The organism is Rubellimicrobium arenae, from assembly GCF_017916275.1.
Taxonomy (GTDB): Bacteria; Pseudomonadota; Alphaproteobacteria; order Rhodobacterales; family Rhodobacteraceae; genus Rubellimicrobium; species Rubellimicrobium arenae.
Window position 1 is genome coordinate 111,138 of record NZ_JAFMST010000009.1, and the last position, 54,991, is coordinate 166,128.

At 71.0% G+C, this 54,991-nt stretch carries 54 protein-coding genes (2 of these 54 only partly in view); 25 read left to right on the plus strand and 29 right to left on the minus strand.

Annotation, left to right across the window (positions count from 1 at the left end):
- The 4 genes from argH to J3P31_RS15630 form a co-directional block, all read left to right on the plus strand.
- A protein-coding gene (gene argH, locus J3P31_RS15615) for an argininosuccinate lyase (RefSeq protein WP_210529414.1) crosses the window boundary here: on the plus strand, positions 1 to 77 show its final stretch. 1,315 nt of this gene lie to the left of the window's left edge; only the last 77 of its 1,392 coding nucleotides appear in the window; its start codon lies beyond the left edge, outside the window; the stop codon is at positions 75 to 77.
- Positions 74 to 253 (plus strand): hypothetical protein, encoded by a 180-nt coding sequence (locus J3P31_RS15620; protein ID WP_210529415.1) that lies wholly within the window; start codon positions 74 to 76, stop codon positions 251 to 253. Before argH ends, J3P31_RS15620 begins: the two co-directional genes overlap by 4 nt.
- 79 nt (positions 254 to 332) lie before the next feature.
- Complete coding sequence (lysA, locus tag J3P31_RS15625) at positions 333 to 1,598, plus strand: diaminopimelate decarboxylase (protein ID WP_210529416.1); 1,266 nt, start codon at positions 333 to 335, stop codon at positions 1,596 to 1,598.
- On the plus strand, positions 1,589 to 4,252 hold the full coding sequence (locus J3P31_RS15630; protein ID WP_210529417.1) for a TIGR02302 family protein: 2,664 nt from the start codon (positions 1,589 to 1,591) through the stop codon (positions 4,250 to 4,252). The genes lysA and J3P31_RS15630 overlap by 10 nt, the downstream gene beginning before the upstream one ends.
- Positions 4,253 to 4,268: 16 nt before the next feature.
- Here J3P31_RS15630 and J3P31_RS15635 read toward each other — a convergent pair whose 3' ends face one another.
- Entirely contained in the window at positions 4,269 to 5,057 is a 789-nt protein-coding gene (locus J3P31_RS15635; protein ID WP_210529418.1) for a zinc-ribbon domain-containing protein, read from the minus strand.
- A 143-nt stretch (positions 5,058 to 5,200) separates the two neighbouring features.
- Here J3P31_RS15635 and J3P31_RS15640 point away from each other — a divergent pair, with 143 nt between their 5' ends.
- The 3 genes from J3P31_RS15640 to J3P31_RS15650 all read left to right on the plus strand — a co-directional run bounded on the left by J3P31_RS15640 (position 5,201) and on the right by J3P31_RS15650 (position 7,571).
- The gene (locus J3P31_RS15640) at positions 5,201 to 5,875 is read left to right on the plus strand and encodes a cell division ATP-binding protein FtsE (protein ID WP_368373091.1); all 675 of its coding nucleotides are present in this window, start codon (positions 5,201 to 5,203) and stop codon (positions 5,873 to 5,875) included.
- Between the two features lie 74 nt (positions 5,876 to 5,949).
- Positions 5,950 to 6,846: a cell division protein FtsX gene (locus J3P31_RS15645; protein ID WP_438270305.1), complete on the plus strand. Its 897-nt coding sequence runs from the start codon at positions 5,950 to 5,952 to the stop codon at positions 6,844 to 6,846.
- On the plus strand, positions 6,843 to 7,571 hold the full coding sequence (locus J3P31_RS15650) for a lysophospholipid acyltransferase family protein (protein ID WP_210529419.1): 729 nt from the start codon (positions 6,843 to 6,845) through the stop codon (positions 7,569 to 7,571). Before J3P31_RS15645 ends, J3P31_RS15650 begins: the two co-directional genes overlap by 4 nt.
- 3 nt (positions 7,572 to 7,574) lie before the next feature.
- Here the strand turns inward: J3P31_RS15650 and J3P31_RS15655 are convergent, their stop codons facing one another.
- Complete coding sequence (locus J3P31_RS15655; protein WP_210529420.1) at positions 7,575 to 8,534, minus strand: acetyl-CoA carboxylase carboxyltransferase subunit alpha; 960 nt, start codon at positions 8,532 to 8,534, stop codon at positions 7,575 to 7,577.
- A 212-nt stretch (positions 8,535 to 8,746) separates the two neighbouring features.
- Here J3P31_RS15655 and J3P31_RS15660 point away from each other — a divergent pair, with 212 nt between their 5' ends.
- On the plus strand, positions 8,747 to 9,505 hold the full coding sequence (locus J3P31_RS15660) for a hypothetical protein (RefSeq protein WP_210529421.1): 759 nt from the start codon (positions 8,747 to 8,749) through the stop codon (positions 9,503 to 9,505).
- A gap of 118 nt (positions 9,506 to 9,623) precedes the next feature.
- On the opposite strand, the gene J3P31_RS15665 is transcribed toward J3P31_RS15660, so the two are convergent.
- Together J3P31_RS15665 and J3P31_RS15670 are read right to left on the minus strand one after the other, a co-directional pair.
- Positions 9,624 to 10,829: a GGDEF domain-containing protein gene (locus J3P31_RS15665; RefSeq protein WP_210529422.1), complete on the minus strand. Its 1,206-nt coding sequence runs from the start codon at positions 10,827 to 10,829 to the stop codon at positions 9,624 to 9,626.
- Positions 10,830 to 10,917: 88 nt separating this feature from the next.
- Positions 10,918 to 11,904, minus strand: coding sequence for an asparaginase (locus J3P31_RS15670; protein ID WP_210529423.1), 987 nt, complete (start codon positions 11,902 to 11,904; stop codon positions 10,918 to 10,920).
- Positions 11,905 to 12,087: 183 nt separating this feature from the next.
- On the opposite strand from J3P31_RS15670, the gene J3P31_RS15675 reads away from it, so the two are divergent.
- From J3P31_RS15675 to J3P31_RS15685, 3 genes are all read left to right on the plus strand, one after another.
- On the plus strand, positions 12,088 to 12,615 hold the full coding sequence (locus J3P31_RS15675; RefSeq protein WP_210529424.1) for an invasion associated locus B family protein: 528 nt from the start codon (positions 12,088 to 12,090) through the stop codon (positions 12,613 to 12,615).
- Positions 12,616 to 12,709: 94 nt separating this feature from the next.
- Positions 12,710 to 13,894, plus strand: a complete 1,185-nt coding sequence (rlmN, locus tag J3P31_RS15680; protein WP_210529425.1) for a dual-specificity RNA methyltransferase RlmN — start codon at positions 12,710 to 12,712, stop codon at positions 13,892 to 13,894.
- Positions 13,895 to 13,953: 59 nt separating this feature from the next.
- Complete coding sequence (locus J3P31_RS15685) at positions 13,954 to 14,709, plus strand: hypothetical protein (protein ID WP_210529426.1); 756 nt, start codon at positions 13,954 to 13,956, stop codon at positions 14,707 to 14,709.
- Positions 14,710 to 14,724: 15 nt separating this feature from the next.
- Here the strand turns inward: J3P31_RS15685 and J3P31_RS15690 are convergent, their stop codons facing one another.
- From J3P31_RS15690 to J3P31_RS15725, 8 genes are all read right to left on the minus strand, one after another.
- Positions 14,725 to 15,222, minus strand: a complete 498-nt coding sequence (locus J3P31_RS15690) for a GFA family protein (RefSeq protein ID WP_246849555.1) — start codon at positions 15,220 to 15,222, stop codon at positions 14,725 to 14,727.
- A gap of 59 nt (positions 15,223 to 15,281) precedes the next feature.
- Positions 15,282 to 16,412: a Gfo/Idh/MocA family protein gene (locus tag J3P31_RS15695; RefSeq protein WP_210529427.1), complete on the minus strand. Its 1,131-nt coding sequence runs from the start codon at positions 16,410 to 16,412 to the stop codon at positions 15,282 to 15,284.
- Between the two features lie 12 nt (positions 16,413 to 16,424).
- A complete protein-coding gene (locus J3P31_RS15700; RefSeq protein WP_210529428.1) occupies positions 16,425 to 17,162 on the minus strand; it encodes a sugar phosphate isomerase/epimerase family protein in 738 nt (245 codons plus the stop codon).
- Positions 17,162 to 19,603: a beta-mannosidase gene (locus J3P31_RS15705; RefSeq protein ID WP_368373092.1), complete on the minus strand. Its 2,442-nt coding sequence runs from the start codon at positions 19,601 to 19,603 to the stop codon at positions 17,162 to 17,164. Before J3P31_RS15705 ends, J3P31_RS15700 begins: the two co-directional genes overlap by 1 nt.
- Complete coding sequence (locus J3P31_RS15710) at positions 19,600 to 20,688, minus strand: ABC transporter ATP-binding protein (RefSeq protein WP_210529429.1); 1,089 nt, start codon at positions 20,686 to 20,688, stop codon at positions 19,600 to 19,602. The genes J3P31_RS15705 and J3P31_RS15710 overlap by 4 nt, the downstream gene beginning before the upstream one ends.
- 5 nt (positions 20,689 to 20,693) lie before the next feature.
- A complete protein-coding gene (locus J3P31_RS15715) occupies positions 20,694 to 21,575 on the minus strand; it encodes a carbohydrate ABC transporter permease (RefSeq protein WP_210529491.1) in 882 nt (293 codons plus the stop codon).
- Between the two features lie 67 nt (positions 21,576 to 21,642).
- Complete coding sequence (locus J3P31_RS15720; protein WP_210529430.1) at positions 21,643 to 22,581, minus strand: carbohydrate ABC transporter permease; 939 nt, start codon at positions 22,579 to 22,581, stop codon at positions 21,643 to 21,645.
- Between the two features lie 59 nt (positions 22,582 to 22,640).
- A complete protein-coding gene (locus J3P31_RS15725; protein ID WP_368373093.1) occupies positions 22,641 to 23,870 on the minus strand; it encodes an ABC transporter substrate-binding protein in 1,230 nt (409 codons plus the stop codon).
- Between the two features lie 123 nt (positions 23,871 to 23,993).
- Between J3P31_RS15725 and J3P31_RS15730 the strand changes: the two genes are divergently transcribed.
- Genes J3P31_RS15730 through J3P31_RS15740 form a run of 3 tightly spaced genes read left to right on the plus strand, consistent with a single transcriptional unit; the run spans position 23,994 to position 27,224 of the window.
- Positions 23,994 to 25,028, plus strand: coding sequence for a LacI family transcriptional regulator (locus J3P31_RS15730; protein ID WP_210529492.1), 1,035 nt, complete (start codon positions 23,994 to 23,996; stop codon positions 25,026 to 25,028).
- The gene (locus J3P31_RS15735) at positions 25,025 to 26,080 is read left to right on the plus strand and encodes a sugar phosphate isomerase/epimerase family protein (RefSeq protein ID WP_210529432.1); all 1,056 of its coding nucleotides are present in this window, start codon (positions 25,025 to 25,027) and stop codon (positions 26,078 to 26,080) included. Before J3P31_RS15730 ends, J3P31_RS15735 begins: the two co-directional genes overlap by 4 nt.
- 16 nt (positions 26,081 to 26,096) lie before the next feature.
- Positions 26,097 to 27,224 (plus strand): Gfo/Idh/MocA family protein, encoded by a 1,128-nt coding sequence (locus J3P31_RS15740; RefSeq protein WP_246849554.1) that lies wholly within the window; start codon positions 26,097 to 26,099, stop codon positions 27,222 to 27,224.
- Positions 27,225 to 27,311: 87 nt separating this feature from the next.
- Here the strand turns inward: J3P31_RS15740 and J3P31_RS15745 are convergent, their stop codons facing one another.
- Positions 27,312 to 28,190: an LOG family protein gene (locus tag J3P31_RS15745; RefSeq protein ID WP_246849568.1), complete on the minus strand. Its 879-nt coding sequence runs from the start codon at positions 28,188 to 28,190 to the stop codon at positions 27,312 to 27,314.
- Between the two features lie 212 nt (positions 28,191 to 28,402).
- Here J3P31_RS15745 and dapD point away from each other — a divergent pair, with 212 nt between their 5' ends.
- Positions 28,403 to 29,230, plus strand: coding sequence for a 2,3,4,5-tetrahydropyridine-2,6-dicarboxylate N-succinyltransferase (gene dapD / locus J3P31_RS15750; protein WP_210529434.1), 828 nt, complete (start codon positions 28,403 to 28,405; stop codon positions 29,228 to 29,230).
- 6 nt (positions 29,231 to 29,236) lie between these two features.
- Here the strand turns inward: dapD and J3P31_RS15755 are convergent, their stop codons facing one another.
- From J3P31_RS15755 to J3P31_RS15775, 5 genes are all read right to left on the minus strand, one after another.
- Positions 29,237 to 29,611, minus strand: coding sequence for a response regulator (locus tag J3P31_RS15755; protein ID WP_210529435.1), 375 nt, complete (start codon positions 29,609 to 29,611; stop codon positions 29,237 to 29,239).
- On the minus strand, positions 29,608 to 31,950 hold the full coding sequence (locus J3P31_RS15760; protein WP_210529436.1) for a PAS domain S-box protein: 2,343 nt from the start codon (positions 31,948 to 31,950) through the stop codon (positions 29,608 to 29,610). The genes J3P31_RS15755 and J3P31_RS15760 overlap by 4 nt, the downstream gene beginning before the upstream one ends.
- A gap of 66 nt (positions 31,951 to 32,016) precedes the next feature.
- Entirely contained in the window at positions 32,017 to 32,622 is a 606-nt protein-coding gene (gene plsY / locus J3P31_RS15765) for a glycerol-3-phosphate 1-O-acyltransferase PlsY (protein WP_210529437.1), read from the minus strand.
- Positions 32,622 to 33,914 (minus strand): dihydroorotase, encoded by a 1,293-nt coding sequence (gene pyrC / locus J3P31_RS15770; RefSeq protein ID WP_210529438.1) that lies wholly within the window; start codon positions 33,912 to 33,914, stop codon positions 32,622 to 32,624. The genes plsY and pyrC overlap by 1 nt, the downstream gene beginning before the upstream one ends.
- A 99-nt stretch (positions 33,915 to 34,013) precedes the next feature.
- A complete protein-coding gene (locus J3P31_RS15775) occupies positions 34,014 to 34,343 on the minus strand; it encodes a TfoX/Sxy family protein (protein ID WP_210529439.1) in 330 nt (109 codons plus the stop codon).
- A gap of 81 nt (positions 34,344 to 34,424) precedes the next feature.
- Here J3P31_RS15775 and J3P31_RS15780 point away from each other — a divergent pair, with 81 nt between their 5' ends.
- A complete protein-coding gene (locus J3P31_RS15780; RefSeq protein ID WP_210529440.1) occupies positions 34,425 to 34,667 on the plus strand; it encodes a DUF3072 domain-containing protein in 243 nt (80 codons plus the stop codon).
- Positions 34,668 to 34,789: 122 nt separating this feature from the next.
- Positions 34,790 to 35,761, plus strand: a complete 972-nt coding sequence (locus J3P31_RS15785; protein WP_210529441.1) for an alpha/beta hydrolase — start codon at positions 34,790 to 34,792, stop codon at positions 35,759 to 35,761.
- Here J3P31_RS15785 and J3P31_RS15790 read toward each other — a convergent pair.
- The 3 genes from J3P31_RS15790 to serB are packed head-to-tail and all read right to left on the minus strand — an operon-like array spanning position 35,758 to position 38,419.
- Positions 35,758 to 36,720 (minus strand): aspartate carbamoyltransferase catalytic subunit, encoded by a 963-nt coding sequence (locus J3P31_RS15790; protein WP_210529442.1) that lies wholly within the window; start codon positions 36,718 to 36,720, stop codon positions 35,758 to 35,760. The two genes, J3P31_RS15785 and J3P31_RS15790, sit on opposite strands and share 4 nt — an antisense overlap.
- A 38-nt stretch (positions 36,721 to 36,758) precedes the next feature.
- The gene (locus J3P31_RS15795) at positions 36,759 to 37,523 is read right to left on the minus strand and encodes a TSUP family transporter (RefSeq protein WP_210529494.1); all 765 of its coding nucleotides are present in this window, start codon (positions 37,521 to 37,523) and stop codon (positions 36,759 to 36,761) included.
- Positions 37,524 to 37,552: 29 nt separating this feature from the next.
- Positions 37,553 to 38,419 carry a phosphoserine phosphatase SerB gene (serB, locus tag J3P31_RS15800; RefSeq protein ID WP_210529443.1) on the minus strand — a complete coding sequence of 289 codons (867 nt, stop codon included), beginning with the start codon at positions 38,417 to 38,419 and terminating at the stop codon, positions 37,553 to 37,555.
- 156 nt (positions 38,420 to 38,575) lie between these two features.
- Here serB and J3P31_RS15805 point away from each other — a divergent pair, with 156 nt between their 5' ends.
- Complete coding sequence (locus J3P31_RS15805) at positions 38,576 to 39,730, plus strand: phosphoserine transaminase (protein WP_210529444.1); 1,155 nt, start codon at positions 38,576 to 38,578, stop codon at positions 39,728 to 39,730.
- Positions 39,731 to 39,809: 79 nt separating this feature from the next.
- A complete protein-coding gene (serA, locus tag J3P31_RS15810; protein ID WP_210529445.1) occupies positions 39,810 to 41,405 on the plus strand; it encodes a phosphoglycerate dehydrogenase in 1,596 nt (531 codons plus the stop codon).
- A gap of 23 nt (positions 41,406 to 41,428) precedes the next feature.
- Here serA and J3P31_RS15815 read toward each other — a convergent pair whose 3' ends face one another.
- The 5 genes from J3P31_RS15815 to J3P31_RS15835 are packed head-to-tail and all read right to left on the minus strand — an operon-like array spanning position 41,429 to position 47,363.
- The gene (locus J3P31_RS15815) at positions 41,429 to 42,103 is read right to left on the minus strand and encodes an HAD family hydrolase (RefSeq protein ID WP_210529446.1); all 675 of its coding nucleotides are present in this window, start codon (positions 42,101 to 42,103) and stop codon (positions 41,429 to 41,431) included.
- A gap of 56 nt (positions 42,104 to 42,159) precedes the next feature.
- Entirely contained in the window at positions 42,160 to 43,188 is a 1,029-nt protein-coding gene (locus J3P31_RS15820) for a lipocalin-like domain-containing protein (RefSeq protein ID WP_210529447.1), read from the minus strand.
- Positions 43,178 to 45,565, minus strand: coding sequence for an FtsX-like permease family protein (locus tag J3P31_RS15825; RefSeq protein WP_210529448.1), 2,388 nt, complete (start codon positions 45,563 to 45,565; stop codon positions 43,178 to 43,180). The genes J3P31_RS15820 and J3P31_RS15825 overlap by 11 nt, the downstream gene beginning before the upstream one ends.
- On the minus strand, positions 45,562 to 46,230 hold the full coding sequence (locus J3P31_RS15830; protein ID WP_210529449.1) for an ABC transporter ATP-binding protein: 669 nt from the start codon (positions 46,228 to 46,230) through the stop codon (positions 45,562 to 45,564). Before J3P31_RS15830 ends, J3P31_RS15825 begins: the two co-directional genes overlap by 4 nt.
- The gene (locus tag J3P31_RS15835) at positions 46,227 to 47,363 is read right to left on the minus strand and encodes an MFS transporter (protein WP_210529450.1); all 1,137 of its coding nucleotides are present in this window, start codon (positions 47,361 to 47,363) and stop codon (positions 46,227 to 46,229) included. The genes J3P31_RS15830 and J3P31_RS15835 overlap by 4 nt, the downstream gene beginning before the upstream one ends.
- 236 nt (positions 47,364 to 47,599) lie before the next feature.
- Between J3P31_RS15835 and J3P31_RS15840 the strand changes: the two genes are divergently transcribed.
- Positions 47,600 to 47,857 (plus strand): hypothetical protein, encoded by a 258-nt coding sequence (locus J3P31_RS15840; protein ID WP_210529451.1) that lies wholly within the window; start codon positions 47,600 to 47,602, stop codon positions 47,855 to 47,857.
- A 19-nt stretch (positions 47,858 to 47,876) separates the two neighbouring features.
- On the opposite strand, the gene J3P31_RS15845 is transcribed toward J3P31_RS15840, so the two are convergent.
- Genes J3P31_RS15845 through kbl form a run of 3 tightly spaced genes read right to left on the minus strand, consistent with a single transcriptional unit; the run spans position 47,877 to position 50,424 of the window.
- Complete coding sequence (locus tag J3P31_RS15845; RefSeq protein WP_210529452.1) at positions 47,877 to 48,215, minus strand: hypothetical protein; 339 nt, start codon at positions 48,213 to 48,215, stop codon at positions 47,877 to 47,879.
- Positions 48,212 to 49,237: an L-threonine 3-dehydrogenase gene (gene tdh, locus J3P31_RS15850; protein ID WP_210529453.1), complete on the minus strand. Its 1,026-nt coding sequence runs from the start codon at positions 49,235 to 49,237 to the stop codon at positions 48,212 to 48,214. Before tdh ends, J3P31_RS15845 begins: the two co-directional genes overlap by 4 nt.
- Positions 49,234 to 50,424 (minus strand): glycine C-acetyltransferase, encoded by a 1,191-nt coding sequence (kbl, locus tag J3P31_RS15855; protein WP_210529454.1) that lies wholly within the window; start codon positions 50,422 to 50,424, stop codon positions 49,234 to 49,236. The genes tdh and kbl overlap by 4 nt, the downstream gene beginning before the upstream one ends.
- Positions 50,425 to 50,634: 210 nt before the next feature.
- On the opposite strand from kbl, the gene rpsO reads away from it, so the two are divergent.
- The 5 genes from rpsO to J3P31_RS15880 form a co-directional block, all read left to right on the plus strand.
- Positions 50,635 to 50,904 carry a 30S ribosomal protein S15 gene (rpsO, locus tag J3P31_RS15860; RefSeq protein WP_210529455.1) on the plus strand — a complete coding sequence of 90 codons (270 nt, stop codon included), beginning with the start codon at positions 50,635 to 50,637 and terminating at the stop codon, positions 50,902 to 50,904.
- 179 nt (positions 50,905 to 51,083) lie between these two features.
- Positions 51,084 to 53,225, plus strand: a complete 2,142-nt coding sequence (gene pnp / locus J3P31_RS15865) for a polyribonucleotide nucleotidyltransferase (protein WP_210529495.1) — start codon at positions 51,084 to 51,086, stop codon at positions 53,223 to 53,225.
- Positions 53,226 to 53,282: 57 nt separating this feature from the next.
- The gene (locus J3P31_RS15870; RefSeq protein WP_210529456.1) at positions 53,283 to 54,077 is read left to right on the plus strand and encodes a hypothetical protein; all 795 of its coding nucleotides are present in this window, start codon (positions 53,283 to 53,285) and stop codon (positions 54,075 to 54,077) included.
- Entirely contained in the window at positions 54,074 to 54,850 is a 777-nt protein-coding gene (locus J3P31_RS15875) for a hypothetical protein (protein ID WP_210529457.1), read from the plus strand. Before J3P31_RS15870 ends, J3P31_RS15875 begins: the two co-directional genes overlap by 4 nt.
- Positions 54,850 to 54,991, plus strand: partial view of a glycosyltransferase family 2 protein gene (locus J3P31_RS15880; protein ID WP_210529458.1) — the beginning only. Its footprint extends 686 nt past the window's final position; only the first 142 of its 828 coding nucleotides appear in the window; it begins with the start codon at positions 54,850 to 54,852; the stop codon falls past the right edge of the window. The genes J3P31_RS15875 and J3P31_RS15880 overlap by 1 nt, the downstream gene beginning before the upstream one ends.

Sequence of the window (54,991 nt, forward strand, 5' to 3'; positions counted from 1 at the left end):
GCCGCATCTCCTATGGTGGCACCTCGCCCGTCCGGGTGAGGGAGCAGATCGCCCGCTGGACGGAGCTTCTGGGATGAAACTCGCGGTCTTCCTGGCCTTGATGACCCTGCTGGCCCTGACCGCCTGCGGAGCCGACGGGCCGCCCGCCCGGCCCAGCGCGGGGGTGGGCGTCGGCATCGGCACGGGCGGCGTGTCGGCCGGGGGCGGCGTCGGGCTTTCGAACGGGACGGTGTCGGTCGGGATCGGCCTCTGACGACCCTGCGACCGGGGCCTCGCGGCGCTTTCGCCGGGGCCTCGTCCGGTCTAAGAGGGCGCCCCAAAGGAGACGCCCCATGGATCATTTCATCAGCCGCGACGGAGAGCTCTGGGCCGAGGACGTGCCGCTGTCCGAGATCGCGGCGGCCGTGGGCACGCCGGTCTATGTCTATTCCTCGGCCACGCTGCTGCGGCACCTCAGGCTCTTCGACGAGGCCCTGGCGGGGATGCCGCACCTCGTGTGCTTTGCGGTGAAGGCGCTGTCCAACGTCGCCGTCCTCAAGCTTCTGGGCGAGGAAGGGGCGGGCATGGACGTGGTCTCCGAGGGCGAGTACCGCCGCGCCCGGGCGGCGGGCGTGCCGGGCGAGCGGATCGTGTTCTCGGGCGTGGGCAAGACGCGGGGCGAGATGCGGACGGCGCTGATCGGCGGCATCCGGCAGTTCAACCTGGAATCCGAGCCCGAGATGCGGGCCCTGAGCGAGGTCGCGACCGCGCTGGGCGTCGTCGCGCCGGTCACGATCCGGGTGAACCCCGACGTGGACGCCCGGACCCATGCCAAGATCGCCACCGGCAAGAGCGAGAACAAGTTCGGCATCCCGCTAGCCAAGGCCCGCGAGGCCTACCGGGAGGCCGCCTCCCTGCCCGGCCTGCGCGTGGTCGGCATCGACGTCCACATCGGCTCGCAGCTCACCGACCTCGCGCCGTTCGAGGCGGCCTACCGCAAGGTCGCGGACCTGACCGCCGTTCTGCGGGCGGACGGGCACGCCATCGAGCGGCTGGACCTGGGCGGCGGGCTGGGCATCCCCTACACCCGGTCGAACGAGGTGCCGCCCCTGCCCTCGGACTACGGCGAGGTGATCCGGCGGACCCTGGGCCACCTGGGCTGCGAGATCGAGATCGAGCCCGGGCGGCTGATCGCCGGGAACGCCGGTGTTCTTCTGTCCCGCGTGGTCTATGTGAAGGAAGGCGAAGGACGCGACTTCCTGATCGTGGATGCGGCGATGAACGACCTCGTGCGGCCAGCCATGTACGACGCGCACCACGACATCGTCCCGGTGCGCGACCCGGCCCCGGGCGTGGACGGGCACCGCTTCGACGTGGTGGGCCCCGTCTGCGAGACCGGCGACACCTTTGCGCGCGGGCGGGACCTGCCCGGCCTGAAGGAGGGCGACCTCGTGGCCTTCCGGTCGGCCGGGGCCTACGGCGCCGTGATGTCGAGCGAATACAACTCGCGGCCCCTCGTGCCCGAGGTGCTGGTCCAGAACGATCAATTCGCGGTTATCCGCCCGCGGCCCAGCTATGAAGAGATGATCGGCAAGGATAGCATTCCCGCATGGCTGTGACGCCCCAGGCAGGCCCACCGAGCACTCGACCTGACCGGGGTTCCGCCCCGGACCTGCCGCCGCATCTCCGGCGGCCCGTGCGGCTGGCCCGCTTCGGGCTCACGGCCGAGCGGCTGGCGCGGGCCTTCTGGCCGCTGTGGACCGTGCTGGCGCTGGTCGCGGCGCTGCTCACCACCGGCTGGCAGGACGAACTCCCTCTCGAGGTGGTCTGGGGCGCATCGGTGGTCCTGGCGCTGGGCGCGGGCGCGGCCCTGGCCTGGGGGCTCTGGAAGTTCCGGGTGCCCTCGCGGGCCGAGGCGGTGGAACGGCTCGATGCGACCATGCCGGGGCGTCCGCTGTCGGCCCTGCGCGACGCGCAGGCGGTGGGCGCCGACGACCCCGCCTCCCGCGCGGTCTGGGAGGCGCATCTGGCCCGGATGGCCCGGCGGGCGCGCGACGCCAGGGCGCCCTCGCCCGATCTCAGGCTGGCCGCGCGCGACCCCTATGGGCTGCGCTACGTCGCGGCGATCCTGCTGGCGGCGGGGCTTCTCTTCGGGTCGGCCTGGCGCGCGACCGAGGTGCCGGGCCTGGGAACCGGCGGCGTCGGGCAGGACCTGGCGCAGGGCCCCGTCTGGGAGGGCTGGATCGCCCCGCCGGCCTACACCGGCAAGCCGCAGCTTTATCTGGCGGACCTGCCGCCCGGCCCGCTCGAGGTGCCCAAGGGGAGCCGCGTGACCATCCGCCTTTACGGCGAGGTCGGGGCCCTGGCCCTCAACGAGACGGTCTCGGGGCGCACGGGCGAGGTGGAAAGCGCCACCGCCGCCGAGCATGCCTTCGAGGTGGTCCAGCCGGGCCGCCTCCAGATCGAGGGCAACGGCGGGGCGGAGTGGGATGTCCGGCTGCTGCCCGATGCCCTCCCCACGGTCGAGCTGTCCGGCCCCGTGGAGGCCGACGCCATGGGCGAGATGGCCCAGCCCTTCCATGCGGCGGACGACTACGGCGTGACCGCAGGCACGGCGACGGTGACCGTGGACCTCGCCTCGGTCGAGCGGCGGCACGGGCTTGCCACCGATCCCGACCCGCGCGAGCCGCTGGTGCTGGACCTGCCGATGCCCTTTGCCGGCGACCGCGCCGACTTCGAGGAACGGCTGGTCGAGAACCTGTCCGAGCATCCCTTCGCCAACCTGCCCGTGACCCTGACCATGACCGTCACCGACGCCGCGGGCCAGCAGGCCAGCACCGAGCCGCAGGCGATGACCCTGCCGGGCCGGCGCTTCTTCCAGCCGGTGGCCCGCGCCGTCATCGAGCAGCGGCGCGACCTGCTGTGGTCCAGGGACAACGCGCGCCGGGTGGTCCAGCTTCTCCGCGCCATCGCCAACCATCCCGAGGCGCTGTTTCCGGACCGCGCCATCTACCTGCGCCTGAGCTACACGATCCGCCGGCTCGATGCGCTGGCCGATGCCGGGACCATGACCGCCGAGGACCAGGACGAGGTCGCCAAGGCGCTCTGGGACCTGGCGGTGCAGCTCGAGGACGGCACGCTCCGCGACGCGCGCGAGCGGCTGGAGCGGGCGCAGGAGCGGCTGGCCGAGGCCATGCGCAACGGCGCCTCGCAGGAGGAGATCGCCGAGCTGATGCAGGAGCTGCGCGAGGCGACGCAGGACTACCTCGACATGCTGGCGCAGAACGCGCAGCCGCAGGAGGGTCAGGGCACGGACGAGCCCCAGACCTCGGAGAACCAGAACCAGGAGGTCACGCAGGACCAGATCCAGGCGCTCATGGACCGCATCCAGGAGCTGATGGAGCAGGGCCGCATGGCCGAGGCCCAGCAGCTCATGGAGCAGCTCAACCAGCTCATGCAGAACCTCCAGGTCACGCAGGGCGAGGGGCAGGGCAACGGACCGCGTTCGCCGGGGCAGCAGTCGATGCAGGATCTCCAGGAGTCGCTGCGCGACCAGCAGGACCTGTCCGACGAGGCGTTCCGCGACCTTCAGGACCAGTTCAACCAGGGCCAGCAAGGCCAGCAGGAGGAACAGGGGCAGCAGGGGCAGCAGGGCCAACAAGGCCAGCAAGGTCGGCAGGGCCAGCAGCCGGGCCAAGGCCAGGGCGGGCAAGGCCAGCCGGGCCAGGAGTCCCAACAGGGCCAGGGCCAGGGCAGCGATGGCCAGAGCCTGGCCGATCGGCAGCAGGCCCTGCGCGACGAGATCGGCCGCCAGCGCGGCAACCTCCCGGGCCTGACCGGCGACGCCGCCGAGGCGGCCCGGCGGGCGCTGGAGCGGGCCGAGGGCGCCATGGACGGGGCCGAGGACGCGCTGCGCGACGGCGACCTGGGCGAGGCGCTCGACCAGCAGGCCGAGGCGATGGACGCGCTGCGCGAGGGGATGCGGAACCTTGGACAGGCACTGGCCGAGAATGGCCGGACCGACCAGGACCCGAACCAGCTGGCCGGCCAGGGCGAGGAGCAGGGCGGCCGCCCGGTGCCGGGCCGCCGCGATCCCCTGGGCCGCCAGCTCGGCGAGGGGGGCGACTATGGAACGGACGACCAGATGACCGACGGCGAGGACGTGTATCGCCGCGCCGAGGAGCTTCTGGCCGAGATCCGCCGCCGCGCCGCCGAGCAGGAGCGCCCGAAGGTCGAGCTCGACTACCTCAAGCGCCTGCTGGAACGGTTCTGACGCGGGCCCGTGCCCCTCAGGGGGCGGGGGATTCCGCCGCGCGGGACGGCATCGCGCGTCCGGCCTGCCGGTCCAGCCAGTCGCGTCCGCGATCCACCGCGGCGACATAGGACCCAAGCGCCTGGGCCATCGCCGGCATCGCCGCGGAAAGGCCGGGCGCCGCCGCATAGACGCCGGCCAGGATCGCCAGCGCCAGGAGGCTCACGGCGAAGCCCGCGGCAAAGCCCGACCGACGCGCCGGGCCTGCGCCGCCACGGGCGTCGGGCCGATCGAGCGTCGACCGCAGGGTGAAGTTGATCTTATCCGGGTCGACCTCGGATTCGCTGCGGCGGAGCGGCCGGGCCGGCACCTCCCGGATGAGGGTCGGACGGGGTGGCCCCGGATCCGCGGGCGACGCCGCCTGCGACACCGGGAGCGAGGGCGGGACCGGAGGGGGCGCCTGAAGGGCCGCGGTCGGATCGGGAACGGGGATTGCCTGGCGCGCGGCCTCCTCGGCCCGGGCCTTGGCTTCGGCGGCCGCCTCGGCGCGGAGGATCTGGGCGACGTCCGAGCTCACGCTGGAATGCGGCAGCCCCCCGGGCTGGGGCAGCGGCGTGGCCTCGAGCTCGGCCAGGTCGTCCGCCTCCTCGTCGTCGTCCTCGACCTGCGGCACGAGATCGAGCGGGTCGGGGTCGGCGGCGGCCGTGTCCGGCCGCTGGAACCAGGTGTGGCCGCAGGCGGAGCAGAGGACGTCGCGGCCCACCGCGGGGATCGCGTCCGCCGGCACCTCGTATTCCGCGCCGCAATTGGGACAGGTGATCCGCATGGTGGGGTTCCTCAGGTGACGCCCACCAGACTAGCGGGACCGCCCGGCCGCGCCAAGGCGCGCGGGAGCGTGCATTGAAACCCCCGGCAAGCTGCGGCAGAAGGGCCCGCGGGGCGTGGACGGGCCCCGGCAGGGGGCGCCCGGTGATCGAGTTTGACGGCGTGGGGTACGGATACGACGGGCGGACGCTGTTCTCGGGCCTGTCGATGTCGCTCGCGCCCGGGGCGTTCCATTTCCTGACAGGGCCTTCGGGGGCCGGCAAGACGACGCTGCTGAAGCTCTGCTACGCCGAGCTGACCGCCACGCAGGGGCGCGTGTCGCTGTGGGGACGGGACGCGTCCGCGATGGACCGGGATGCCGTGGCCCTGGCTCGGCGGCGCATCGGGGTCGTGCACCAGGACTGCCAGTTCCTCGACCACCTTCCCGTGGCCGAGAACATACTGTTGCCGCTCACGGTGGCCGGCCGGCAGGCCGAGGGCGAGGGCAACCTCCGCGAGCTCCTCGCCTGGGTCGGGCTCAGCCGGCAGGCCGTCCAGCGCCCGCCCGAGCTGTCCGGCGGCGAGCGGCAGCGGGCCGCCCTCGCCCGCGCGGTCATCACGTCGCCCGACGTGATCCTGGCCGACGAGCCGACGGGAAACCTCGACTGGGAGATGTCGCAGCGCCTTCTCACCCTGCTGGTGGAGCTGAACCGGATGGGCAAGGCGGTGCTGATCGCGACCCACGACCTGAACCTCATCCGCGCCTCGAAGTCGATGGTCCCGGCGCGGATCCTCCGCCTGCGCGACGGCCGCCTCCAGCAGGCGGGGGCCGACCTGTGAGGCCGCAGATCACCCCGGTCCTGGCGCAGGCCCTGGCCCTCCTCGCCCACGCGCCGGCGCAGGTGACCTGGCAGGTGCGCCGGTTCCTGGCCTTCCTGGCGGGCGACCCGCAGGCGGACCGGGCGGTGCCCCCCACCGGGTTCACCGCCTGGCTCACGCTGTTCACCGCCGGTGCGATGGCCTTCCTGGCGGTCTTTGCCGTGGCCCTGTCGCTGGCCACCGACCGGCTTGCGGACCGCTGGGGGGCCGAGCTGGCCCGGACGGCGACGCTGCGCCTGTCGGCGCCCGAAGGGCAGATGCAGGCCCAGACCCAGGCGGCGCTGCGCATCCTGGAGCAAACCCCGGGCGTCAGCGAGGCCCGCGCCCTGACCCCCGACGAGAACCGCCAGCTGCTCGAGCCCTGGCTTGGCCCGGACCTGCCGCTCGAGACGCTGCCGATCCCGCAGCTCATCGCCCTGACCCTGGACGACAGCGGCGGCTTCGACGCCGCCGGGCTGCGGGCCCGGCTCCAGGCCGAGGTGCCGGGCGCCGTGCTCGACGACCACACCCGCTGGCGCGCGCCGCTGATCCAGGCCGCGGGGCGGCTGCGGACGCTGGGGATCGTGGCCCTGCTGCTGATCGCGGCCTCGACGGCGGCGATGATCACGCTGGCGGCCCAGGCGGCGCTGGCGGCCAACGCGCAGGTGATCCGGGTGCTGCGGCTGGTAGGCGCGCGGGACATCTACATCGCGCGCGCCTTCGTGCGCCGCTTCACGCTGCGGGCGGCCTGGGGCGCGGCGGCCGGAACGGTCGCGGGGGTGATCGCCGTGCTTCTGCTGCCGTCGGCCGACACGGCGGGCGGGTTCCTGACCGGGCTGGGCTTCCAGGGCTTGGGCTGGCTCGTACCGCCCTTCATCCCGCTGCTGGCCGCGGTCACCGCCTTTGCCGCCACGCGATCCGCGGCGCTGCGCACCCTGAGGGCTCAGTCATGATCGGTCCCACCCGCCCCGTGCAGGGCGTCCTGTTCAAGACCCTGATCTACGGGGCGATGCCGTTCTACGGGCTGGCCTACCTGCCCTGGGCCCTGGCCAGCCGGAACGGCGCCGTCGCCGCCTGCCACGCCTGGTGCCGGTTCGTCCGCCACGCGGCCCGCCTCGTCCTGGGCCTGGAGACCGAGGTGCGGGGGACGCCCCCCACGGGCGAGGTGCTCGTCGCGGCCAAGCACCAGAGCTTCCTCGACATCATCCTGATCTACGGCGCGATCCCGCGCGGCAAGTTCATCATGAAGAAGGAACTGGTCTGGATGCCGATCCTGGGCCAGTTCGCGCTCCGCATCGGCTGCGTCCCGGTGGATCGGGGCCGGCGCGGGCAGGCGATCCGCAAGATGCTGGCCGATGTCTCGGCCGGGCGGGCCGATCCGGGGCAGCTCATCATCTATCCGCAGGGCACGCGCGTCGCGCCGGGCGTGGCCGCGCCCTACAAGACGGGCACCGCGGCGCTCTATTCCGAGCTGGGGCAGCCCTGCGTGCCGGTGGCCTGCAATGTCGGGCTGTTCTGGCCGCGCGAGGGGTTCGGCCTTCGTCCGGGCCGCGCCGTCGTCGAGTTCCTGGAGCCGATCCCGCCGGGCCTGCCCTCGTCCGAGTTCATGGCCCGCCTCCAGGCCGCGGTGGAGCCGGCCTCGGACCGCCTGATGGCCGAGGCCGGGTTCCGGGGCTGACCGTCAGGCCGCGAGGCCCTTGGACCCCATGCCGAGGAACTTGCGCCGGCGGCTGTCGCGCAGCTCGCGCCCGGCCTTGCCGACGAGATCGGCCAGCGAGGCCTGGACCGCCTCGCCCACGGCCTGGATGGTGGCGTGCCGGTCCCGATGGGCGCCGCCCAGCGGTTCGCGGATGATGCGGTCGATCACGCCCAGACGGTCGAGGTCCTGCGCGGTGAGCCGCAGCGCCTCGGCCGCCTCGCGCATCTTGTCGCTGTCCTTCCAAAGGATCGACGCGCAGCCTTCGGGCGAGATCACCGAATAGATCGAATGCTCCAGCATCAGGACGCGGTTGGCGGTGGCGAAGGCCACGGCTCCGCCCGATCCCCCCTCGCCGATGACGATGCTGACCACGGGCACCTCGACCTCAAGGCAGGTCTCGGTCGAGCGGGCGATGGCCTCGGCCTGCCCGCGCTCCTCGGCGCCCTTGCCGGGATAGGCGCCGGGGGTGTCGACGATCGTCACGATGGGAAGCTGGAAGCGGTGGGCCAGCTCCATGAGGCGGATCGCCTTGCGGTAGCCCTCGGGCCGGGCCATGCCGAAGTTGTGCTCGATCCGGCTCTTGGTGTCGTGGCCCTTCTCGTGGCCGATCACGACGATGGGCTGCGCGCCGAGCCGGGCCAGGCCGCCCATCACCGCATGGTCGTCCGCGAAGTTGCGGTCGCCGGCCAGGGGCATGTAGTCGGTCAGCAGCCCCTCGATGTAGTCCTTGCAATGCGGGCGGTCGGGATGGCGCGCGACCTGGCATTTCTGCCAGGGGGTCAGGCCGCCGTAGAGCTGGCCCAGCATGTCCTGGGCCTTGCGGTCGAGGGCCTGCGCTTCCTTTTCCACGTCCATGCCGGAATTGGACCGGGCCAGCGCCCGCAACTCCTCGGCCTTGCCCTCGATCTCGGCAAGGGGTTTCTCGAACTCGAGGTAGTTCATTCGGCGCACTCCCGATAGGTCGATGGCACGATATGGCGAAGCGCTGCGCGGGATGCAACCGAGCACGGTCCCGGGCCGCCGGTCGGGGCCGGAGGGAACCTGACGGCCCATGGCGGACAGGCGCCACGGACCGGCCGGGCCAGGTTCCGCCGTTGCGGGGCGGCCCCCGCTGGGGCACTCTTCCCGCCACGAGCCCCCTGCCGGAGAACGCCATGATCCGCCGCCCAGCCGCCCTGCTGGCCTTGTCCATCGCCCTGAACGCGGCAGGCTTGCCCGCGATCGCCCAGACGCCCGAATTCGGGGACGATTCCAGCGCCTGGGCCCGCGACGGCGAATGCGACGACCCACGGTTCGCAGGACCGGGCATGTCCTCGGTCACGGTGCAGGTCGACCGGATGGCCGATGCCACCGATTGCCGCACCGCCTTCGAGGCCGGCCAGGTCCGGCTCGTGGAGGACCAGGGCGGGCCGCCGGCCACGGCCGACGCGGCAGAGCCCGGCGCGAGCCCCCCCGCCCTTCCCGCGGGGCCAGCGCCGGCCCCGACAGGCTCCGCTCCGGGCGGCAAGGGGTCGGCGGCCACGCCTGCCGCGACGGCCGGCGTCAACTTCGGCAACGACTCCTCGGAATGGGCCAATGACGGGGAGTGCGACGATCGCCGCTTCGTGGGCCAGGGGATGGCGGCCTCGATCAGTTGGGCCAGCGTCGGCCGGGACGCCTCGGACTGCCGCACGCTTCATGACGCCGGGGCCCTCCGGCTTTGGGACTGGGCCGAGGCGCGGGCCGCCACGCAATGCGCCGCCCTCGATTTCGGGGATGACGCAGGCGAATACGCCCATGACGGCGAATGCGACGACCTGAGGTTCGAGGGGCCGGGCGCCGCAGGGGCCCTGGGCGAGGCCACCGTCGGCCATGATGCGAGCGACTGCTCGCAGCTTTGCGCCTTCGGTGTGGTCGCCCTCCGCGATTACTGAGCCGTTGCCGCCCCCGGGCGGGACAACCGGAGCCGCGCGGCAGGCCAGGGTGGCGTTTCCGGGCATGGGACCGGCCATCCCGGGGGCGGACGGAGGAGCGCCGCCCCGGGGCCGCCGGTCAGGCCGCTTCGCTGGGCAGGAAATGGTCGAGCCGTTCGACCTGGACGTCGCGTTCGGAGTCGCAAAGGCAGGTCAGGCGCAGGACGCAGTCGGCGCAGGCTGATTCGGTCGCCGCCGGGATGCTGGCCAGCGGACCCGGCCGATCGCTCGCGAAGCGGCAGCGGTCACGGCCTGCGTGCTTGGCCGCATAAAGCGCCGCATCGGCGCGCGCGATCAACCGGTCGAGCGAGGCCGGCCGTCCCCAGGCGCCGCCCACGCTGACGGTGATCGGCGCGGTCCCGCCAGCCGGCAGGGCGAAGGGCCTGGCCCGGACAACCTCGCAAAGACGGCGGGCCACGACGCGGGCGGCGGCGGCGGGCTGCCCGGGCAGGAAGACGGCCAGTTCCTCGCCCCCGAGACGGGCCACGAGGTCGCCCTTCCGCAGGACGCTGGCCATCCGGTCGCCCATGGCGCGCAACACGGCATCCCCGGCGGGATGGCCATGGTCGTCGTTGATGCGCTTGAAGTGGTCGACATCCAGAAGGAGCAGCGCCCCGCCCTGGCTCTGGTCGCAGCGCGCGACGCCCCGTTCAAAGCCGCGCCGGTTGAGCAGCCCGGTCAGGGGATCATGCTCGGCGGCGCGGCGCAGCGCCCGCTCCCTCGCGTGGGAGGCGCGCTCCCGTTCGATCAGGCACCCGATCATCAAGATGCCCAGAATATGGATGGGCAGGAGAATCGGGATCATCGCGGCGACCGTCCGCATGGCAACGGGAAGCGGCAGCAGGAAGGCGCCCAAGGGGTGGGCCGAGGTGGCGAGCGCCAGCCCCAGGAGCGTCGGAGTGCCCCGCCGGGCCGGCGACCGCGTCCGCCGGTCCCAGGCCAGACCGGCCGCGGCGGCGATGAAGGACGACGCGATTCCGGCCATGGCGCCCGAGCCGCCGATCCCGAGCCGTCCCGCCACGGCCATCGCCAGCGCGACGGATGCGCCGGGCAGGCCCAGGAATGCACCGGCCAGCGCCACCGGCAGGTTGCGCAGGTCGACGAAGACCCCTTCGGTCACGGGGATGCGGTCGCCCATGGCCAGGATCGCCGCCGCCCCGAACACCACGCCCAGGGCGACGCGGGCGCCGCGGGCGGGCCCGAACCGCCGCAAGGTGACGCCATAGACCACGGCCAGCAACGCCAGCAGGGCCATGGTGCCCGAGAGATCCTTGAGGGTGTCCATTGCCGAAGTCATCCGCACGCCGCCTGCATTCGTATTTTCCGCGAATTACAACGGACGTGCTTACCGAAGGATTAACTCGCGCGGGGCCTTAGGGCAGACGGGTCACGATCCGCCCCGTCTCGAGGCCGCGCCAGTTGCGCTGGACCCCGGACATGAGCCGCTGGGCGACGGGATGGGCGGCCTCGAGCACGCCAAGCCGAACAAGGATGGCCGCGATGAGAGCCTCGGAGGCGCGGGTGGCGCCGTCGGCCACCTTGAGCGCGACCCCCAGGCCCTGTTCGGGCAGGATCGCCACGAAGACGCCTTCGGCCCCGGTCTTGATGGCGGCCCGCGTCCCGCAGGCGCGCATCAGCTCGGTGCAGGCGCGGCCTTCGCCGGCCACGAGGTCCGGGTGGGCGATCATCGCGGCCGTGAGCCGCCGCTGCGCCTCGGCCCGCGCGCCGCTTCGGGATCCGGCCACGGCGAAGGAGGCCATGGACCGCGCCAGCCCCGCCAGGCTGCCCGCGAAGTTCGGGGCCGAGCAGCCGTCCACGCCCCAGCCCGCGACCGTCTCGCCCGAGGTGTCCTCGACGGCGGCGCGGACGGCCTGCTGCACGGGATGGTCGATCTCGACGTATTCGGGGCCGGCGCCCAGATGGCGGGTCAGGGTCAGGAAGCCCGCGTGCTTGCCCGAGCAGTTGTTGTGGATCTGGCAGGGCCTCTCCCCCGCCCGCACGAGGGCTTCGGCGGTTGGCCGGTCGGACGGCATGTGCGGGCCGCAGCGCAGGTCCGCCTCGCCCAGGCCCAGCTCCGACAGCCAGGCTTCCACGCGCGCGGTATGGATCGCGGCCCCCTGGTGCGAGGCGCAGGCCAGCGCCAGGCGATCCTCGGACAGCCCGGCCGCGTCGGCCGCGCCGGATTCGAGCAGCGGCAGCGCCTGGATCATCTTGGAGGAGGAGCGGGGATAGACGATCGCCTCGGGATCGCCCCAGGCCTCGACCACCTGGCCGGCGCCATCGCAGACCACCGCATGGGCCCGATGCACCGACTCCAGCAGGTCCCCCCGCCATACCTCGACCAGCTCGACTGCCGCCATGTCGCCCTCCGCCCAGCGAATGCCCCGCAAGGACGTGACCCGACAGGGGTTTGCCCCTTGGGTCACGCGGTGCTATGGGGGCTCCTATCGGGTTGGATGAGCCCCCGCCAGCCGCAAACGGCGCCAGGAGCGTGCCGGGCGGCGACGGTGGACGGCGGGCTTGGAACTGGAGGCTGACGAACGATGACCAAGACCCTGTCGCGGATCGGGGCAATCGCCCTCGCTGCCCTGGCTGCCGGCGGCGCCTGGGCCCAGCAGACGACGAACCGCGTGGCGGCCAGCACCGACTGGTCCGTGTTTCAGGAAACCGACCCGACCGAGTGTTTCTCGGTCTCGGCGCCCAAGTCGCAGGAAAACACCCGCGACGGGCAGCGGGTCGACGTGCAACGGGGCGAGACGCTGCTGTTCGTCTTCTATCGCCCGTCCGAAGGCGTGAACGGTCAGGTCACCTTCACGGGCGGCTACCCCTTCGCGGACAACTCGACGGTCACGCTCGACGTCGGCGGCACCCAGTTCCAGCTCTTCACCGAAGGCGAGTGGGCCTGGCCCGCCGGTCCCGATGACGACGCCAAGATCGTCGCCGCGATGAAGGGCGGCTCCGAGGCCGTCCTGACGGGCCAGTCGGGCCGGGGCACGGTCACGCGCGACACGTTCTCGCTCCTGGGCTTCACCTCGGCGGTCGAGGAAGCCCAGAGCCGCTGCGCCTCCTGACGCGCGGCCAGCGGTCGCAAGGAATGCAGGCCGGTTTCCCTTGGAAGCCGGCCTTTTCGTTGCTATGTGCGGGACCTCCCCGATCGAGGCCGCCATGACGCTTTCCGCCCCCATCACGCAGGACGTCCACACCATTCCGCGCAAGCTGCCGGACGGGCCGGCGAACCTTGTCGGCCTGACGCGCGACCAGATGCGCGAGGCGTTCGTCGCCGCCGGCACGCCCGAGAAGCAGGCCAGGATGCGGGTCAACCAGGTCTGGCAGTGGATCTACCATTGGGGCGTGCGGGATTTCGCGGCGATGACCAACCTCGCCAAGGACTACCGCGCGCTGCTGGCGGCCCATTTCAGCGTGCAACTGCCCGAGATCGTGTCCCGGCAGGTGTCCTCGGACGGGACGCGCAAGTATCTCGTCCGCATCGCGGGCGGCCATGAGGTGGAAACGGTCTATATCCCGGAAGAGGATCGGGGGACCCTTTGCGTGTCCTCGCAGGTGGGCTGCACGCTGACCTGCTCCTTCTGCCACACCGGGACGCAGAAGCTGGTGCGGAACCTCACCGCCGGAGAGATCGTGGGGCAGGTCCTGCTCGTCCGCGACGACCTGGGCGAATGGCCGGTGCCCGGCGCGCCCAAGGACGAGACGCGGCTCCTGTCGAACATCGTGCTGATGGGCATGGGCGAGCCGCTCTACAACTTCGAGTCCGTGCGCGACGCCATGAAGATCGCCATGGACCCCGAGGGGCTGTCGCTCTCGCGCCGGCGGATCACCCTGTCCACCTCGGGCGTGGTGCCCGAGATCGCGCGCACGGCGGTCGAGATCGGCTGTCAGCTTGCCGTGTCGTTCCATGCGACGACCGACGAGGTGCGCGACGTTCTGGTGCCCATCAACAAGAAGTGGAACATCGCCACGCTTCTGGACGCGCTGCGCGAGTATCCCGGCCTTTCCAACTCCGAGCGGATCACCTTCGAATACGTGATGCTGGATGGGGTGAACGACACGGACGAGGACGCGCGGCGGCTGGTCCGGCTCATCGAGGGCATCCCGGCCAAGATCAACCTGATCCCCTTCAACGAATGGCCGGGCGCGCCCTACCGGCGCAGCTCGAACAACCGCATCCGGGCCTTTGCGGACATCATCTACAAGGCGGGCTACGCCTCGCCCATCCGGACGCCGCGCGGCGAGGATATCATGGCCGCCTGCGGGCAGCTCAAGTCCGCGACGGAACGGGCCCGCAAGTCCCGCGCCCAGATCGCCGCCGAGACCGGGACCGCCTCCGCCTGAGGGCTGGAAGGACCGCCCGCCCTCCGCTAGAAGCGGCACGGACCAGCGGAGGACGGGGCATGCAGATCACGATCAACAAGGTTGCGTTCGACGTGAAGCCGGTGGACGGCGCGCTCTTCGCCGCCCTCATGGCCGAGCCGGCGATCCGGCGGGCCGCCCTGCGTCCGGTCTGGGCCTGGAACAAGGCCGAGGGCAAGGGCCGCTTCCTTGTGAACCCGCTGCCCGACCAGGCCCTGCCCATGCCCACCGGGGTGAGCGTCTACGTCCCCAAGGCGGGAACGGCCGGCACGGAATTGCAGAAGGCCGAAGGCCCCAGCAGCAAGATGGGCGAGCGTTTCCTGGCCGCCGTCGGGGCCAAGAACTTCGGCCAGGTGATGCAGGCGATCGCGCGCATCACGGGCGTGCCCAAGAAGAAGCTGCCCTTCGCGGAGTTCGCGGGCCTGAACGACAAGGCGAGCTACAGCATCCTCATGCAGACCGACTTTTCGGTGCTGGAGCTGACGAACGCCGCGCGGAACCTGTCGGCCTTCGTGTTCCTCCCCGGGCTGGTGACCTTCCTCCACACCCTGGACGAACCGTCCGAGGACGCGCCGCGGGCCGGCTCGATCCGGCCCGGCTTCGTGATCCCGGCGGGCAACCAGGCCGCGCTGACCATGCGCCGGCTGGCCGTGGCGCGCCGCCTGACCGAGCTTCAGGCCGAACTGGGCGAGACCAGGCCCGCGGATCTGGCCCAGGGCGATCCGCGCCGCGTGACGATCGCGAAGCTCGGCGCCGAGTGGAAGGTGCTCCAGTCCAAGCCCGCCAAGGCGGCCTGAGCCGGCCTGCCGCTCTCAGTCCCGGCGGGGCGGCCATTCGGCCGTGTCATGGTCGGGATGCTGATGGTTAGTGGCATGGATCCGGGGGATCAGCCCCTCCGGATCGTCGGTGTCCGTGGCCTTGCCGGGAAGGCCGGGCAGGCGCGCGGCCCAGGGCACCTGCGTCTCGACCCCGTACTGGACGACCGGGGTCACGAGGTCGGGCCGGTCCAGGGAGCCCGCCATGACGCCGATCCCGGGATCGTGGGGATAGTCGAAGATCAGCGGCGTCCCACAGTCCCGGCAGAAGCCACGCCGCGCAAAATCGGAGCTGTGGAACCACGCGATCTCGCCCCGGGTGACGCGGAAGTCCGACTTCGCGACCGGGCAGATGACCGCGAAGGGGCCGCCGACCGCCTTCTGGCACATGCGGCAATGGCAGGCGTGCACCTTCTCGGGCGGGCCGTCGAAGGCGTAGCGGACGGCGCCGCACTGGCATCCGCCGGTCATCATGGGTCCGACTCCCTGGCTCATGACGGGCTCCGAAGCTGGGTCCGGGCCAGGGGCGGCTTGGCCCCGGCCCGGACGGTGCGTCAGGCGAGAAGGGCGCGGGCCTCCTCGGCCGAAAGGGCGGCGGGACGCTCGCAGGTGGTGGTCATGTCCACGAAGCGACGCTCCTGCCCCGACCGCAGGATGCCGGTCATCACGTCCACGACGTGCACGGCGAGGTCGATGTCGCAGCGGTGCTTGCGCCTCTGCTCGACCGCCTGCGCCATGTCGGCAAGGCCCGCGCCGCGATAGTTGGCGAGGTGCCGGCCGTCGCCGGTGGTGAAGTTGGCCCGCCCGAAGGGATGCTCGCTGACCGGCAAGGCTTCGATGTCGCCCTCGCCGCCGACCTCGACGGTGCCGCCGAAGAAGTTCGGGTCCGGCACGAAGAGCGAGGCCTCCTCGCCATACAGCTCCATGTTGGCGTGGCGGTTCTTCCACACGTCCCAGGAGGCGCCGAGCGTGACCGTGGCCCCGTTCTGGAACTCGAGGATCGCGTGGATGTCGGTGGGCGTGGTGACCTGCAGCACCTCGCCGTTGCGGGGGCCGTTCTGGATGGTCCGGGTCGGAAGGCCGGCCTTGGCCATGGCCGTCACCGACTTCACCGGCCCGATGAGCTGGACGAGGTTGGTGATGTAGTAGGGTCCCATGTCGAGGACCGGCCCGCCGCCCGGCGCGAAGAAGAAGTCCGGGTTCGGGTGCCACTTTTCCATGCCGTGGCCCATGACGTGCGCCGTGCCGCCGAGGATGCGGCCCACGCGGCCTTGGTCGATCGCCGCCCGCGCCTGCTGGTGGGAGCCGCCGAGGAAGGTATCCGGGGCCGATCCCACGCGGAGGTTCCGGGACGCCGCCAGTTCCTGCAGCCGCTCGCCTTCCTCAAGGGAGAGGACGAGGGGCTTTTCGGAGTAGGCGTGCTTGCCCGCCTCGAGGATGCGGCGGGACACGTCGTAGTGGGCGGCCGGGACCGTGAGGTTCACGATCACGTCCACCTCGGGGTCCGCGAGGATCTCGTCCACCGTCTCGGCGCGGACATTGAACTCGGAGGCGCGCAGGCGCGCGTTGTCCATGTTCATGTCCGCGACCGCCCGGATCTCGAGGTTCCGGAAGGACGGCGCGATCTTGAGATAGGCCGAGGAGATGTTGCCGCAGCCGATGATGCCGACGCCAAGCTTTGCCATTCTGTCAGTTCCTTACCAGGCTTGGACGCTTTCGAGCGAACGACGCGCGAAGCGGGCGTGATCCGAGGGGTTGTCGTGCTCGATCACGAAGTGGTCGATGCCCTGGGCTTCCAACTCGTCCATGATGGTGGCCCAGTCCTGGATGCCGTGGCCCACGTCGGCCCAGCCATCCTCCTCGGTCGCCTCGCCCTGGGGGGCGATGTCCTTGACATGGACGGCGGCGACCTTGCCCTGGAACCGGCGCAGCGTCTGCACCGGATCGAGGCCGGCGCGCTTGACCCAGCCCAGGTCGAGCTCGAGGTTCAGGCCCGCCTCGGCCAGGAGGTCCATGGGCGTGGTCCCGCCCAGGTCGGCGAGATCCCAGTCGTGGTTGTGCCAGCCGACGATGTGCCCGGCGTCCCTGATCGGGGCGAGCGCCGAGGCCACGCGCTGCGCGAAGGCGCGCCAGGAGTCGAGGTCGGTGCCCCGCTGCTCGGGCGAGATCCAGGGCACGAAGACCTTCTGGATGCCGAGGGTGCGGGCGACCTCCAGCGTGCGGGTCGGATCGCCCTCGACCATGTCGAGCGCGAAGTGGCCGGACGGCATGGACAGGCCGTTGCGGTCCAAGCCGGCCTTGAGCGCGTCGAGGTCGCCGTAAAGGCCGCCGTAGCCCTCTACGGCCTTGTAGCCCGCCTGCGCCAGCATGGAGAGCGTGTCGTCGATGGGGGGGAAGTTGCGGGAGCAGTAAAGCTGGTAAGCGATGGTCGGCATCATGTCCTCTGGTCGGCGCGGCCGTAGGTCGCCGCATGAAGGTCGCGGAGGGTGAAGCGCGGGCTCGCGCCCGGCTCCCCGGGGGTGAAGGTCAGGCGCGTGACGGCGCCCGGGCCGAGGTGGACGGCGTTGCGGTCCCAGCGGCCCGGCACGTCCGCCTCGGCGGTGACGAAGAAGGCCATGGCCTGCGCGGTGACGGACAGCGTCCAGCGGTCACCGTCGCGCGCGACCTCGTGCGACAGGCGCGCGTCGGGCAGGTCGTAGGCCTTCCAGGGCTGGGGCGCGAAGATGTCGCCCGCATGCGTGCCGTCCGAGCCCTCCCAGCCGAAGGTCAGCACTTCCTGCGGGGCGAGGGTGCCGGCCGGGATCAGGAGGAGGCGCTCCGCGCTCTCGCCCAGGGTCCCCTGCCCTTGCCCGATCTCGCGCGCGGTGCCGTCCATCGCCGTCGCATAGGCGGTCACGCGCAGGTCCACGGGGTCGAGCCGGTCGTTGACGCCGATCAGCGCGATCCCTTCCGGGGTGGGGACGGCCGAGACGGTGACGGGCGCGAAGAAGGCCCGGGCCATGTGGTGCAGCACCTTCCAGCCGCCGCCGTAGTCGAGCGAGGACCAGGAGGCCACGGGCCAGGTGTCGTTGAGCTGCCAGTAGAGCGCGCCCTGGCAGTGGGGCTTCTTGGCCCGCCAGTCGGTCACCGCCGTCTTGATGGCGAGGCCCTGCTGCACCTGGGAGAGCCAGACGAAGTCCTCGAACCGTTCGGGCCAGCGGAAGTAGCGGAAGAGCGTCGAGGCGATGCGGGGATTGCCCCCCGGCCCGCCATCTGGGGAGTTGTTCCGCTGGTGGGATTCGAGGACTGGCGAGGCGATGTTCCAGTCCTCCGGGCCCGCGAAGGTGCGGATCACCTCCATCGAGGGATAGGACTGGAAGCCGAACTCGGAGCAGAAGCGCGGGGCCACGTCGCGGTAGTGCTCGAAAGGCTTGCCTTCGTGCCAGACGGACCAGAAGTGCATGTCGCCCGAGCCGTCCTCGTGCCAGGCGTCACGGAAGTTCAGCGGCCCTGGCGAGGGCGAGGAGGGCCACCAGTTGGCATGGGGATCGGTCTCGCGCAGCGCCGTCTCGATGGTGCGGTTCAGGCGGTCGTAGCTCACGAGGTAACGGTCGCGGTCGTTGCGCGATTCCGGGAACCAGGTAAGCGCGCCGATCAGTTCGTTGTCGCCGCACCAGAGCGCGAGGCAGGCGTGGTGGTGCATCCGGGCGACGTTCTCGCGCACCTCGGCGTCCACCTCGGCCAGGAAGTCGGGGGTGGAGGGGTAGAGGTTGCAGGAGAACATGAAGTCCTGCCAGACCATCAGGCCCAGCTCGTCGCAGGCGTCGTAGAAGCTGTCGGGCTCGTAGCGCCCGCCGCCCCAGACGCGGATCATGTTCATGTTGGCCGCGACGGCGGACTGCAGGAGGTCGCGGGTGGCAGCCTCGGTGATCCGGCCCGCGAGGGCGTCGGCCGGAATCCAGTTCGCGCCCTTGGCAAAGACCATGCGGCCGTTGACGCGGACCCCGAAGGAGCGTCCGGCCGCGTCGGGTTCGCTCACCAGTTCCATCCGGCGCAGGCCGATGCGGCGGCGCTGGACGTCCTCGCCCACCTGCACCTCGAGGTCGTGCAGGGTCTGCGGGCCGAGGCCCGCGGGCCACCAGAGGTCGGGGTCGTCGATGTCGAAGGTGACGGAGACGCCGTCCTCCTCCACGGTGCCTTCGGCGGTATGGCCCGCGAAGGTGATGCGGAAGGGCGCGCCCTCGGCGGCTTCGGTCCAGGCGGTCACGGTGAGGGCCACCTGCCCCTCGCCATGCTCCTGCGCGATGGACAGGCGCCCGATCCGCGGCGCGCCCGCCCGTTCGAGCCAGGCGCCCCCGGTGATGCCGAAGGGGACCAGCGCGATGTTCCAGTCCCAGCCCCAGTCGCAGGCCACCTTGCGGAGCATGTTGCCGTGCGGAATCGGGTTGTTCTGGTGGATGTAGGGCACCGGGAAGGGCTGGGCGGCGGCACGGGCCGCGGCCTCGGCGGGGGCGGGGTGAAGGGTGACGTCGATCCGGTTCCGGCCGTGACGCGCGATCCCGGTCAGGTCCACGCGCCAGGTGCGGAACTGGTTGGCGGCGCGCAGCACCTCGGTGCCGTTGACGCGCACGGTCGCCACGGTGTCCAGCCCATCGAGCACGAGGACCACAGCGGGGTCGGTCAGGTCCAGCTCGCGCGTCAGGGTCCATTCCCGGTCGGCGATCCAGCGCAGGTCGTATTCGTTGCGCCCCCAGTAGGGATCGGGGATCAGCCCGGCCTCCTGGAGGGCGGTGATGCCGTCGCCGGGCACGCGCATCGGGCAGGCGGTGTCGCCCGCGGCGTCGGAGAGCGCCCAAGACCCCGACAGGTCCTGGAGCGCCGAAAGAGGACGTGTCACAGGCGTTCTTCCGTCTTTGCGTCGAAGAGGGAGGCCTTGGAAGGATCGAGCCCGACCGGAATGCGGTCGCCGGGGGCCACGCGGGCCTGCCCGTCCATGCGGATGCGGAAGGGCTTGCCCGCGACCTGCGCCCAGACCAGCGTGTCCGAGCCCATGGGCTCCACGAGGTCCACCACCACCTCGCCCTGGATGGGGGCGGCGCTGACCAGCGCGCCGGTCGCCACATGCTCGGGCCGGATGCCCAGGATCGCGGGCCGGTCGGCGATCTGCGGCGCCCCGAGCTTGTAGCCCTGCATCGAGATGTTGAGGTCGCCCGACCGGAACATGCCCTGCTCGTAGTGCCCGTCCAGGAAGTTCATCGACGGCGAGCCGATGAAGTCGGCCACGTACTTGCTCTGCGGGCGGTTGTAGATCTCGTCCGGGGTGCCGAGCTGCATGACCTTGCCGCTCCGCATGATGGCGATGCGGTCGGCCAGCGTCATCGCCTCGACCTGATCGTGGGTGACGTAGATCATGGTGTTGTCGAGGTTCTGGTGGAGGCGCTTGATCTCGACCCGCAGATCGGCGCGCAGCTTGGCGTCGAGGTTCGACAGCGGCTCGTCGAAGAGGAACACGTCCACGTCGCGCACCAGCGCGCGCCCGATCGCCACCCGCTGGCGCTGCCCGCCCGAAAGCTGGCCCGGCTTCCGGTCGAGCAAGGGCTCGATCTGCAGGATCCTGGCCGCGCGGGCGACGCGGCTCTCGATCTCGGCGGCGGGGATGCGGGCGTTCCGGAGGCCGAAGCTCAGGTTCCCGCGCACGGTCATCTGGGGGTAGAGCGCATAGCTCTGGAACACCATGCCGATGCCCCGCTCGCTGGGCTCGAGCCAGGTGACGTTCCGGCCCTTGATGAAGATCTGGCCGTCGGTCGGCTCGAGGAGGCCCGCGATGCAGTTGAGCAGCGTCGACTTCCCGCAGCCCGACGAGCCGAGGAGGACCAGGAACTCCCCCTCGTGGATGTCGAGGTTGAGGTTCTGTAGCACGGTGACCGCGCCGAAGGTGAGCGTCAGGTCCCGGATGCGGACCGAATGGTTGGGAACGAGCATGGGGATCAGCCTTTCACGGCGCCCGCGGCGATGCCGCGCACGAAGAGCTTGCCGGATGCGAAGTAGACGACGAGGGGCACGAGGCCGGTCAGCAGCGTCGCCGCCATGTTGACGTTGTATTCCTTCACGCCCTGCACCGAGTTGACGATGTTGTTGAGCTGCACCGTCATCGGGTAGTTCTCGGGGCGGGTGTAGATCACGCCGAACAGGAAGTCGTTCCAGATGCCGGTGACCTGGAGGATGATCGCGACCACGAAGATGGGCAGCGACATCGGCAGCATGATCTGCAGGAAGATCCGCCAGAACCCGGCCCCGTCCACGCGGGCGGCCTTGAACAGTTCCTCGGGGACGCTGGCGAAGTAGTTGCGGAACAGCAGCGTCAGGATCGGCATCCCGAAGATCGTGTGCACCAGCACGAGACCCCAGAGCGACCCGAACAGGCCCAGTTCGCGCAGGACGATCACGATGGGGTAGATCATCACCTGGTAGGGGATGAAGGCGCCGATCATGAGGATGGTGAAGAAGACCTCGGATCCCTTGAACTTCCAGTTGGCCAGCGCGTAGCCGTTCACGCTCGCCACGGCGATGGACAGCACCACCGAGGGGACGAGGATGCGGACCGAGTTCCAGAAGCCGCGGCTCAGCCCGTCGCAGTTGATGCCGGTGCAGGCCTCGGCCCAGGCCTTGACCCAGGGCTGGAAGGTGATCTCGACCGGGGGGCTGAAGATGTTGCCCATCCGGATCTCGGGCATGCCCTTGAGCGAGGTCATCACCATGACCCAGAGCGGCAGCAGGTAGTACAGGGACACGACCAGAAGCGTCCCGTAGAGGAAGATGTTGGCGCGGGACACGGTCCGGCGGGGGCGTCGGCCCCGCGGGCCGTCCATGTGGCCCACGGCTCCGGTGCGGTCGCCGACCGGGTCGATCGCGGCCAGCGTGTTCAGGCTTGCGGGATCAGCCACGCTTCTTGCCTCCGAACTCGAGATAGGCCCAGGGGATCAGGATGATGACGACGGACAGCAGCATCATGGTCGAGGCGGCGAAGCCCTGCCCGAGGTTCTGGGCCGAGAACATCGATTCCATCACGTACATCGCGGGCACCGCCGAGGCGCCGCCGGGGCCGCCGCCCGTCTGGGCGATGACGAGGTCGTAGACCTTCACGATCCCCGACGCGATCAGCACCAGCGAGGTCACGAAGACGGGCCGCATCATCGGGATGATGACATGGGTGTAGGTCTTCCAGGTCGGGATGCCGTCCACCCGGGCGGCCTTCCAGATCTCCTCGTCGATGCCGCGCAGCCCGGCCAGCATGATGCACATCACGAGCCCCGTGCCCTGCCACAGCGCGGCGATCAGCAGCCCGTAGATCACGATCCTGGCGTTGTAGAGCGGATCGAAGGTGAAGCTGTCCCAGCCCCAGGAGCGGATCACGGACTGGAGCCCGAGCTCGGGGTTCAGGATCCACTGCCAGGCCAGGCCCGTCACGATGAAGGACAGCGCGAAGGGGTAAAGGAAGATGGTGCGGAACACGTCCTCGCCGCGCACCTTGCGGTCGAGAAGGGCCGCCAGCACGAAGCCGATGACCAGCGTGAAGATCAGCGACAGCGCGCCGAAGACCGCCAGGTTCTCGATCGACACGTACCATTTCGGCGTGGACCAGAGGCGGCGGTACTGATCGAGCCCCGCCCAGTTCAGCTTGGGCAGCAGCTTGGAGTTGGTGAACGAATGGATCACCGTCCAGCCGGTGCAGCCCACGAAGATCACCAGGGCCGTCGCGATCATCGGCACCGTGGCGAGCTTGGCGCTCCAGTTGCGGAGGAACCGGACGGGCCGGCGCGCTGGGACGGACGGGCCGTCGGCGAGGCTGGACACCTCGTCGTGGGTTGTGCTCATGGGCGGTCCTCCCTGGGGGATGAACGGGGCGCAGGAGCGCGCCCCGTCCGGCCGGGTCGTCAGTCGGCGTTGGCGATGATCTCGGCGTAGCGGGCCTGCGCGTCCGCCGCGCTCATGGAGTCGGAGGCCCAGAACTCGGTCATCAGGTCGTTGATCTGCTGCGTCGTGTCGGGCGACAGCAGGGTCGTGCCGGCCGGCATGACGTTGCCGGCGGCCAGGAGGTCGAGACCCTTCTTGGTGCATTCATTCACGGATTCGAGGTTCACGTCGCCCCGCACGGGCAGCGAGCCCTTGGCGGCGTTGAAGGCCACCTGCACCTCGGGCGACAGGAGCATCGCGGCGAACTGCTTCTGCGCCGCCGTCACCTCGGGGTCGTCCTGCACCGGGAAGAAGAACGCGTCGCCCCCGGCGTCGAGGACGGCCTGCTCGCCCAGACCGGGAAGGCAGTCGTAATCCGTGCCCGCGGTCTGGCCGGCCAGCGCGAACTCGCCCTGCGCCCAGTCGCCCATGATCTGCGCCCCGGCCTGGCCGGTGATGACCATGTTGGTCGCCTGGTTCCAGTCCTGCACGTTCGAGCCCATGGCGAAGTCCCGCGCCACGGCCGCGGCCTCGAAGACCTTGGCGTAGTCGGGACCGCCCGCCACTTCGGCGTCCTTGTCGCGGTTGACCGCGAGATAGGCGTCCTCGCCGGCCAGGGCCGTCGCCATCACGTTGAACGCGCCCGTCGCCTGCCAGGGCTGGCCGCCCAGGGCGAGCGGGACCTTGCCTGCGGCCCGCAGCTCGTCGGCGGAATCGATGAAGCTGTCCCAGTCGGTGGGCACGGGCAGGCCCGCATCCTCGTAGGCCTTGCGGCTCAGCCACATCCATTGCCACGAGTGGATGTTGATCGGCGCGCAGTAGATCCGGCCCTCGTAGGTGCAGGCGTCGAGCAGCGACGGCGGATTGATCTTTTCCTTCCAGCCCTGCTCCTCGGCGACGTCGGTGAGGTCGAGAAGGAGGCCCGCCTCGATCAGCTCCTCGGCCTGGCGCCCGTGGTTGAACTGGAAGGCGTCCATGGGGTCGCCGCCCAGGATGCGGCTGATCATGATCGGCCGGGCCGTGTCGCCGCCGCCGGCGATAGCGCCATCCACCCAGGTGTTGCCGGTGGCGTTCCAGGCTTCGGCGATCTTGGAAACGGCGTTGGCCTCGCCGCCCGAGGTCCACCAGTGGGTGACCTCGAAGTCGAGCGCGGAGGCGCTCGTGGCGGCGCAAAGGGCGGTGGCCCCCAGCAGGCTGGTGGTCAGTCTCACGATTTTTTCCTCCCGTACGGAAATCATCTCGTTTCCTATAACGATTTAGGAGTATGACCATCCTGACGCGTCTGGCAAGCGGGTTTCGCGTGACGCGTGTGGGAGGACGAAAACGTGAGCGATATGGCGGCAAAGGGGACCCCGGCTCCCGTGCAGGAAAAGCCGACGCTCAAGACCATCGCGCGGATCACCGGACTGGCGGTGGCGACGGTGTCGCGGGCCCTGGCGGACGCCCCGGACCTGCGGGCCGACACCAAGGCGCTGGTGCGTCGCGTGGCCGACGAGCTGGGCTATGTTCCCAACCGGGCAGGGCTTCGCCTGCGCACGGGGCGCACCCAGGTCATCAGCCTGGTGATGTCCACCGAGCACGACATGATGAACAACACCGCGCGCCTCATCTCCTCGCTGGCGGGGGCGATGCGGGGCACGACCTTCCACCTGAACGTCAGCTACTACTTTCCCGGCGAAGATCCGCTCAAGCCCATTCGGCACATCGTGGAGATGGGGCTCGCCGATGCGGTGATCTTCAACCAGACCCAGCCTGCCGACCCGCGCGTGGCCTGGCTCATGGAGCGGCGCTTTCCCTTTGCCACGCATGGGCGGACGCTCTGGGCCAGCCGCCACGCCTGGGCCGATTTCGACAACATGGCCTTTGGCGCGATCGCCGTGCGGCGGCTCGCCCGGTTCGGGCGGCGAAGGGTGGCGGTGGTGGCGCCGCCCTTGAACCAGAACTACGCGCAGGACATCGTGGCGGGCGTGAGCCAGGCGGCGGCGGAAACCGGGATCGAGGTGCGCGTGCTTTCCGACACCTCCAGCGACCGGCCCAGCGGCGAGGTCCAGGCCACGGTCGCGCGCGCCCTGCCCGACGGGGTCGACGGGCTCGTCTGCGCCTCGACCTCCTCGGCGATGGCCTCCGTGGCCGCGCTCGAGGCGCATGGGATGCGGCTGGGCCAGGGGATCGACCTCGTGGCCAAGGAAGCGATCCCCTTCCTTTCGCTCTTCCGGCGGGAGATCATCGCGATCGAGGAGGACGTGGGGCGGGCGGGCGCCGTTCTGGCGCGCGCGGCGATCCGCGCCATCCGCGAACCGGAGGCTCCGCCGCTTCAGGACCTCGAGACACCGCAGGACGACCAAGACCTAACGAAAGGACCGACATGACCAGCCAGATCAAGGGCCCGGCCATCTTTCTTGCCCAGTTCGCGGGCGACGCGGCGCCGTTCAACTCGCTCAAGGACATCGCGGGCTGGGCCGCGGGGCTCGGCTACAAGGGGGTTCAGATCCCCACCTTCGACGGCCGCCTTTTCGACCTCGACCGCGCGGCGGAGAGCCAGGACTACTGCGACGAGTTGAAGGGCATCTGCGCCGAGGCGGGCGTGGAGATCACCGAACTGTCCACCCACCTCCAGGGCCAGCTCGTGGCGGTGAACCCGGCCTATGACCTCGCCTTCGACGCCTTTGCGCCCGCGCGGCTGCACAAGAATCCCAAGGCGCGGCAGGAATGGGCCGTGGACCAGGTCAAGAAGGGGGCCATCGCCTCGCGGCGGATGGGCCTCGACCGGCACGTGGGCTTCTCGGGCTCGCTGGCCTTCCCGTTCCTTTATCCCTGGCCGCAGCGGCCCGAGGGGCTGATCGAGGAAGCCTTCGCCGAGCTGGGGCGCCGCTGGCGGCCGATCCTCGACGTCTATGCCGAGAATGGCGTCTCCTACGGCTACGAGATCCATCCCGGCGAGGACATCTTCGACGGCGCGACCTTCGAGATGTTCCTGGACGCCGTGGGCGGGCACGTCGCGGCGACGATCAACTACGACCCGTCGCACTTCCTGCTGCAGCAGCTCGACTACCTCGCCTTCATCGACATCTACCAGGAGCGGATCAGCTCGTTCCACGTCAAGGACGCGGAGTTCAATCCGGACGGGCGGCAGGGCGTCTATTCGGGCTACCAGTCCTGGATCAACCGCGCGGGCCGATTCCGGTCCCTGGGCGACGGGCAGGTGGACTTCGGCGGCATCTTCTCCAAGCTGACGCAGTACGGCTACGACGGCTGGGCGGTGCTGGAATGGGAATGCGCCATCAAGTCGCCCGAGCAGGGGGCGGCCGAGGGCGCGCCCTTCATCGCGTCGCACCTGATCGACCGGGCCGAGAAGGCCTTCGACGACTTCGCCGGAGGCGAGCGCGACGAGGCCGCCATCAAGGCGATGCTGGGACTGTAAGGGGAGGGACGGACACATGGCGCAACGACGCCTGAGACTGGGCATGGTGGGCGGGGGCCGCGGGGCCTTCATCGGGGCCGTCCACCGCATCGCGAGCCGCATCGACGACCGCTGGGAGCTGGTCGCCGGGGCGCTGTCCTCGGACCCCGAGCGCGCGCGCGCCTCGGCCGAGGACCTGAACATCGCCGCCGACCGCGCCTATTCCGACTTCCGGGAGATGGCGCGGGCCGAGGCCGCGCGGCCGGACGGCATCGACGCGGTCAGCATCGTGACGCCGAACCACATGCACGCGGCCCCCGCCATTGCCTTCCTGGAGGCGGGGATCAACGTCATCTGCGACAAGCCGCTGGCCGCCACGCCCGATCAGGCGCGGCAGATCGCCGAGGCGGTGAAGGGGTCCAAGGCCCGGTTCATCCTGACGCACAACTACACGGGCTACCCGCTGATCCGTCAGGCCCGCGAGATGATCGAACGGGGCGACCTGGGCGAGATCCGGCTCGTGCAGGCCGAATACGCGCAGGACTGGCTGACCGAGACGGTCGAGACGTCGGGCGACAACAAGCAGGCCGCCTGGCGCACCAACCCCGAGATGGCGGGCGCGGGCGCGCTGGGCGACATCGGCACCCACGCCTTCAACCTCCTGTCCTTCGTGACGGGCCTTCGGACCGAGGCGCTGCTCGCCGACCTGCAGAGCTTTGGCGCAGGGCGGCAGGTGGACGACAACGGCCATGTGCTGCTGCGCTTCGCGAACGGCGCGCGGGGGATGCTCTGGGCCAGCCAGGTGGCGCCGGGCAACGAGAACGGGCTCCGGCTGCGCGTCTACGGGACCAAGGCCGGGATCGAATGGGGGCAGGAGAACCCCAACGTCATGACCTTCGCGCCCCTGGGCCAGCCCAAGCAGATCATCACGCGCGGCGGCGCGGGGCTCGGCACCGGCGGCAACCGCTGGACCCGCATCCCGCCCGGCCACCCGGAGGGCTATCTGGAGGGCTTCGCCACCATCTACACCGACGCCGCCGACCTGATCCTGGGCACGGGCGACGGGTCGCTCCTCCCCAACATCGATTCGGGGCTGGAGGGGATGTGGTTCATCGGCGCGTGCCAAAGGTCGTCGCAGGGCGGGGGCCAGTGGGTGTCGCGCTGACCTGAGGCGACCCCCGAACGCCGCCCGTCCGACGGCGGGCGGCGAGGGTCCCGAGCGGCTGCGGCGCGGCCCCCGGGGCCCCGGGCCTCAGCTTCCGTCGCCAAGCTGCCCGGGCGCGCCCGGGCGCGGCACCGGGGCAGAGGACCGGCCGGGCAGCGCGTCGCGCTTTTCCGTGCGGCAGGCCCAGGTCCGCATGGCGTCCAGTGCCTCCTCGGCCGTCTCCACGTAGCGGAAGAGATCGAGGTCCTCGGCGGCGATCGTGCCGGCCTCGGCCAGGACGTCCCAGTTGATGATCCGCTCCCAGTAGTCCTTGCCGAAGAGCAGGAACGGCACCTTGGCCATGCGGCCGGTCTGGATCAGGGTCAGCGCCTCGAACATCTCGTCCAGGGTGCCGAAGCCGCCCGGAAAGACGCAGATCGCCTCGGCCCGCATCAGGAAGTGCATCTTGCGGATCGCGAAGTAGTGGAAGTTGAAGCACAGCTCGGGCGTGACATAGGCGTTGGGCGCCTGCTCGTGCGGGAGGACGATGTTGAGCCCGACGCTGCGGCCCCCCGCCTCGGCCGCGCCGCGGTTCCCGGCCTCCATGACCCCCGGGCCGCCGCCGGTGACCACCACCGCCCGCCGGCCGCGGCTTTCGACCAGCGAGGATTCGGTCACGAGGAAGGCGAAGCGCCGCGCCTCCTCGTAGTATTTCGACAGGGCGGCCAGCATCGGCGTCCGCGCGTGGCCGGCATGGTCCGCGTCGGGGATGCGCGCGCCGCCGAACAGGACGACCGTGGTCTCCACGCCGGCCTCGTCCAGCATCAGCTGCGGCTTGAGCAGCTCGAGTTGGAGACGGACGGGGCGCAGCTCCTCGCGCAGGAGGAAGTCGTCGTCGCCGAAGGCCAGGCGATAGGAGGGCGACTGCGTCTGCGGCGTGACCGGGACATGCGCCACGGTCACCTTGTCCTCGACGCTGTCGCGCATCGGATTGCGCAGCGGGGGCTCGGCCGAGAGCGGCGCGTCGGGGACGGAATCGTGGAGGCTGTCGTCGTTCATCGCAAAACGTCCTTGAGTGATTCCGGGGAAATGGCACGGATCGCCGGAAAACCAAACCCGCCGCGGGGTCTCCGGCCCCGATTGCGCGACCGGACCCCCGGCCCTATGAGGCCCCCGACATCACGCCGGAGGTTCAGCCCATGTCCCACGCCGCCCTCGAAGCCGCCATCGACGCCGCCTGGGAGGATCGCGCCTCCCTGACCCCCGACACCACGGGCGAGGCGCGGGACGCCGTGGAGGCCACGCTCGAGGCGCTCGACACCGGCGCCCTCCGGGTGGCCGAGCGGGGCGCGGACGGCCAGTGGACCGTCAACCAGTGGGCCAAGAAGGCCGTGCTGCTGAGCTTCCGGCTCAACGACATGGTCCTGCAGGACGGCGCGCCGCAGGGGGCCTCCTGGTGGGACAAGGTGGACAGCAAGTTCAAGGGCTGGGACGAGGCGCGCTGGCGCGAGGCGGGCTTCCGCGGCGTGCCCGGCGCGATCGTCCGCCGCTCGGCCTTCATCGGCAAGGGCGCGATCCTGATGCCGTCCTTCGTGAACCTCGGCGCCCATGTCGGCGAGGGCACCATGGTCGACACCTGGGCCACCGTCGGCTCCTGCGCGCAGATCGGCGCGAACGTCCACCTGTCGGGCGGCGTCGGCATCGGCGGCGTGCTGGAACCCATGCAGGCGGGCCCGACCATCATCGAGGACAACTGCTTCATCGGCGCCCGCTCCGAGGTGGTCGAGGGCTGCATCGTGCGCGAAGGGTCCGTCCTCGGCATGGGCGTGTTCATCGGCAGGTCCACCAAGATCGTGGACCGCGCCACAGGCGAGGTGAGCTACGGCGAGGTGCCGCCCTATTCCGTCGTCGTGGCGGGGTCGATGCCGTCCTCGAACGGCATCAACCTGTATTGCGCGGTGATCGTGAAGCGGGTGGACGCGCAGACGCGCGCCAAGACCGGCATCAACGACCTCCTGCGGGACTGATCCCGCTCAGGCCAGGACCTGGGCCATGACCTGGCCCAGGTCGCGTTCCTGGAACGGCTTCTGGAGAAGCGGCTGGTCCGCGAACCCGGGCGGCACGCCCGCCGCGCCATATCCGGTCGCAAAGGCAAAGGGGATGCCACGGCGACGGAGCTCCTCGGCCACAGGGGTGGTGACCTCGCCCGCGAGGTTCACGTCGAGGAGCGCCGCGTCCACGGGCTCGGCGCTCAGAAGCTCGATCGCGCGGTTCACCCGCGCCGCCGGCCCCACCACAGTCGCCCCCAGGTCGGTCAGGATGTCCTCGATCAGCATGGCGACGATCATCTCGTCCTCCACGACCAGGATCCGCTTGCCCGCGATTCCCGCAGGCCCCGTCTCCGTCATTCGTTCCCCTCCGTTGGCAATGGCGCATCCAGGCGGCAGATAACGCCTGATGCGCAATAGTCTATCTCGACCTCGCCCCCAAGCTCATTGGCGAGGCCATGCTCGATGAGCCGCGATCCGAAGCCCTGACGCGTGGGCGGCTCGACGGAAGGCCCCCGGGACTCGGCCCAGACAAGGCGGAGGCGCCGTTCCCCCGCCATGCGGGTGGCCTCCCAGCTCAGGTCCACATGTCCGTCCGGGCCGGACAGGGCGCCGTACTTGGCGGCGTTGGTGGCCAGTTCGTGAAAGGCCATCGCCAGCGCCAGGACGATGCGCGGCGGCAGCCAGAGCGCTGGACCCCGCAGGGACAGCCGGGCGGGATCGGTGCTGAACGGCGTCAGGGCGCGGCGCGCGAGGTCGTCCAGGCGGGCCCCCTCCCAGCTCTGCTGCGTGAGCACGTCATGCGCCCGGGCCAGCGACATGAGCCGCGCCTCGAAGGCCTTGCGGACGGCCCGGTCCACCTGCCCCAGCCGGAACGACTGGGCCGCGAGGGACTGCACCGTCGCCAGGGTGTTCTTCACCCGGTGGTTCAGCTCGTTGACGAGCAGGGCCCGCCGCTCTTCGGCGAGCTTGCGGTCGGTGATGTCCGCCACCGAGCCGATGTAGCCCATGAACGCCCCCTCGGGCGAATGGCGCGCCGTGGCCGCATCGAGCACCCAGGCCCAGCTCCCGTCGGCGCGGCGCAGGCGATATTCGGCCCGCTCGGGCCTTTGGCCGGTCCGGATCATGTCCCGGGCGGGGGGAACGTCGTCGGGATGCATGGCCGACAGGTAGCCCAGGCCCAGCGCCTCGGCGGGCGGGCGCCCCGTGAACTCGCGCCAGCGGCGGTTCACATAGGTGCAGCGCCCCTGCGCGTCGGTGGTCCAGATCATGACGGGCGCGCTGTCGGCCATGTTGCGGAAGCGGGCCTCGCTTTCGCGCAGGGCGGCTTCGGCATGGCGCTGGGTCGTGATATCGCGCGAGATCGCGAGCAGCCGGGCGGATCGGCCCTGCGGGTCCATGATCGGAGAGATGACGACGTCCCAGAAGCGCGGGCTGCCGGTTTCGGTCGGGGCCTGGGCGCGGAACGACCCCACGCCGCCGCTCCGGGCCGTCGCCAGGGCGGCCTCGGCCAGGCGGCGGGCCGCGGGGGGCCAGAGCCGGACCCAGGATTCCCCAGCCAGCCGGCCGAAGTCCCCGATCTCCTTCACGCGCTGCCCCCCCTCGCTCATGAAGCGGAGCTGGCCGTCGAGGTCGAGCACCTCGATGCAGTCGTTCGACGCCTGGAGGATGTCCCGGATGAAGGCTTCGCTGTCCCGCAGGGCGCGGGTGGCGCGCGCGGCCTCGATGGCGGCGCAGGTCCGCTCCGCCACCTCCCGCAGGAGGTCCGCCTCGTCCTCCGACCAGTTCCGGGGGCTTGCGGAGTGAACGAACAGGACCGCCGCGAGGCCCCGGGGGCGCAGGACCGGGGTGGCCACGTGCGCGCGGACTCCGAGGGCGCCATAGGCGGAGCGATGCGCGGGATCGAGCCGTGGGTCGGTGGCGACATCGCGGACCACGGCGGGCCGCCCCGACCGCAGGGCGCCCGCAACGAAGGCGCCGAAGCTGTCGAGCCGATGCACGCCCGTGACGGAGGAACTGCCATCCGTCCAGTCGCCGCCCACCACGACGGCCTCGCCCGGGGAGTCGGCTTCGGCGAAGCCGCACCGTGCGAGGTTCAGATGGGGTCCAAGGCGGCTCGAGGCGGCGCAGGCGATCGCGGCCGGATCGTCCAGGTCGCGCAGGGCGTCGCTCAGATCCGCGAGGAAGGCCTTCCGGGCGGCCGCGGCGCGAAGCACCGCATCCGCCTCCTCCCCCGGGAGCCGGACGGCTTCCGCCCCGAGGGTCGCCACGCAAAGGAAGCCGCAGGCCGTGCCGTCCGCTTGGAGGACGGGACCCAGGGCGAAGGTCACGGCGACCTTCTCCGGCCCCTGCCCGCGGTCGATGGGCAGGACGCGGGTTTCCGTCCGGGCCTCGCCGCGCCGGGCCGCGGCCAGCAGGTCGCGCAGGTCACCCGCCGCGGCCCAGACCTCTCCGGCGGGACGGCCCGGCTCGGGATGGTGGCCCAGGATGGTGCGGCAGGCCGGGTTGCACAGGCAGGCGGCCTCGTCGCCCCAGCCGAGCCACATGGGCTGGGGGGACGCCATCGCCAGGGCCGCCGCGGCGCGCAGCGGCGGCGGCCACGGCCCGGTGATCGAGGACAGGTCCCGGTCAGGCCAAGGGGGCGCGGCGCCTTGGGCGGACTCCGCCTCCGTCCGGTGCATGGCGTCCGCGTCTGTCATGCCTTGGGTCGCCCCCGTCCCCTTGACGCAGGGATATAGCCCGCGCGCCTGCGGCGACAAACCCGCTCAGCGCCGCCCGATTCGCGGCTCGGTCCCCGCGAGCAGGCGGGCGATGTTGGGGCGGTGTCGGATCAGGATCAGCGCCGCGAGGCCAAGGGCCAGGAGCGCCACCTCCCCCCATCCGAGGAGAACGGCCCAGAGCGGGGCGAGCACCGCAGCGACCAGCGCGGCCAGCGATGAGATGCGGACAAGGACGGCGGTCGCGAGCCAGGTCAGGCAGGCCGCGATCCCGATCGGCCAGGCGATCGCGAGGAGCACGCCCAGGAAGGTGGCCACGCCCTTGCCGCCCCGGAACCCCAGCCAGACCGGGAAGCAATGGCCCAGGAAGGCCGCGAACCCGGCCAGTTGCGCCGCATCCTCGCCCGCGAGCGCCCGGGCCAGGAGCACCGCGACCGCCCCCTTTCCCCCATCGAGCAGCAGGGTCGCGAGGGCCGCGCCCTTCCGGCCCGTCCTGAGGACGTTCGTGGCGCCGATGTTGCCGGAGCCGATGGCCCGGATGTCCCCCAGGCCGGCCGCGCGGGTGATCAGCACGCCGAAGGGGATGGAGCCCAGCAGGTAGCCGAACAGCGCCCACAGGAGGAGGACCCCGAAGGGCGAAAGGACCTCAGGCATCATTGTTCCTTCGCGAGGGGCCAGACCCGTTGGCCGGCCACCCATGTGCCCCGGACGCGGCCCTGCAGGCGGGCGCCGTCGAAGGGCGTGTTCTTGGACTTGGAGCGCATCGTCCAGCGATCGAGCACGAAGGGCGCGTTCATGTCGAACAGGACCAGGTCCGCGGGCGCCCCCCGGGCGAGTCGTCCGGTCGGCAGGCCCAGGCGGGTCGAGGGGTTGAGCGAGAGCGCCCGGAACAGCTGCGGCAGGCCGATGCGCCCGCCGTGGACCAGCCGGAGCGCGGCGGGAAGCAGCGTTTCCAGCCCGACGGCCCCCGGGGCCGCGGCCTCGAAGGGAAGGCGCTTGGATTCCTCGTCCTGCGGGGTGTGCATCGAGCCGAGGACGTCGATGAGGCCCGAGGCCAGGGCCTCGACCGCGGCTTCCCGGTCCTCTTCCTGCCGAAGGGGCGGCACGAGCTTGAAGAAGGTGCGGTAGTCGCCCACGTCGAAGTCGTTGAGCGTCAGGTGGTGGACCGAGATCCCGGCCGTGACGTCGAGGCCCATGGCCTTGGCCCGCTGCAAGGACGGCAGCGCGGCCGCCGTCGTCACCTGGTCGGCGTGGAGCCGCGCGCCCGTCATTTCGACAAGGGCGAGGTCGCGCTCGAGGCCGATCCGCTCGGCCATGGGGCTCGCGGCGGGCAGCCCGCGCAGCGAGGCGAACTTGCCCGAGGTCATGACGGCGCCACGCGACAGGCCGGGGTCCTGCACATGGGTCACCACCAGGGCCCCCAGGCTCCGGGCGTAGGTCAGGGCGCGGGACAGCACGCGCGTATCCTCGACCACGCGGTCGCCGTCGGTGAAGGCCACAGCGCCGGCGTCGCGGAGGAAGCCGATCTCGGTCATCTCGCGCCCCTCCCGGCCCTTGGTCAGGGCGGCCATGGGAAGGACCCGGACAGGCGAGTCCTGCGCCGCGCGGCGGGCGACGAACTCGAGGATCTCGGGCGTGTCGATGGCGGGCAGGGTGTCCGGGCGGGTCACCAGGGTCGTCACCCCGCCCGCCGCCGCGGCAAGACCGGCGGTGCGGAAGCTTTCCTTGTGACGCTCCCCGGGTTCGGAGACCTTGACGCCCCAGTCCACGATGCCGGGGGCGAGATGGCGGCCGTCGCCGTCGATCACCTCGGCAAAGCGGTCGAGGCTGTCGGGCGCGGCAGGCAGGATCTCGGCGATGGCGCCATCCCTGAGCACGAGCGCGCCGGGTGATTCGGTGCCCGCCCCGGGGTCGACGAGGATCACGTTCCGGATCAGCGTCGTCATGCCAGGGACCCGCCTGCCGGTGTCATCATCGCCCGAACCCCCGTTCCGTCGCGCCGCACCTCCCCTATACCGCGCAGGCCCGCCGTCGCAAGGCGGCGGTCACCGTGGCGGCAGGGCGCGCGTGACCGCCAGCGCGGCGTCGAGGAACCGGCGGCGCAGGAGATCGTCGCCGCACAGGTCGGGCGGGACGCGGACCCAGCCGGGCATCGGACGCGCCCCGGCCCGGAGCGGCGTGACCCCGGGCAGGTCCAGCGCCCAGCCGTCGCCCCCGCGCCCCAGGCGGACCATCAGCCCGTCGTGCCGGATGCCGCAAAGGAGATGCCCCCGGTGCAGGATCGCCAGGCCGCCGAACATCGGCGCCTCGGTCAGGTCGTCCTGTTCGCCCAGGTCGTCGCGCAGGACCTCTTCCAAGCCTTGGTCGCGGGCCATCGTTCCCTCCGTCGTGACGGGCGGAACCCGATCCACCCCCGGAACATTATAGGAACACAACCGGCATCGGAGAACGGAAAAATGGCCGACGCGAACACCAAGACGCATCCCGAGGGCAACGCCGAGAAGGATCCGCAGGACTGGGTCACCGGCGACGAGCCGATGACGGGAGCGCAGGCCTCGTACCTGAAGACGCTGTGCGAGGAGACCGGCGAGGACTTCGACGAGACGCTCACCAAGGCCCACGCCTCCGAGATGATCGACCGGCTCAAGGAGAAATCGCCCCGGCTCGGGCATGACGGGGGCACCGGCAAGGGCCGCTGAGGCGCCGGGCCCCGGCCACGAACCCGGCCCGGGGCTCGGATGAGGCAGGACACGGCGCGGATCTTCTGGCAGGGTGCGGGTCATGCCGCCCTTGCCGCCGAGGTGACCTCATGGACCCCCGGATGACGCGCCGCACTGCCCTGTCCACCGGAGCCGGCCTTTTGGCCGCGCCCGCCCTGGGCCAGCCGGCCTGGGAGCCGGGCCTGTCGGGGCACGTCAAGGGCCCGCCCGTCTGGCGCGACTACGATCAGGCGGAACTCGATGCCGCCTACGACCAGGAGGCCTACCAACCCCATACGGACGTGGTGAACGGGCGGCTGTCCTCGCTCAGCTTCGACGTCCGGATCCGGCGCGGCTGGCCCGAGCGGATCGCCTATGGCGACCATCCCGACGAGGGGCTCGACCTGTACCGGGCCACCCGCCCGGGCGGGCCTGTCTTCGTGTTCATCCATGGCGGGATCTGGCGCTTTCTCGATGCGGCCATGTCGGGCTTTGCCGCCGAGATGTTCCTGGACCGCGGCGCGCATTTCGTCGCCCTCGACTTTTCCGACGTGGCCGAGCGGGACGGCGACCTTGGCGTCCTGGCGGACCAGGTGCAGCGCGGCATCGCCTGGGTGGCGCGCAACGCCCCGGCCTTCGGGGGCGATCCGACGCGCATCCATGTCGGCGGACATTCCTCGGGCGGGCATCTCTGCGCCGTGGCGCTGGCCACCGATTGGCCGGGCCGGTTCGGGCTGCCCCCGGACGTCATCAAGGGCGGTCTCTGCATGAGCGGGATGTACGACCTGGAGCCCGTGCGGCTGTCCTGGCGCAGCCGCTACATCGCCTTTACCGACGCCCTCGAGGCGGCGCTGAGCCCGCAGCGCCACGTGGGCCGGATCACCGCCCCGGTGGTGGTGAGCTACGGCACCCGCGAGACGCCCGAGTTCCAGCGGCAGGCGCGCGACTTTGCTGCCGCGCTGGAAGGGGCCGGCAAGCCCGTGCGGGTCGTCATCGGGCAGGACTACTTCCACCAGGACATGTGGGAAACGCTGGGCAACCCTTATGGCCCGAACGGGCGCGCCGCGCTGGAGTTGATGGGACTCGGGGGCTAGGCCTCGCCCACCGCCTCGCGGCCGCGGGCCTGACGCAGGTTGCGGGCCAGGAGGTCCATGGCCGCCATGCGCACGGCCACCCCCATCTCCACCTGCGTCTGGATCACCGACCGGTTGATGTCGTCGGCGATGGTGCCGTCGATCTCCACGCCCCGGTTCATCGGGCCGGGATGCATGACGATGGCGTCGGGGGCCGCGTGGCCCAGCTTTTCCGCGTCGAGCCCGTAGCGGTGGAAGTATTCGCGCTCGGAGGGCACGAAGCCTCCGTCCATCCGTTCCTTCTGGAGACGGAGCATCATCACCACGTCGACGCCCTGCAGCCCGTCCTCCATGTCGTGGAACACCTCGCAGCCGAAGGCGTCGATGCCCGGGGGCATCAGCGTCGGGGGACCGACGAGACGGATGCGGTTCTCCATCTTGTGGAGCAGCAGGATGTTGGAACGCGCGACACGGCTGTGGGCGATGTCGCCGCAGATGGCGACCGACAGGCGGTGGAGCCGTCCCTTGGCGCGCCGGATGGTGAGCGCGTCGAGGAGCGCCTGGGTGGGATGCTCGTGCCGGCCGTCACCCGCGTTCAGGACCGCGCAGTTCTGGACCTTCTGGGACAGGAGATCCACCGCGCCCGACATCGGATGGCGCACCACGAGGAGGTCGGGCCGCATCGCGTTGAGCGTCAGGGCCGTGTCGATCAGAGTCTCGCCCTTCTTCACCGACGAGGCGGCCACGCCCATGTTCATCACCTCGGCCCCGAGCTTCTTGCCCGCGAGCTCGAAGCTCGACTGCGTGCGGGTCGAGGGCTCGAAGAACATGTTGACCTGCGTGAGCCCCGCGAGCGCGTCGCCCCCCGGCAGGCCCTTCCGGTTCCGTTCGGCGTAGGTGTCCGCCAGATCGAGGAGGGTCGTGATCTCGATCGGGTGCAGCGGTTCGATGCCGAGGAGGTGGGGCTGGCGGAACGGCATGGGGACCTCCTCGGGGCTGCGCTGGGATGTGCTTTACGTCAGCCGGACCACGCCTGCCAGAGGAGGCGCAGCGCCAGCGCCACGGAGACGACCACCAGGAGCGGGCGGATCATCCGCGCGCCCACCCGCACCGCGAGCCGCGCGCCGACCTGTGCGCCCGCGAATTGCGCCGCCCCCATGCAAAGGCCCACCAGCCACCAGGGCTGCGCCACCAGGGCGAAGACCAGCATGGAGCCGACGTTGGAGGCGAAGTTCAGGAGCTTGGTATGGGCCGTGGCCTTGAGGAGGCCATGGCCGCGCAGGGCCACGAAGGCCAGCATGTAGAAGCTGCCCGTCCCCGGCCCCAGCACGCCGTCGTAGAAGGCGAGGCCCGGAACGGCGGTGGCATTGAAGGCGGCGGGCGTCATCCGCTCGTGCCGGTCCTCGTCGTCGAGCCCCTTGCGGAAGCCGAAATAGAGCGCGACCGCGATGAGGAGCACGGGCAGCACGGCGCGGATCGCCTCGGCCGGCAGGTGCGAGGCCACGAGCGCCCCGCCGCCCGCGGACAGCGCCGCCACAAGGGCGGGGCCGATCTGGCGCCGCGGCTCCACCTGTCCGGCGCGGGCGTAGTGGATGACCGCCGAGGCGGTCCCGAACATGCCCTGCAATTTGTTGGTGGCGAGAGCCGTCACGGGCGGCGCCCCGGCGAGCAGGATCGCGGGAAGCGCGAGCAGCCCGCCCCCGCCCGCGATGGAGTCGATGACGCCCGCGACGAAGGCGGCGAGGACGAGGAGGAGCAGGATCTCGGGGCTGATGGGGAGCAGGTCGACGGGGAGCAGGCCGGGGGGGAGCATCAGGCGAAGTCCTCGCGGGCGTAGCCCTGGAGGTAGAGGAGCGCCGTCAGGTCCCCGTGGTTGACGCGCAGGCGGCATTCGGCCTGCACGGCGGGTTTCGCGTGGAGCGCCACGCCCGCGCCGGCGAGGCGCAGCATCCCGAGGTCGTTCGCCCCGTCGCCGACCGCGAGGACGTCCTGGGGACCGAGCCCGATGCGCGCTGTCACCTCCTCCAGCGCGGCGACCTTGGCCTCGCGGCCGAGGATGGGCTCCGCGACCTCGCCGGTGAGCCTGCCGTTCGCCGACAGGAGGGTGTTGGCGCGGGCCTCGTCGAAGCCCAGATGGGCGGCGACGGGACGGGCGAAGCTCAGGAAGCCGCCCGAGACAAGCACGGCGTGCGCGCCATGGGCCTTCATGGTGGCGAGAAGCGTGGCGCCGCCGGGCATGTAGGTGATGCGGTCGCGCAGGACCTCGGCGACGACGGTCTCGGGGAGGTCCTTGAGGAGGGCGACCCTCTCCCGCAAGGCCCCCTCGAAGCCGATCTCGCCGTTCATGGCGCGGGCGGTGATGGCGGCAACATGCTCGCCCACGCCGGCGACGACGGCCAGTTCGTCGATGCATTCCTGCTGGATCATGGTGGAGTCCATGTCGGCCAGCAGCATGCGCTTGCGCCGGTTCACGGCGGGCTGGAGAAGGAGGTCGATGCCCTGGCCTTGGCAAGCCTCCCACGCAGTCCAGAGATCGGCGGGCTCGGATTCGACCTCGAACTCGGCGGCCTCCTGGGGGGCGAGCCAACGGAGGGGACCGCCAGTCCAGCGGGCGCGGAGGTCCGCGACGAACGAGTCCGGGAGGCCGCCTGCGGGGGCGATCAGGGTAACGACTTGCATACGAAGTTTCCGATCGTAGTCGCGGGCCCTGGGGCGAGGGCGCGTTTGCGGCGCCTTAGCCCCATTTCGCGGCTTGCGGAACCCCGGAGCGCGGGCTTACCCCTTGCGGTGGGACACCCCTCCCCAACGAGGGGCCATATACCTGGAAGGGTAGCCATGACGCATGAGCAGCCGCAGGCCACGCCTGCGAACCCCCGTTTCTCCTCGGGCCCCTGCGCGAAACCCCCCACCTGGAGCCTTGATGCGCTGGCGAACGCCAGCCTGGGCCGGTCGCACCGCGCCGCCGAGGGCAAGGCGCGGCTGAAGCGCGCCATCGACCTCACCCGCGAGGTGCTGCAGGTTCCTGACACGCACCGCATCGGCATCGTGCCCGCGTCCGACACGGGCGCGGTGGAGATGGCGATGTGGACCATGCTGGGCGAACGCCCCGTGGAGATGGTCGCCTGGGAATCGTTCGGCGAGGGCTGGGTCACCGACGCCGTGAAGCAGCTCAGGCTCGATGCGCGAGTGCACCGGGCGGATTACGGGCGGATCGTGGACATGGCGTCGCTCGATTACGACCGGGACGTGGTGTTCACCTGGAACGGCACGACCTCGGGCGTGCGGGTGCCGTCGGGGGACGCGATCCCGGCCGACCGCAAGGGCCTGACGATCTGCGACGCGACCTCGGCGGCCTTTGCGCAGGAGCTGCCGTTCGACAAGCTCGATGTGGTTACCTTCTCTTGGCAGAAGGTGATGGGCGGAGAGGCGGCGCATGGGGTGCTGATCCTGAGCCCCCGCGCGGTGGAGCGGCTGGAGTCGTTCACCCCCGACCGGCCGCTGCCCAAGATCTTCCGGCTGACCTCCAAGGGGAAGCTGATCGAAGGCATCTTCCAGGGCGAGACGATCAACACGCCCTCGATGCTCTGCGTCGAGGATTGGATCGTGGCGCTGGAGTGGGGGACGTCGATCGGTGGCCTTCCTGCGCTGATCGCGCGAGCGGATGCGAACGCGCAGGCGGTCTGGGACTTCTGCGACGCGCGGCCGTGGATCGCCAACCTTGCCGAGGACCCGGCGACGCGGTCGAATACCTCGGCCTGCCTCAAGTTCACCGACCCGCGCATCACGGATGGCGCGGGTTTCGCCAAGGCGGTCGCCAAGCGGCTTGAGACGGCGGGCGCGGCGCTGGACGTCGGCGCCTACCGTGACGCCCCCCCCGGCCTGCGGATCTGGTGCGGCGCGACGGTGGAGCTGGCCGACGTGCAGGCAATGCTGCCCTGGCTCGACTGGGCGTTCCACCAGGAAATCGCGAAGCTGGCCGCCGCGGCCTGACGCCCCGGGGCCACGGCCCCTTTCCCGCGGCGGGCGTCCGGCCCGCCCCTTCCCCGACATTCCCTTTCAGGAGCCCCTCATGGCCCCCCGCGTGCTCATCTCGGACGAACTCTCGACCGCTGCCGTGCAGATCTTCAAGGATCGCGGCGTCGAGGTGGATTACCAACCCAAGCTCGGCAAGGACAAGGACGCCCTGCTGGCGATCATCGGCAACTACGACGGCCTTGCCATCCGGTCGGCCACCAAGGCGACCGAGAAGCTGATCGCCGCTGCCGCCAACCTCAAGGTCATCGGGCGGGCGGGGATCGGCGTGGACAACGTCGATATTCCGGCGGCGTCCAAGAAGGGCATCATCGTGATGAACACGCCCTTCGGGAACAGCATCACCACGGCCGAGCACGCCATCGCCATGATGATGGCCGTCGCGCGCCAGATCCCCGAGGCCAACGCCAGCACGCACGCCGGCAAGTGGGAGAAGTCCCGCTTCATGGGCGTGGAGCTGACCGGCAAGACCCTGGGCGTCATCGGCGCGGGCAACATCGGCGGCATCGTCTGCGACCGGGCGCGCGGCCTGAAGATGAAGGTCATCGCCTACGACCCCTTCCTGGGCGAGGAGCGGGCGAACCAGCTCGGGGTCGAGAAGGTCGAGCTTGACGACCTGCTGCGCCGCGCCGACTTCATCACGCTGCACGTGCCGCTGACCGACCAGACCCGCAACATCCTATCGCGCGAGGCCATCGCCAAGCTGAAGCCCGGCGTGCGGATCGTGAACTGCGCGAGGGGCGGGCTCGTGGACGAGGAGGCGCTGGCCGAGGCGCTCAAGTCCGGCCATGTCGCAGGCGCGGCCTTCGACGTCTTCGCCGTGGAGCCCGCGACGGATTCGCCGCTGTTTGGCCTCCCCAACGTGGTGGTGACACCGCACCTCGGCGCCTCGACCACCGAGGCGCAGGAGAACGTGGCGCTGCAGGTGGCCGAGCAGATGTCGGATTATCTGCTGACGGGCGCGGTGACGAACGCGCTCAACATGCCGTCCGTGACCGCCGAGGAAGCGCGGGTCATGGGTCCGTGGATCCGACTGGCCGGGCATCTGGGCAACTTCGTGGGCCAGATGACGGACGAGCCGGTCAAGGCGATCAACGTGCTTTATGACGGGATCACCTCCACGATGAACCTCGCCGCGCTGAACTGCGCGGTGATCGCAGGGATCATGCGGCGGGCGAACCCGGACGTGAACCTTGTGTCGGCGCCGGTGATCGCGCGGGAGCGGGGCATCCAGATCTCGACCACCCGGCAGGACCAGTCGGGGATGTTCGAGGGCTACATCAAGGTCACCGTGGTGACCGAGGTGCGCGAGCGGAGCGTGGCCGGGACGGTATTCTCGGACGGCAAGCCCCGGTTCATCCAGATCAAGGGCATCACCGTGGATGCCGAGATCGGGGCCAACATGGTCTACACCACCAACGAGGACGTGCCCGGCATCATCGGCGCGCTGGGCCAGACCATGGGCGAGAACGGCGTCAACATCGCCAACTTCACCCTGGGCCGGTCGCACCGCGGCGGCGAGGCCATCGCGATCCTCTACGTGGACGACCCGGTGCCCGAGCCGATCCTCGACAAGCTGCGGCGGACGGGGATGTTCAGCCAGGTCAAGGCGCTTCAGTTCGACATGGCCTGACAGCCGCCCTCCCCTGGCGCGGCCTAGCCGCGGGCCAGGGGCGAGTCCGCATAGGCCTCGAGGAGGTGGGCAGGGTCGCGATAGACCGCGACGCAGCCCGCCGCCCGGAGCGCCCTCTCCGGGAAACCCCCGCACAGCACGCCGAGCGAGGCGAGGTCCGCCCCCCGCGCGGCCTCGGCGTCGTAGGGGGTGTCGCCGACCACCATCGCAAGCCGCCGGTCGGGCAAGCCCAGCTTGCGGAAGGCGGCGTCGAAGATGTCCGGGAACGGCTTGGAGCGGTCGCCGTCGTCCGCCGTCGTTTCCACATCCAGAAGATCGGCGATGCCCAGGACCTCCTTGTAGTGCGCCACCTCGTCGGCCTTGCCCGAGGAGGCGAGCGCGATCCTCTGCCCCTCGGACCTGATCCGCTCGAAGAGCCCGCGAACCCCGGGAAAGGGCTTGGCGCGGTCAAGGTAGTCGCGGGTGAAGAGTTCGGCCCGGGCGTCCTCCATCTCCTGCTGCTTCTGGGCCAGAAGGTCCGGCGGCACGAGCCCGGGAAGGAGCTGGTCGCCGCCCTTGCCGATCTGGCGGCGGATCTCGTCGAAGGTGGCGTCCACGCCAAAGCGGCGCAGGATCTCGACCCAGGCCTCCGCATGAAGGTCGACGGTGTCCACCAGGGTGCCGTCGACGTCGAAGATCACGGCCTCGGGTCGGGTCATGGGAGCCTCTCGGGATGCGGGTTCTCCCAACCCGCGGCATCGCCGGACGTTCCCCGTCAGTAGCCGGTCATCTCCAGGTAGCCGACGCCATCGTGCGATCCGGTGACGGCCACGGGTCCCTCCCAGTAGGGAACCGAGGTCGCCATCCAGGCCTGCGGGTTCAAAGCCTGCACCGTCACGTCGAGACCCCGGTCGGGGAGCGTCACGTGCCAGGTCGTCGGCACCTCGCGGTCCGCAACCTCGCTCCGGTCGCCGGGCTCGGCGGCGAAGGCGCCGTTCGGGAAGGGGGTCGGCGTGCCGTCGGCGGCGATCCAGGTGGCAGCGGTGAAGGGCTCGCCCTGGTCGGCGCGCAGGCGAAAGCCCATGAGCTTGTCGCCACTTTCGAACGAGAGGGAGAACCAGTCCCAGCCCACCTGCCGGTCGGCCAGCGGCTGGGACGACCATTCGCGGTCGAGCCAGGCGGTCCCGCTGACCTCGACCTCGGCCTCGGGCAGGTGCAGCGTGCCCCGGATCGCGAAGAAGGGCTGGGAGTAGTAGTTGGAGGCCTGGCCGTCCTCGGACTTGACCGAATAGCCGCGGTCGCCCTGCAGGACGATGGGCCCCTGCGCCGTCAGCTGCATGTCGTAGCCGAAATCGGGGCCTTGGGCGGTCAGGGTGGCGGCCTGGAGGTTCGGCCCGGCCATCCGCCATTCGTCGATCCAGGCCTCGAAGGGATCGGCGACGACGCCCGCCTGCCCGGTGCCGCCGCGGGCGAGGCGTTCGGTGACGAAGTGCCGGTCGGGGGTGGTGACGGCGGCGTGCGCCATCCAGACCTGCGCGTCGGGTGCGCCACCCGGGGCGAGTGCGCTGCGGAACAGCGTCCATTGCAGGCCGTAGGGGGTGCCGTCCTCGGCCGACAGGTTGGCGGTGACGTACCACCATTCGATCCGGTAGTCGGGATGCGCGCCATGGTCGCGGGGAAAGGCGAAGGCCGTGCCCGGTTGCGGAACGGCGTAGCCCTCCGTGTCGGCGCCCAGGCCTGCGAAGCCCTGCGCGCCCGCCGCGAACGGCCAAAGCCCCAGGAGAAGGAGCGCCCTAGCGTTCATCCGAAAAGACCTTGAGCAGGACCGAGGGCGGGACGCGGGCCAGGCGCAGCGCGGGCCAGGCCGCCGCCAGGGCTGCCGCGACCAGCGCAAGCGCCAGGAGGCGCAGCCAGTCCAGCGGAAACAGGAACATGGGAAGCTTCCAGCCGAACGCCTCCACGTTCACGACGGCGAGCAGGACCCAGGCCAGGGCAAGGCCGAGCGGCAGGGCCGCCAGCGCGGTCAGCGCCGCGAGGCCCACGGCCCGCAGGAGCTCCAGCTGGCCCAGCGTCGCGCGGCGGGTGCCCAGCGCCCAGACCGGAGCCAGTTGCGGCAGCCGGATGCTGGCGAGCGTGAGGAGCGACATCAGCAACGCAAAGCCCGCCACGGCCAGCGTCAGCACGTTCAGGGCACCGGTCACGGTGAAGGTCCTCTCGAAGATCCCGAGGGAGATGGCCTTGAGGTTCGCCTGGTTCACCACCCGCTCGGGATCGAGGCCGGCCTCCCGCACCAGACGCTCGGACAGGGCGGGCACGTCCCCGGGCGGGACACGCAGGCCAAAGCTCAGCGGGGTCACCTCGGGGAAGGTCGCGCGGAACAGACGCTCGGTCAGGATCGCCTGTCCGACCGGGTTCCCGTAATCGCCATAGATCCCGAGGATGGGAAGGGCGAGGCCATCCGCCACGTCGAGTCGGTCGCCGACCGCCAACCCCGCGCGCCGCGCGAGCTGCTCGTTGACGAGCACTCCCTCGCCCGCGGCAAGGCGGTCCCAGGGATCGGCCGTGGCGGACAGGAAGCGCCAGTTCTCGCGGTAGGTGGGATCGTCGCGCAGGATCTGCACCTCGGACGGCAGGCCGGCGAGGGTCCGTTCCACGGAGGCGATGGGCAGGACGCGGACGCCGTCGGGAAGGATGGCGAGGAACCGCTCCGCCTGCTCGGGGTCCGAGACCCCGACATAGAGCTCGGGCGCGAGCCGCTGATCGAGGAAGGCCACGAAGGTCTGGCGGAAGGACGAAACCATCGTGGACACGCCGACATTGGCCGCCATGGCCAGGAGCAGCGCCATGAGGGCCAGCGACAGGCCCGGCAGCTCGGCCCGGCTGTCGGCCCAGATCCATTGCGGCAAGGGACGCCGGGCGAGGCGGGCGCCCAGCGCGAGGACCCGGTCCAGCAGCAGCGGCAGCAGCAGCGCCCCCCCGATCATCAGGCAGCCCAGGCAGGCGAAGCCCCCCACGAGTCCCCCGCCCCATGCTCCGATGGCCAGGGCGGCCAGCAGGAGAGAAAGCCCCGCGATCCCCTGGCGGCGCGCGCGCCGCGCGGCCCAGCTTGCGCCCGCCCGGCGCTGCCCGCCGGCCAGGATGGGCATGGTCGCAAGCCGGTGGAAGGCGCTGGCCGCCGCGACGGCGGTCCCGGCCAAGGCGATCGCCATCCCGGAAAGCGCCCAGAACGGCCGGAAGGTCAGGGTGCCCGCGACCTCGGCCCCATAAAGGCCCCGCAGGGTGCCGGCCACGTCGGGCAGCAGCGCCGCGGCGATCAGGTAGCCCAGGAGCAGGCCGAGCCCCCCCGCCACCACGGCGAGGAGCGCCAGTTCCAGAGCCATGAGGCCGATCAGCACCGCCAGCGGCATTCCCATGGCGCGCAGGGTGCGGACGGTGGCCCGGCGCTGCTCGAAGGCGAGCCCGACCGCCCCGTGGACGATGAAAAGGCCCACCGCGAACGAAAGAAGGCCAAAGGCCGTCAGGTTCAGGTGGAAGGAGTCGGTCAAGGCTCCGACATCCGTTTCCTCCGCAGGCTCTTGGAGGCGCAGGCCCGGGGCGACCTCGGCCAAGGGCGCTTGCCGGCGTGGCTGCGCGGGCGCGAGAATGAGGCTGGTGAAGCCCTGGACGCCCAGGAGGCGCTGCGCCGTGCGGATGTCGGTCAGGACCGTCCCGGGGGCGGCGTCCTCGGAGGCGATGGGGGTCGCGCCGGTCCCGGGCAGGTCGGCCAGGACCTCCTCGCGGGCCAGGAGGGCGCCGTTCTCGGACAGGAAGGCCTGGAGGTCCCCGGTGCTTGCCGCACCGATGGAGCCCAGGTCCCCCGGCGCGGTCAGCGGGTCGACGCCGAGCAGGCGGGCGGGGCCGAGCCGCCCCTCGACCACTGGGCTCGCCAGCCATCCGGCGCGCCGCAGGGCCACCCAGGTGTCCTGCGTGATCGAACCGCCCTCCGGCGGCAGGAGCCGGGCCAGGCGCCCTTCCCCCAGGGTGTCGGCGGCCTCGGCATAGGAGGCGCGGGCCTCGGTGTTGATGGCCTGAACGCCGGACCAGAGCGCCGTGGCCAGCGCCAGGCCCGCGATCAGGGTAAAGAGCTGGAGAAGGTGGCGCCGCCAATGGGACAGGAGCGCCTGCAGCCCGGCGGCGATCATGCGACCCGGCCGCCCCTCAGGTGGACCCGGCCGTCCATGCGCTCGGCCACCCGTTCGGAGTGCGTGACGGTGAGGAGCGAGGCCCCCGTCTCGGCCACCAGGTCGAGCATCAGCGCGAGGACGGCCTCGGCGGAGGCCTCGTCGAGGTTGCCCGTGGGCTCGTCGGCCAACACGAGCCGCGGCCGGGCGGCAAGGGTCCGGGCGATGGCCACGCGCTGCTGCTGGCCGCCCGAAAGCTCCTCGGGATACTTGCGGAGCTGGGGGGCCAGGCCGAGCCGGTCGGCCAGCTCCCGCTCCCACTGGGGATCGCGGCGGCCCTTGAGGCGGGCCTGGAAGGCGATGTTCGCCCCCACGTCGAGCGAGGGAACGAGGTTGAACTGCTGGAACACCACGCCCACCGCGTCGCGGCGGAGCGCCGCCCGCCCCCGGTCGTCCAGCGTGGTCACCTCGATGTCGCCCAGACGGATGCTCCCGGCGTCGGGCCGATCGAGCCCCCCGATGAGATGGAGGAGCGTGCTCTTGCCGCTGCCGGACTCGCCGGTCAGGGCGAGCGTGCGCCCCGGCCCGAGGTCGAGGTCGGCGCCACGCAGGACGGGGATGGGGCCATCCGGGCCTGGAAAGCTCTTTCGGACGTCCCGGACGGACAGGAGCGCGGGCGCCGTCACCGGGGCGGTAGCCTCCGGAGGCGCGGCAGCAGCGCCGACAGGACGATCGTCAGCACGGCCCCGAAGACTGACAGGATCCAGAACAGGCCCTCCTCTCCGACCGCTCCGAGGATAGGACGCAGCGCGATGGGGCCAAGGGTCCCGCCCAGAAGGCCCGCGCAGAGCACGGCGGCCCCCATGCGCGGGTCCGGGCCAAGCAGGCGCATCGACCAGACGAAGAAGGCGGGGAAGCCGATGGCCGCGAAGGCGCCCGACAGGACGAAGCCCCAGGCGGGGGAGACGAAGGCCGCCAGCGCCGTGCAGGCGGTGACGCCGGCCACCGCGCCCAGGAAGGTCAGGTCGGGCGGCAGGCGGTGGCTCACGGCCGCAAGGCCGAGCCGGCCCGCCACGAAGGCCACGAAGAAGACGGACACGAGCCGCGCGGCGTTCGGCTCGGAGAAGCCCAGATCCACGAGGGCGGAGGCCCCGTAGCCGATCAGGTCGGCCTCGAGCACGATCGCGCCGAACAGGAACAGCAGGATCAGCAGGCGCGGCCCGAGGGGCGGCAGGCCCAGCGGCGCCCCCCGGAAGGGCTCGGGCCGGGTCAGGGCCATGGCCAGGGCCGCGAGCCCGGCCACGGCCCAGAAGACGGCGGGCGGCGCGCTGCCGGCCCAGAGGAAGATCAGGGGCGACAGGATCGAGCCCAGGCCGTAGACGCCGTTGACCAGGGCCACCATGCCGGGCCCCCGCGCCCCGAACTCCTGCAGGAAGCGGCGGTTCACGGACACCGACAGGACGCCGTAGCCCAGGCCGGCCACGAAGCCGCCCAGCAGCAGGAGCCCCCAGGTCGCCCCGAGCGCCAGCCCCACGGCGCCGAGCGTCACGGAAGCCAGCGATGGCCGCATCGACAGCCCGGGCACGCCCAGGATGCCTGCCACGACCGCCAGCACCGCCCCCGCGTTGTAGGTGGCGAGCAGGGTGCCGCCCTGGCCGTCGGCCAGCCCGAAGCTGTCGGACCAGACGGGCAGCGCCACCCCATACAGCGCGGGCAACATGCCGAGCAGGAAGAAGGACAACGCCCCGGAGGCGAACAGGCGTGAGGCAAGGCCCGCGGGGGCGGTCCCGCCGGACGGGGCGGTGGGCGCGGAGGTCACGGTTCGGGGATCCTTGAGGGAGGACGCGGGGCTGTTCTGTGGCATCCGCGCGGGGAGGTCCAGAGAGGCCGCGCGCCCGCCGCGATGTTTCCGCCGGAACGGTCCCCCGCGGCCCCGCGTTCGGTCAGAGCCCCCCACGGGGAGGCCAAGCCATCGCGCGACCGGCCCCACGGCCCCGACATCGCGGACCCGGGACCTCCGGTCGTGGCCCCACAAGCATCCAAGGAGGATATGGGATGGTAGGCTCGAACAACTCCGACACGCGGCAGGGCAACCTGCCCGGCCGTCAGACCGAACAGCCCAACGCCGGCCCCGAGTTCGACGCGCGGCATGATCTCGACCGCCAGAAGCATATGCCCGACAGCGTGCGCGACCGCATCCAGGAGGTGAACCGCGGGGGCGAGGCCCGGGGCCTCCATGACACGGGCGACCTGAGCGCGCCCATGGGCGACAACCAGGAGGCCCGCCGGAGAGGGACGCACCAGGAGAAGTGACGGCCCGCAGGGCGTGGCGTCAGCGCCCGCCGGTGCCCAGGCCCTGGCCGTCGCCCAACGCCGCGAACCACTCCGCGTAAGGGGTGGTTCGCGCCATGTGGCGGTTGAGGTCGGGGGCGCCGTCCGTCCACCAGACCGGGCCGCGTTCGCCCAGGGCGCGCTTGGCGGCATCCACGCGGGCGCGGGCCTGCCGCATCGCTTCCGCATCGTCCCCAGCGTCGCGCACGGCGCGGCGGGCGGCCATCAGGTCGCGGACCAGCCCTTCGCGCCGGGCAGGGTCGAGCGACGGGTCCGACATCCGCCAGAGCCGCCCCCGGACCACGAAGTAGCGGCCGTCCGGGGTGACGGGATGCCTCACGTCCAGTCGAGCACGACCTTGCCGCTCTGGCCCGATCGCATCGTCTCGAAGGCCTCGCGGTATTGCGAGACCGGAAAGCGGTGGGTGATGACGCGGCGGACGTCGAGCCCGTTCTCCAGCATGGCGATCATCTTGTACCAGGTCTCGAAGATCTCGCGGCCATAGACGCCCTTGATGGTGATGGCCTTGAAGACGATGCGGCTCCAGTCCACCGGGCTCTTGCCGGGCGGGATGCCCAGGAGCGCGATGCGCCCGCCCATCACCAGCGACTCGACCATCTGGTCGAGGGCGCGCTGGTTGCCCGACATCTCCAGGCCGACATCGAAGCCCTGCACCATATGGAGCCGGTGCATGACGTCCCTGAGGTCCTCCTGCGCGACGTTGACCGGGGTCACGTCCGCGACCTGCGCCGCGAGGTCCAGCCGCAGGGGGTTCACGTCGGTGATGACGACATGGCGCGCGCCCACGTGCCGGGCCACCGCCGCCGCCATGATGCCGATGGGCCCTGCCCCGGTGATCAGCACGTCCTCTCCGATCAGGTCGAAGCTCAGCGCGGTGTGCACGGCGTTGCCGAGCGGATCGAGGATGGCCCCGATCTCGTCGTCGATGGCGTCGGGCAGCGGCACGGCGTTGAAGGCGGGCAGCCGCAGGTAGTCGGCGAAGGCGCCGGGCTCGTTGACGCCGATGCCCCGCGTCTCGGGGTCGAGATGGAAGCGGCCGGAGCGGCTCTGGCGCGAGGTCTTGCCGATCAGGTGGCCCTCGCCCGAGACGCGCTGGCCGACCTTGAGGTCGGTCACGTCGCGCCCGACCTCCACGATCTCGCCCGCGAACTCGTGGCCGGTGACCAGCGGCGTGGGCACGGTGCGGGCGGCCCAGTCGTCCCAGGCCCAGATATGGATGTCGGTGCCGCAGATGCCGGTCTTGCGGACCCGGATCAGCACGTCGTCCGGGCCGATCTCCGGGGTGGGCACCTCTTCCAGCTCCAGCCCCTCGCCGGGGCGTTCCTTGACCAGCGCCTTCATCCGATCACTCCCGTCTCGCGCCCCGCCTTCGCGAAGGCATTGAGGGCCCGGTCGAGGTCCTGGATGGTCAAGGCCGCGTTCATCTGCGTGCGGATGCGCGCGCGGCCCTGCGGCACGACCGGGTAGAAGAAGCCCGTCGCCAGCACCCCGTGGTCGAGGAGGCGCCGCGCCATCTCCTGGGCGAGGCGGGCGTCATGGAGCATGACGGGCACGATGGGGTGTTCGCCCGGCAGCAGCTCGAAGCCCAGAGCCTGGAGGCCCTGCCGCCAGCGCCGCGTGCTGGTGTCCAGTCCGGCGCGGCGGTCGTCGCCCTCCGGCCCTTCCACGAGGTCGAGGGCCGCCAGCGCCGCGCCGGTGATGGCCGGCGGCAGCGCGTTCGAGAACAGGTAGGGCCGCGCCCGCTGGCGCAGGAGGTCGATCACCGGCTGCGGCCCGGCGACGAAGCCGCCCAGCGCCCCGCCCAGCGCCTTGCCCAGCGTGCTGGTCACGATGTCGGCCCTGATGCCCGCCCGCGACGGCGTGCCCCGTCCCGCCTCGCCCACGAAGCCGGTCGCGTGGCAGTCGTCCACCATGAGCAGCGCGCCATAGCGGTCCGCCAGCCCGCGCATGGCCGCGAGGTCGGCAAAGGTGCCGTCCATGCTGAACACGCCATCCGTCGCGATCAGGATGTGCCGGGCCCCGCCCTCGCGCGCGGCCTTCAGCTGGCGTTCGAGATCGTCCATGTCGTTGTTGGCAAACCGGAAGCGCCGCGCCCTGGAGAGCCGGATGCCGTCGATGATCGAGGCGTGGTTGAGCGCGTCCGACACCACCGCGTCCTGATCCGTGAGCAAGGGCTCGAACAGCGCGCCGTTCGCGTCGAAGGCGGCGGCGAACAGGATGCTGTCGTCGAGGCCCAGATAGGTGGCGATCCGCGCCTCCAGCGCCTTGTGGAGGTCCTGCGTGCCGCAGATGAAGCGGACGGAGGCAAGGCCGTAGCCCCTGTCCTCCATGGCCTGCGACGCCGCGGCCTTGAGGATGGGGTGATCCGCCAGCCCGAGATAGTTGTTGGCGCACAGGTTCAGCACCTCGCGCCCGTCCACCGTCACCCGGGGCCCCTGCGGCGAGGCGATCACCGCCTCGGCCTTCCAGAGCCCCTCGGCGCGGATGCCGTCGAGACGGGACCGGATTTCGTCCAGAAAGTCGCTCATGGGTCGCTCCTTCGTGCCCTCAGCTAGGGTGTCCCCGCCCCCGGACCAAGGGCCTTGCGGAATGCGACGAATCTGGTCGCAACTCTGCCCTTTCAATCGAGAGGATTTGCCCCTATGTGCCCCCAATCCCCCGGGGTCCTCCGGCGGGACGGGCCTTGCTGGACGACATCCCGGCTTGCGCCGTCACACGAATCCACAGGAGATCCTCCGATGTCGATCACTGCCGAAGACAAGGCCCGCATCCTCACCGACTTCGCCACCAAGCCCGGCGACACCGGTTCCCCCGAGGTGCAGGTCGCGATCCTGAGCTCGCGCATCGCCACGCTGACCGAGCATTTCAAGACGCACAAGAAGGACAACCACGGCCGTCGCGGCCTGCTCATGATGGTGGCGCAGCGCCGCAAGCTGCTCGACTACCTCAAGGGCAAGGACGAGGCCCGCTACCAGTCGCTGATCGAGCGTCTGGGCCTGCGTCGCTAAGATTTTTCCGAACCGCGCCCTCCGGGGCGCGGTTCTTCTTTCCAAGGGCGCCGGCCGGGCTCGACCGGCGCTTCGCACAGACAGAGCCAGGGGCAATGCGGCCCCTCCGAAAACCCGCCCCCTCGGACGAGAGAATGAACGGGGGCAAGAGGCGCGAAGGCGCGCCGGAAGGACATCCGATGTTCAACGAGCACAAGAAATCGATCCAGTGGGGCGGCGAGACGCTGACGCTGGAAACGGGCAAGATCGCCCGTCAGGCGGACGCCTCGGTCGTCGCTACGCTGGGCGAGACCTCGGTCATGGCCAACGTGACCTTCGCCAAGGAGCCGAAGCCGGGCCAGGACTTCTTTCCCCTGACCGTCCATTACCAGGAAAAATACTACGCGGCCGGCAAGATCCCCGGCGGCTACTTCAAGCGCGAGGCGCGTCCGACCGAGAAGGAGACGCTGACCTCCCGCCTCATCGACCGCCCGGTCCGCCCTCTGTTCGTCGACGGCTTCCGCAACGAAGTGCTCGTGATGTGCACCGTGCTGAGCCATGACCTGACCAACGAGCCCGACATCGTGGCGATGATCGCCGCGTCCGCGGCCCTGACGCTGTCCGGCGTGCCCTTCCGCGGCCCGATCGGCGCGGCGCGCGTGGGCTTCGTCAACGGCCAGTATGTCCTGAACCCCGCCGTGGACGACATCCAGGGCCTGCGCAACAAGCCCGAGCAGCGGCTCGACCTCGTGGTCGCCGGGACCAAGGACGCCGTGATGATGGTGGAGTCCGAGGCCTATGAGCTCTCCGAGGAGGAGATGCTGGGCGCGGTCACCTTCGCGCACGCCCAGATGCAGCCGGTGATCGACCTGATCATCGACCTCGCCGAAGAGGCCGCCAACGAGCCCTTCGACTTCCAGCCGGTGGACTACTCCGCCCTGTCGGCCCGCGTCCGCGAGCTCGGCGCCAAGCTGATGCAGGATGCCTTCGCGATCCGCGTCAAGCAGGAGCGCTATGCCGCCAAGGACGCCGCCGAGGAGGCGATCCTCGCGCAGTTGACCGAGGAGGAGCGCGCGAACCCGAACCTCAAGGCCGCCCTCAAGGACCTGGAATCCTCCGTCCTGCGTGGCGATATCGTGCGCGGCGGGCGCCGGATCGACGGCCGCCGCCTCGACGAGGTGCGTCCGATCGTCTCCGAAACCGGCATCCTGCCCCGGACCCACGGCTCGGCGCTCTTCACCCGCGGCGAGACGCAGGCGCTGGTCGTGACCACGCTGGGCACCGGCGACGATGAGCAGTTCATCGACGCGCTGCACGGCAACTTCAAGGAATCGTTCCTGCTGCACTACAACTTCCCGCCCTACTCGGTCGGTGAAGTGGGCCGCGTGGGTTCGCCCGGCCGCCGCGAGATCGGCCACGGCAAGCTCGCCTGGCGGGCGCTGCAGGCCGTCCTGCCGCCGCAGACCGAGTTCCCCTACACGATCCGTGTCGTGTCCGAGATCACCGAGTCGAACGGCTCCTCCTCGATGGCCTCCGTCTGCGGCGGGTCGCTGTCGATGATGGATGCGGGCGTGCCGCTCAAGGCCCCCGTGGCCGGCGTGGCCATGGGCCTGGTGCTCGAGGACGACGGCCAGTGGGCCGTGCTGACCGACATCCTGGGCGACGAGGACCACCTCGGCGACATGGACTTCAAGGTGGCGGGCACCGAGGCCGGGATCACCTCGCTCCAGATGGACATCAAGGTCGCGGGCATCACGCCCGAGATCATGGGGAAGGCGCTCGAGCAGGCCAAGGCCGGCCGGATGCACATCCTGGGCGAGATGGCCAAGGCGCTGACCAGTGCCAACAGCTTCTCGGAATACGCGCCGCGCATCGAGACGATGACCATCCCGACCGACAAGATCCGGGAAGTGATCGGCTCGGGCGGCAAGGTCATCCGCGAGATCGTGGAAACCTCGGGCGCCAAGGTCGACATCAACGACGACGGCACGATCAAGATCGCGTCCTCGAACGGCGATGCGATCAAGAAGGCCTATGACATGATCTACTCGATCGTGGCCGAGCCGGAAGAGGGCGGCGTCTACAAGGGCACGGTCGTCAAGATCGTGGACTTCGGCGCCTTCGTGAACTTCTTCGGCAAGCGCGACGGCCTCGTGCACGTCAGCCAGATCGAGAACCGCCGCCTGAACCATCCGTCGGATGCGCTGAAGGAAGGCCAGGAGGTCTGGGTCAAGCTGCTGGGCTTCGACGACCGCGGCAAGGTCCGCCTGTCCATGAAGGTCGTGGACCAGGAGACCGGCAAGGAAGTCACCAAGGAAGAAGCTCCGGCCGACCAGGCCTGAGGCGGCAAAGAGGGCCCGGGTTGATCCCCGGGCCTTTCGTCCATAGGACATGGACGCATGACCACTCTGGCCACCCTCTGGGTCGGTCGGCTCGGGCCGATCGAAATGGCGAGCCTGGCTTCGTTCGCGAGGCAGGGCCAAACGGTTTTGATCTACAGCTACCAGCCGCTCGAGGGCGTTCCACCAGGATTCGAGAACCGCGACGCCAACGAGGTGCTGCCCACGCGCGAGGTCGCGACCTACCGCAAGGAGGGGAGCCCGTCACTCCACTCCAACTTCTTCCGCTACGCGCTGATGCGGACCACGGACCATGTCTGGGTGGACCTCGACGTCATCGCTCTGCAGCCGTTCCGGTTCGAGGCCGCTCACGTCTACGCCTACGAAAGCGCCGAGCGCGTCAACTGCGCGGTGCTGCGGATGCCCAAGGACTCCCCGGCCCTGGCGGAGTTGTCCAAGCTCGGCCCGGGCACACGGGGGGTGGCACCGCACATCACGGGCCTCAGGCGGGCGAAGTACTGGATCAAGACGTTCGGGCGCGGCGTTCCGATCGAAGGGTGGCCCTGGGGCAGCACCGGGCCGCGCGCCCTCTCAACCTGCCTCAAGCAGACCGGCGAGATCCGCTTCGCGATGCCGATGGAGACGTTCTACCCGATCCCGTCCCAAGCCTGCGAGCGGTTCCTGATCCCAGGGGAAGTGACCGAGGACAGCTTCGGACCCGCGACCTTGGGCGTGCACCTGGCCGCCAGCGTGGTGCACCGGATCGCCCGTGAACGCCATGGCGGCACCTTTCCCGAGGGGTCCTTCGTCGCCCGGCAGGTCGCGCGGGCGCAGGCCGAGGGCTTCCGGGCGTGAGTGCCCCGATCAGCATCCTTTGCATGAAATGGGGGCGGCTCTACGGCCCGGACTACGTCAACAATCTCCGCCGTGGCGTGGCGCGCCACCTGTCGCGTCCGCACCGCTTCATCTGCTTCACGGACGATGCCGGAGGACTTGACCCGGAGGTCGAGGCGCTGCCCCTGCCAGAGCTTGGGCTCCCCGCCGGTCATGGCGACACGCGCTGGCGCAAGCTGGGCGTGTTCCGGCGCGACCTGTTCGGGCTGACCGGGACGGCGCTGTTCCTGGACTTGGATCTCGTCATCATGGATCGGCTCGAACCCTTCCTCGACCTGTCCGGTCCGTTTCGCATCATCCGCGACGACGACCTGTTCCGCCCCAAGCCCCTGCGGCGGCTCAACCCGGGGCGCGACCGGTTCCTGCACGCGGTCGGCAACTCCTCGGTCTTCCGGTACGAGATCGGGGCCCACGCCTATATCCTCGACGACTACCTCGCCGACCCGGAAGGGGCGACACGGCGCTTCGAGATCTCCCAGCAGTTCCAGAGCGACCGGCTCGCCGCGCATGGACATCTGGCCTACTGGCCGCGCGGCTGGTGCGTGAGCTTCAAGAACGACTGCGTGCCCCAGGGCGTCCCAAGCTACTGGCGCGACCCGGCCTGCCCGCCCGGGGCGCGGATCGTGGTCTTTGCAGGCAGCCCGAAGATGTCCGAGGTCCTGGACGGCGGCGGCCATCGGCTCCATCGCCGGATCGGGCGGGTGGACTGGCTGCGGGCGGCGTGGGAAGGCTGATGCTGCGGGACTGGAAGCACCGCTGGCGGACGGCCCGCGCCCGCGCCGACGTGACTGCCCGCCTGCGCGAGCCGCCCGCCGCCCGGGCGCATGGGCTGCCCTCGCCGCTTGTCGTGTCGCTGACAAGCTATCCCCGCCGGT

Coding starts and splice junctions, on each gene's coding strand:
- J3P31_RS15760 (WP_210529436.1), bottom strand. CDS start 31,950: ATGACAGACGCGGACGCCATGCACCGGACGGAGGCGGAGTCCGCCCAA.
- J3P31_RS15780 (WP_210529440.1), top strand. CDS start 34,425: ATGGCCGACGCGAACACCAAGACGCATCCCGAGGGCAACGCCGAGAAG.
- J3P31_RS15790 (WP_210529442.1), bottom strand. CDS start 36,720: ATGCCGTTCCGCCAGCCCCACCTCCTCGGCATCGAACCGCTGCACCCG.
- J3P31_RS15745 (WP_246849568.1), bottom strand. CDS start 28,190: ATGCGCGACAGCGTCGAGGACAAGGTGACCGTGGCGCATGTCCCGGTC.
- J3P31_RS15815 (WP_210529446.1), bottom strand. CDS start 42,103: ATGACCCGACCCGAGGCCGTGATCTTCGACGTCGACGGCACCCTGGTG.
- dapD (WP_210529434.1), top strand. CDS start 28,403: ATGTCCCACGCCGCCCTCGAAGCCGCCATCGACGCCGCCTGGGAGGAT.
- J3P31_RS15820 (WP_210529447.1), bottom strand. CDS start 43,188: ATGAACGCTAGGGCGCTCCTTCTCCTGGGGCTTTGGCCGTTCGCGGCG.
- J3P31_RS15710 (WP_210529429.1), bottom strand. CDS start 20,688: ATGCTCGTTCCCAACCATTCGGTCCGCATCCGGGACCTGACGCTCACC.
- rlmN (WP_210529425.1), top strand. CDS start 12,710: ATGACGCTTTCCGCCCCCATCACGCAGGACGTCCACACCATTCCGCGC.
- J3P31_RS15655 (WP_210529420.1), bottom strand. CDS start 8,534: ATGAACTACCTCGAGTTCGAGAAACCCCTTGCCGAGATCGAGGGCAAG.
- J3P31_RS15775 (WP_210529439.1), bottom strand. CDS start 34,343: ATGGCCCGCGACCAAGGCTTGGAAGAGGTCCTGCGCGACGACCTGGGC.
- J3P31_RS15665 (WP_210529422.1), bottom strand. CDS start 10,829: ATGGACACCCTCAAGGATCTCTCGGGCACCATGGCCCTGCTGGCGTTG.
- serA (WP_210529445.1), top strand. CDS start 39,810: ATGGCCCCCCGCGTGCTCATCTCGGACGAACTCTCGACCGCTGCCGTG.
- J3P31_RS15675 (WP_210529424.1), top strand. CDS start 12,088: ATGACCAAGACCCTGTCGCGGATCGGGGCAATCGCCCTCGCTGCCCTG.
- lysA (WP_210529416.1), top strand. CDS start 333: ATGGATCATTTCATCAGCCGCGACGGAGAGCTCTGGGCCGAGGACGTG.
- J3P31_RS15720 (WP_210529430.1), bottom strand. CDS start 22,581: ATGAGCACAACCCACGACGAGGTGTCCAGCCTCGCCGACGGCCCGTCC.
- J3P31_RS15730 (WP_210529492.1), top strand. CDS start 23,994: ATGGCGGCAAAGGGGACCCCGGCTCCCGTGCAGGAAAAGCCGACGCTC.
- J3P31_RS15630 (WP_210529417.1), top strand. CDS start 1,589: ATGGCTGTGACGCCCCAGGCAGGCCCACCGAGCACTCGACCTGACCGG.
- J3P31_RS15755 (WP_210529435.1), bottom strand. CDS start 29,611: ATGACGGAGACGGGGCCTGCGGGAATCGCGGGCAAGCGGATCCTGGTC.
- plsY (WP_210529437.1), bottom strand. CDS start 32,622: ATGCCTGAGGTCCTTTCGCCCTTCGGGGTCCTCCTCCTGTGGGCGCTG.
- J3P31_RS15715 (WP_210529491.1), bottom strand. CDS start 21,575: ATGGACGGCCCGCGGGGCCGACGCCCCCGCCGGACCGTGTCCCGCGCC.
- rpsO (WP_210529455.1), top strand. CDS start 50,635: ATGTCGATCACTGCCGAAGACAAGGCCCGCATCCTCACCGACTTCGCC.
- pnp (WP_210529495.1), top strand. CDS start 51,084: ATGTTCAACGAGCACAAGAAATCGATCCAGTGGGGCGGCGAGACGCTG.
- J3P31_RS15740 (WP_246849554.1), top strand. CDS start 26,097: ATGGCGCAACGACGCCTGAGACTGGGCATGGTGGGCGGGGGCCGCGGG.
- J3P31_RS15670 (WP_210529423.1), bottom strand. CDS start 11,904: ATGGCGGCAGTCGAGCTGGTCGAGGTATGGCGGGGGGACCTGCTGGAG.
- J3P31_RS15840 (WP_210529451.1), top strand. CDS start 47,600: ATGGTAGGCTCGAACAACTCCGACACGCGGCAGGGCAACCTGCCCGGC.
- J3P31_RS15700 (WP_210529428.1), bottom strand. CDS start 17,162: ATGCCGACCATCGCTTACCAGCTTTACTGCTCCCGCAACTTCCCCCCC.
- J3P31_RS15685 (WP_210529426.1), top strand. CDS start 13,954: ATGCAGATCACGATCAACAAGGTTGCGTTCGACGTGAAGCCGGTGGAC.
- serB (WP_210529443.1), bottom strand. CDS start 38,419: ATGCAAGTCGTTACCCTGATCGCCCCCGCAGGCGGCCTCCCGGACTCG.
- tdh (WP_210529453.1), bottom strand. CDS start 49,237: ATGAAGGCGCTGGTCAAGGAACGCCCCGGCGAGGGGCTGGAGCTGGAA.
- J3P31_RS15805 (WP_210529444.1), top strand. CDS start 38,576: ATGACGCATGAGCAGCCGCAGGCCACGCCTGCGAACCCCCGTTTCTCC.
- J3P31_RS15635 (WP_210529418.1), bottom strand. CDS start 5,057: ATGCGGATCACCTGTCCCAATTGCGGCGCGGAATACGAGGTGCCGGCG.
- J3P31_RS15785 (WP_210529441.1), top strand. CDS start 34,790: ATGACGCGCCGCACTGCCCTGTCCACCGGAGCCGGCCTTTTGGCCGCG.
- J3P31_RS15735 (WP_210529432.1), top strand. CDS start 25,025: ATGACCAGCCAGATCAAGGGCCCGGCCATCTTTCTTGCCCAGTTCGCG.
- J3P31_RS15660 (WP_210529421.1), top strand. CDS start 8,747: ATGATCCGCCGCCCAGCCGCCCTGCTGGCCTTGTCCATCGCCCTGAAC.
- pyrC (WP_210529438.1), bottom strand. CDS start 33,914: ATGACGACGCTGATCCGGAACGTGATCCTCGTCGACCCCGGGGCGGGC.
- J3P31_RS15690 (WP_246849555.1), bottom strand. CDS start 15,222: ATGAGCCAGGGAGTCGGACCCATGATGACCGGCGGATGCCAGTGCGGC.
- J3P31_RS15870 (WP_210529456.1), top strand. CDS start 53,283: ATGACCACTCTGGCCACCCTCTGGGTCGGTCGGCTCGGGCCGATCGAA.
- J3P31_RS15620 (WP_210529415.1), top strand. CDS start 74: ATGAAACTCGCGGTCTTCCTGGCCTTGATGACCCTGCTGGCCCTGACC.
- J3P31_RS15650 (WP_210529419.1), top strand. CDS start 6,843: ATGATCGGTCCCACCCGCCCCGTGCAGGGCGTCCTGTTCAAGACCCTG.
- J3P31_RS15825 (WP_210529448.1), bottom strand. CDS start 45,565: ATGATCGCCGCCGGGCTGCAGGCGCTCCTGTCCCATTGGCGGCGCCAC.
- kbl (WP_210529454.1), bottom strand. CDS start 50,424: ATGAGCGACTTTCTGGACGAAATCCGGTCCCGTCTCGACGGCATCCGC.
- J3P31_RS15695 (WP_210529427.1), bottom strand. CDS start 16,412: ATGGCAAAGCTTGGCGTCGGCATCATCGGCTGCGGCAACATCTCCTCG.